Below are 47332 nucleotides of genomic sequence, written 5' to 3' on the forward strand. Positions count from 1 at the left end.
GGCACCAGCACGACGAACCCGTCGCCGCCGGTCTCCGCGGCGAGCGCGAGCGCCCCGGCGGGGTCGTCGAGTCCGACGGTGCGGACCGGGATCGTGTCCAGGTCGAGCACCCCGGCCTGCACCGTGCGCCAGACCCGCAGCGCCGTCCGGTGGGAGAACATCCACGACCCGCGCAGGGTGAGCCTGCGTCGCATGAGGTCGCCGTAGGGCAGCCCGAGGTCCTCGCGCACCCCGCCGATCAGCACCATCGTCCCGCCGGGGCGCAAGGCGTCGTAGCCCGCAAGCGTGGGGTCCGGGGACCCGACGGCGCCGAGCGCGTCGAGCACGACGTCGACCTCGCCCGCCTCGGTGATCGCAGCAGCGGTGCCCTCGCGATCGGTCAGGGGGACGGTCCGCACCCGGGGGTCGAGCGCGGCGAGGCGGGCGAGCGCGGTCTCGTTGCGACCCACCGCAACGACCCGGGACGCTCCGCCGGCCAGCGCGAGCCGCACCCCCGCGCCCCCGAGCCCTCCGGTGGCGCCGAGGACGGCGATCGCGTCGCCCGCCGCCATCCCCGGCCACGCCAGCCCCTCGGCGGCGATCGCGAACCAGCCCAGCAGCGCGAGCCGTTCCGGGGCCCACGTCTCCGCTCCGGGCAGCCGGACGAGCGTCTCCTTCGGCGCCACGACCCGCTCGGCGAACGTCCCGTCGCGCCAGCGGTCCTGCATCGCGGTCACCGTCGGGGTGACCTCGCCCCGCCCGCCGATGCCGGTCCACCCGACGAGGAACTCCTGCGGGTCGGCGACGTCCCCCGAGGAGAGCAGCACGGTGTGGGCGACGACGTCGCCGGGCGCGAGGCCCAGGACGTCGTCGGCGACGGCGAGCACCCTCCCGACGCCGCCCGCCCCGAGCACGAGCGGCGTGGGGACGCGGCCGCGCGGCCTGGCCGCGACGACGTGGGTGTAGGCGGGGACGTGTGCCGCGAGGATCTCCAGCAGCACGCCGCCGGGCCGGACCTGGGGTTCGTCGAGCTCGGAGAGTCGCAGGCCGTCGCCGGGGCGTTCGAGTGTCCATGCACGCATGCGGTCCAGTTTCGGCGCGCACAGCCTGGTATCCAGTGGGCGCTCATCCTGGTATTGGTAGTACTCGTGACGACCGTCGAGCTGGGCGCGTTCCTGCGCAGCCGTCGCGAACGAATCTCCCCCTCCGACGTCGGGCTGCCGCCCGGCGGGCGACGCCGCACGCCCGGGCTGCGCCGCGAGGAGCTCGCACTGATCTCCGGGGTGAGCACGAGCTGGTACACGTTCCTCGAGCAGGGCCGCGACGTCCGCCCGTCCGCCCAAGTCCTCGACGCGCTCGCCGGCGCGCTCTCGCTCACCGACGACGAGCGCGACCACCTGCTACGCCTCGGCGGGCTGGCTCCGGCCGCGCCCGCGCCGGGCCCCGAGCGGGTCGATCCGGGGCTCGCGGACCTCGTCGACGCGGTCGGCGGGCGGCCCGCCTACGTCACGGCGGCGAGCTTCGACGTACTCGCGATCAACGACGCAGCGCGGGAACTGTTCACCGGGATGGCCGGCACGGCGGGCAACGTCGCGCTCTGGGCGTTCACCGACCCGCGCGCCGACGAGGTCCTCGTGGACCGTGAGGAGGTCGCCCGCGGCGTGCTCGCCCGCCTGCGCGCGGCCACCGTCCGCCATCCCGACGACGCCCGGGTCACCGCCGTCGTCGAGACCCTCCTCCGGGAGTCCGCGGAAGCCGCCGCCTGGTGGTCACGCCAGGACGTCCGCGACGACCGCTCGGGGCGCAAACGGGTCCGTCACCCCCGCCTCGGCGAGGTCACGCTCACCCACACCGTGCTGCATCCCGCGGAGCGCCCGGATCTCACGCTGGTGGTCTACGGAGCGCCAGGTGGCCTGCGGCCTTGTGAGCACTTTCGGGGGTCATAGCACCGGAAAGTGCTCACAAGGCCGGAGGCCACCTACAGCAGGAACAGCATCGCGGCCATCGCGAGGCTCATGCCGGCCTGGCCGATGAGCTGCACGGGGCCGTGCGCGAGGACCCCCACCGCGCGCGGGACCGCCGGAGCGGCCACGGCCACCCCGCCCGGCGAGGCGTCTGCTCCCGTACCGGCGTCACCCGGCTCCGTCGTCCCGACGGCGGGTGCGGCACCCGCCTCCGGCGCCGCACCACGGGCCCGCCGGGTGACGACCACGATCGTCACGACCGCGTGGACCACCAGGTAGAGCGCGAGCAGGGCCGCGAGGACGAGCAGCGTCGGCGAGGTCGCGGTGTGGCCCGCGTGCTCCCCGCCCGACATCGGCATCCCGGACATGTCCATCCCCGGCATGCCCGGCATCGACTCCGCGCCGGACGACGCCGCGGCCGGGGCCATGGCCAGGTACATCACGATCATCGCCGCGTCGACCAGCAGCAGGTGCGTGGGGTGCGCGGTGCACCGGTCGAGCCCGATGACCGACCCCAGGGGCTCGGAGCGCACCCGCGCCGTCACCAGCACCGCCAGCCAGCCGGCCGCCGCGACGCCGAAGACGACCGCCCCGGCCACCGGCGGGACCAGGCCCGCCGTGACGGGCGTCGCCATGAGGACCATCGCCACGCCCATGACGACGTGGTTCGCCTCCGCCGCCGCGATCCGGTGCCCACGACGTGGACCGTGCGCGGCCAGCGAGACCGCACACAGGGCGGTCGTCAGCACGAAGACGGTCGCGACCGCCATGCCGAACCAGCCGTCGACCATGGTCAAGGCCTCCAGGGAGCGTCGGGGAGCGCTAGAGCCGCCGCCGACCGTACGAGGTCCACCCCACGAACCCGTACGACCTGAGGTGTTCCCGCTTTTCTCTCATGTTCGGGAACCGGAGGGAACCCCGTGACGACGAGCACCCGGGTGGTGTCGTCCCGGCCCGCCGTCGGCGGGGAGACTGTCGGCGACGGGTCGTCGTCTCCTCGGCGGCCCCGGGACCGGAGGTTCGGCAGGCGATGGACGACGCCGTCATCACCGACGCCGCGCTGGCCGCGCGCGACGGTGACCGGGCGGCCGCGGCACGGTTCGTGGAGCTCACCCAGCAGCAGGTGTGGCGGTTGCTGGTCCACCTCGCCGATCACGGGGCCGCCGCCGACCTGGCCCAGGAGACCTACGAGCGCGCCTTCGGCTCGCTGCGCCGGTTCCGCGCCGACGCCCCGGCGCGCACGTGGTTGCTGGCCATCGCGCGCCGCGTGGCCGCGGACCACCTGCGCCGTCGCGCCCGCCGCCCCGTCGACCCCGCCCCGATCCACGACGGCGACCAGCCGCTGGTCACCGCCCGGCCCGGGGACGTCGCGGAGGGGATCGCGCTGCGCCTGGCCGTGGACGCGCTGCCCACCGAACGGCGCGAGGCCTTCGTCCTCACCCAGATGCTGGGTCTCGGGTACGCCGAGGCGGCACTCGTCGCGGGCTGCCCGATCGGCACCGTCCGCTCCCGGGTCGCCCGCGCCCGGGCCGACCTCGTCGAGGCCCTGGACGCGGGCACCGAGACGCCCGAGGTGGTGAGCCGTGAGCCCTGACGCGGACCGGCGGTGGCGCGCAGACGGCGGGAACTCCCGCGCCCCCGCACGCGACCTGCCCACCATGGGGTCCATGGACTGCGCCGTCTGCCGCGAGGAGCTCTCGGCGGAGCTCGACGGTGAAGGCGATCCCGCCTGCCGCCCGGCCGTGCTCGCCCACCTCGAGACCTGCGCGCCCTGCACCCGCTGGCGGGAGCAGGCCGCCGTCGTCACCCGCCTGACCCGCACCGGTCCCGCCGAGGCGGGCCCCGACCTGATCGCCCGCGTGCTGCCCGCGGCACCGCGGCCGCGGCGCCTGCGGCTCGGGGTGCGGGTGGCGCTCGTGGCGGTCGGGGTGGCCCAGATCGTGCTGGGGGTGCTCTCCCTGGCCGGAACCGCCGGGCACGGCGGTGGCGTGGCGATGCTCGGCGGCGCGGACATGGCGCACATGAGCCACGAGACCGCCGCCTGGAACCTGGCGCTCGGGGCGGCCTTCCTCGCGGGCGCCTCCTGGACCCGCCACCTCGCCGGGCTGCTCCCGGTGCTCGGCGCGTTCATCGTCGTGCTCGGTGTCCTCTCCGGTCTCGACCTCGCGGCCGGCCGGGTGGAGCCCGATCGCGTCGCGACGCACGCGCTGCTGCTCGTGGGCTTCGCGCTCTCCGTCCTGGTCGTGCGCAGCGGCCCCGCCCGCACGCCGAGCCCCGCCCCGTCCGCCACGGGCCCCGGAGATCGCCCCGGGCTCGCCCGCACGCCTCCGGCGCCGGCCCCCGCGCGGCGCGACAACCTGGGCCCCGTCGCCCACGACCGTCCCCCGCGCCGAGACGCTGCATGAGCACCGCCGCGCCCCCGGCCGAACGCCCCGCTCCTCCCGGCCCGGCCCGGCCGCCCCGCCCGGCGGTGCGCCTCGCGGTCGGACTCGTCGCGACCGCCGTCGCCGTCGTCGCGGTGGTGCTCGTCGTCGGGGCCTGGGGCGACGTGCCCTACCGCGCCCTGGGGGTCAGCGCGCCCCCGGAGGGGCTGCGCATCGCGGTCCCCCTGCTGCGGGCGGTCGTGGTGCTCGCCGCGGGCCTGACCCTCGGGAGCCTGGTCGCCGCGACGGTCGTCCTGCCCGGGCGCTCCCGGGCCCGGGCGCTGTCCGCCGACGCATACGCCGCGGTGCGCCGCGCGGGAACGGCGGCCGCGCTGTGGGCGCTCGCCGCGTCGGCCGCCGTGCCGCTCACCGTCGTCGTCGGCACCGGCGGCGACACCCGGGTGCTGAGCACCCCCGACGCGTTCCTCGCCTCGGTCGGCGCCCTCGAGGAGCCCGCGGGCTTCCTCGTCGCAGCGGTCGCGGCCGCCGTCGTCGCCGTGATGTGCCGGATGACGTTCTCCTGGCGCACGGCGGTGGGGGCACTGGCCCCGGCGCTGCTCGCCGTCATCGCGCCGGTCGCCACGGGGCACGTCGCGAGCGTCGGGGGCGGGCACGACATCGCCACCGACGCCGCGGTCCTGGCCGCCGTCGCGCTCGCCGCCTGGCTGGGTACGGCCGTGGCGGTCGACCGCCACCGGGCGCTGGGTCGTCCCGACGAGGACGTCGTCGCGCGACGGGCGCGGCGGGTCACCCGGGTCGCCGCGCCGGTCGCGCTCGCCGGGCTCGCGACCGTCGACGCCTGGCTGGTCCGCGACGGGTGGCTGACCCTCTACGGCGGGCTCGCCGCCGCGGCGCTGGTGCTGGTGCTGGTCGCCGCCCTGCCGCTCGTGGTCCCCCGCCTGCCCCCGGGATGGACCCTCACCGCGCTCGGTCTCACGGCGGTCGTCGCGGGCCTCACGGCGAGCGGCCTGCCCCCCGGGCTGCTGCGCTCGGCGACGGCGCAGGAGACGCTCATCGGGTTCGACCTGCCCGGGCCGCCGAGCGTGCTCGGGCTGCTCGGTCCCGGCCGGGTGAACGTGCTGGCCGACCTGGCGTGCCTGCTGCTCGCCGGGGCCTACGTGGCGGGCGTGCTGCGCCTGCGCGCCCGCGGCGACGCCTGGCCACCGGGGCGGACGTCCGCGTGGCTCGCCGGGTGCGTGCTGCTCGCATGGACCACGACGAGCGGCTTCGGCGAGTACGCGATGGCGATGTTCAGCGTGCACATGGGCAGCCACATGCTGCTCTCGATGCTCGTGCCGATCCTGCTGGTGCTCGGCGGCCCGGTCACGCTCGCGCTGCGCGCGCTCCCGCCGTCCCGCTCGGGCGACGACGGGGCTCCCGCCCTGGACGGCCCCCGCGCATGGTTGCTCTCGCTGATCGGCTCACCGGTGTCGCGGCTGCTGACCCACCCGGTGGTCGCGCTCGTCGTGTTCGTCGGGTCGTTCTACGCGCTGTACTTCTCGCCGATCTTCGCCGCGGCACTGCCGTACCACTGGGCGCACCAGCTGATGTACCTCCATTTCGTGGTCACCGGCTACGTGTTCTTCTGGCTGATCATCGGGGTGGACCGGTCACCGTGGCCGTTGCCGCACGTGGCGCGCCTGGCGCTGCTGCTCGCGTCGATGCCCTTCCACGCGTTCTTCGGCGTCGCCCTGCTCGGCGCGGACACCGTGATCGGGGACCGCTTCTTCGGCGACCTCGCGCTGCCGTGGGTCCCGGACCTGCTCGCCGACCAGAGCCTCGGCGGCGGGATCGCGTGGTCCGCGGGCGAGGTGCCGCTGCTCGTGGTGGTCATCGCCCTGCTCGTGCAGTGGTCACGTCACGACGGCCGCGAGGGCGCCCGTCACGACCGCCACGCCGACCGGGACGGCGACGCGGATCTCGCCGCCTACAACGCGATGCTCGCCGACCTGGCCCGCCGCCGGCCCTGAGCCGGGGTCCGGGTCCCGGCTACTGAGCAGCGGTCCACCGGGCCGCGGCACGGATCGCCGCTGGTCACCCTTCCGGGGCCGGACAGCTCACCGACCCGCCGCTGGGCGACACGCGGCGACCGCACCCCGCAGGACACGCTCCCGTCCACCGTCCCGACGCGTTGAACCGGACGAGTCACCACCGACGTCGGGGAGGCACCCATGGGCAAGCGCTCAGCGGTGAAGCAGAGCCGCAACCTGAGCATCGGGTCCCGCACACCCCTGATCGTCGGAATCCTCGTCGTCGGTGTGCTCGCGGTCGTCATCGGCAGCACCCTGTTCAGCAAGGGAGACGACGCAGACGCCGCCGGCGGCGGGTCCTCCACCGCAGGCCCGATCCCGATCACCCGCGCCGCGGTCCAGTTCCCGGCCAAGGTCGACGGGGGCGTCGTCACCGTGGGACCGGACGGCAAGGCCGCGAAGAAGGGGAGCAGCAAGAAGGCGCCGCCGCACACCCTCGACGTCTACGAGGACGCGTTGTGCCCCGCCTGCCAGGCCCTCGAGTCCCGCGGCGGCGCGCGGCTGGCGAAGGCGGCGGCGGACGGCACCATGCGCATCCGCTACCACCTGCTCAACATGCTCGACCAGCGATCGGCCCCGCAGGGCTACTCGACGCTGGGCGGCAACGCGATGATGTGCGGAGCCGAGAACGGGATCTTCCCCGACCTGCACGTCAGCCTCTACACCGCGCAGCCCGAGGAGGGCGGCGCCGGCTGGACGGCCGACCAGATCGTCGACCTCGGCAAGCGCCTCGGGGCGGGGCCGGGCTTCGAGCCCTGCGTGCGCAGCGGGGCCCACGCCAAGGACATCTCGACGAACTTCGGGCAGGCCGCCAACGACCCGAAGCTGGTGCGCCAGGGCTCGAGCGGCTTCGGCACCCCGACCCTCGTCCTCGACGGCGCGCTGCTCCAGCCCGGGGACACGCGCCTCGACAAGCTGGTGCCCACCACGCCCTGACCCCTCGCGCGGCGGCGGCCGGGCCAGGAGACTCTCCAGGGCCCGACCCGAGGAGTGCCACACGATGCTCACCGCCGAGCACATGGAGTCGCTGATCCGTCGCTACTTCGACGGGTGCAACGACGCCGACGTCGCGGGCATGGTCGCCTGCTTCACCCCGGACGCCGTGCACTACTTCCCGCCGGGGATGTACGGCGGGGCCTGGCGCGGCGCCGACACCATCGCCGCGAACTGGGCGCACCGGGTCGCGACGCTCGGCTCCGCCTGGACCATCGACCGGGTCCTCACCGACCCGGAGAGCGCCCAGGCCGTCATCGAGTGGAGCCACTTCAAGACCGCGGGCGGCACGCTCCTGCGCGGCGACGAGTGGTACGTCTTCGACCGCGTCTCGGGCCTGATCAGCGAGATCCGCGCGTACTACGCCTCCCCCGTCGACCCGGACCGCCCCGAGCTCGCCCTCGACGGCTTCGACTACGAGGGCCGGGGCTACCCGATGACCTGCCCGGTCCCGCGCCCGCACCCGTCCCAGGCCGCGACGTGACGATCTCCCCCCAGTCCGCGCGACGATCGTGTTCCGGGCCCTCGGCGGACTAGCCTGGTCCCCGAGGGGGGATCGCCGTGCGGGACGAGGAGCTGATCGTCGAGTTCGCCCTGACGCTCCTGGACCACCCCGGCCTCGATCTGGAGGAGATCGCGGCGCTGCTGGTCCGCCGCGTGGGGCCCGAACGGATGCTCGAGTTCGCGGCGCAGAACCTGGCCGACCGCGGCGAGCTCCGGGGCGCCCTGTTCGACGCGGCCGTCGAGCGGGTCATGCGCGTCGTGCTGGCGCTGCGCGACGCCCAGGACTGATCTACCCCGACTGCGGCTGGAACCGCCGCAACCGCAGGCTGTTGCCGACGACGAAGATGCTCGAGACGCCCATGACGGCGCCCGCGATCATCGGGTTCAGCAGCCCGAACGCGGCCAACGGCAGCGCCGCGACGTTGTAGACGAACGCCCAGAAGAGGTTCCCCCGGATCGTCGAGAGCGTGCGCCGCGCGAGGCGCAGGGCGTCGGTGACCCCGCGCAGGTCGTCCCCGACCAGGGTCAGGTCGCCGGCGTCGACGGCCAGCGCGGACCCGCCGCCCATCGCCAGACCGAGGTCCGCGCGGGCCAGGGCGGCCGCGTCGTTGACACCGTCGCCGACCATCGCGACGACCTTGCCCTCGCCGCGCAGCCGGTCGATGACGTCGGCCTTCTCGGTGGGCAGCACCTCGGCGACGACGTCCTCGGCGGCGATCCCGACCTCGGCGGCCACCGCGTGCGCCGCGGCGGTGTTGTCGCCGGTCAGCAGCACCGGGCGCAGGCCCATCGTCCGCATCCGGGCGACCGCCTCGGCGGAGGTCGGCCGGAGGGTGTCGGCGACGGCGAGCACGGCGCGCGCCTCGAGCCGGCCGTCGCCGTCGGTCCAGGCCAGGACGACGGCGGTGGCGCCCGCGGCCTCGGCGTCACGGTGGGCGCGGTCGAGGTCGGGCGGGAGCTCGACGCCCTCGTCCTCGACGAGACGCCGGCGTCCGACGACGACCGCGGCCCCGTCGACGGTGCCGCGGACACCGAGCCCGTCGACCACCTCGACGCCGTCGGCGTGCCCGGGCCGCGTGTCCCGCCCGGCTTCGACGAGCGCCCGCGCCACCGGGTGGTCCACGTCGGTCTCCAGCGCGAGCACCCGGCGCCAGACCGCCTCGTCGTCGACACCCTCGCCGACCGTCACCGACCGCAGGCCCATCCGGCCCGTCGTCACCGTCCCGGTCTTGTCGAGCACCACGGTGTCGACCTTCTTCGTGGTCTCCAGCACCTGCGGACCGCGCAGCAGGATCCCGAGCTTGCGTCCACGACCCGCCGCCACGGCGAGGGCCGTCGGGGTCGCGAGGCCCAGCGCGCACGGGCAGGCCACGACGAGCACGGCCATCGCGGCCGCGATCGCGAAGCCCGCGTCGGCGTCGGCGAACCACCAGAAGCCGAAGGTGTAGGAGGCGAGCACGAGCACGACCGGCACGAAGCGCCCGGCGATCTTGTCCGCGAGGCGCTGGACCGAGGCCTTGCCGAGCTGGGCGTCCTGCACCCGCCGGGTCAGGCGGGCCCACTGGGTGTCGGCGCCGACGCCCGTCGCGCGGACCACGAGCCGTCCCGTGGCGCAGCGCGTCCCGGCGAGCACGCGGGTGCCGGCAGCGGCGTCGACGGGTACGGACTCGCCGGTCATGGCGGCGACGTCGAGGGTGGCGGCGCCGTCGGTGACCACGCCGTCCACCGGCACCGTGTCACCGTCGCCGACGAGGACGTGGTCGCCCACCGCCACGTTCTCCACCGGCACGCGCAGCGCGCGGTCGGCGACGAGCAGGACCGCGTCGGGCGTCGCCCGCTCGTCAACGCCCGCCCCGCCCGCGGCCATCGCCTTCCGTCGGCCCCGCAGCTCGATCCAGCGCCCGACCAGGACGGCGGTGACGATCGCGACCGCCGCCTCGAGGTAGATCGTGCGGGTGCCGCCCCAGACGTCGGGCGCGGGGATCAGCGAGAAGCTGTGCCGGACCCCGCCGAGCCCCGCTTCGCCGAAGAACAGCGTCCCGACCGACCAGCCGACCGCCGAGAGCACCCCGACCGAGACGAGCGTGTCCATCGTCAGCGACCGGTGCCGCAGGTGGCGCCACGCCGCCTGGTGGAACCGCCACCCGCCCCAGAAGACGACCGGTACCGCCAGCACCAGCGAGAACCACTGCCAGTACCGGAACTGCCAGGCCGCGTTCATCGCGACGGCGATGACCGGCAGGCTCAGCGTGAGGCACACCAGGGCGCGGTGCCGCAGGTCGGCGACCTCGGGGTCGTCGTCGGGCTGCGGCTCGGACTGGGCGGCTTCTGCGCGAGGGGAACCCTCGGGCGCCTCCAGCGTCCGGAGCTTCCCCTCGCGCGGGAGGCGCGGGGCGGGCACCTCGGCACGAGGGGAGCCGGTCGGAACGGCGGGGGCCGTGCTCGTGACCGACGCCGCTCCACCCGTCGTCACCACCGACGCCCCGAAGCCGAGCTTCTCGACGACGCGGACGATCGCGTCGGGGTCGCCGTCGTGGGAGACGCGCGCGCGGCCGGTCGCGAGGTTCACCTCCGCGGTGACGCCCTCGAGCTTCCCGAGACGCCGCTCGATCCGCGACGTGCACGCGCCGCACGTCATGCCGGTCACGGCGAGCTCGGTGATACGGGCGGCCGGCGGGGACGACAGGGACGAGGTGGCCGTCATCGGCGCGTGCTCCTGGGGAGACGGGGGTCCGGGGCGGGCCGACGGTAGGCAGCGGCGCCGACCCCATCCGTCGGAGCTGAGGACCGCCCTCCGCCCACCCGTCGACCGGTGCCACGCGGCCGACGAGCGGTCGTCGCGCTGGCCCGATCAGAGCAGAGGTCCCGTAGGAGCTCTCAGCGCGCGGTGGTCATCCCAGGCCGACCATCGCGCCGAAGTAGGCCGGGAACGACGCGACGATCGCCACGACGATCAGCACGTACCAGGCCGCGAGACCCCACCCGTGACGACGGACCAGGCCCTCGCCCGCGGGCTCACCACCGAGGTTGCCCTCGCGCAGGTTGTGCACCGTCGTGAACCAGAAGATCGCGAGCACCGCGACCCACGCGACCATGCAGTACGGGCACAGCGCGTGGATGGTGACCAGGCTCTGCACGATCAGCCAGTGGATGAACAGCACACCGGCGAACGAGCCGATCTGCAGCGCCCACCACACCCACCGCGGCAGCTCGGCCCCCGAGACGACGAGCGCCCCGCACGCCGCGACCACCGGGAACGTCAGCAGGCCGATCACCGGGTTCGGGAACCCGAGCACCGACGCCTGTGCCGTTTTCATGATCGTCCCGCAGGAGAGCACCGGGTCGATCGAGCAGCTCGGGATGTAGTCCGGGTTGGCCAGCAGGTCGAGCTTCTCGATGAGCAGGACCAGCGCGACGACGGCCCCGACGAGGCCGCCGACGAGCAGCACCCATCCGGTGCCGCGCACCGGGGCGGCGAGGTCCGCGTCGTCGGGGTCATCCCGCTCGGGAGTCCCGACGACGGACGTGGTCGCGGTCGGTTCCGGTGTCCCGACGGCGGGAGTCGCGGTGGGGGTCGCGGGGGCCTGGGCGGCCTGTCCGGTGGTCCGCTGATCGGTCCCGGCTGGTCCGGCTCCGGCTCCGTGCTGGCCGGCGCCTGCGGTACCCGGCATCGGCGGTGGGCCGACGACACTCGCGATCGGCGCGGTGGGAGCGGCAGCCGCCTCGCCGGCACCGACCGTGGCGGTCGCACTCGTGCCGGGCCCGGCCTCGGCTCCGGGCCGGGCGTCCCCGGGCGCCGCGTGTCGCCCGCCCGCTCCCTTGCCGTGCTCGGCCATGCTCGTCGTCTCCTCACCGTCGCGCGCGACGTGTCCCCGGTCCTCGTGCACGTCGCCGCCGGGCCGCGGCCGGTTCCCGGCCGTGACGCGTTCCCCTCCATCGTGACGCGTCGCCCGTCCGGGAGTGTCAACGACCCGCGTTCCATCCCCCGACGGCGCACCCGCGACCCGGCCCGCTCGTCGAGGTCATCGGACCGGGCCCGCTGAACGGCCTCATCCCGTGTCGGTCCCGGCTCCTTCCGGCGTGATCGACATCTGGGTGACGAAGTGCTCGCTGAGCGAGCACTTCGCCACCCGGATCGCGATCATGGCGACACGTTCGGGTCGACGGGCAGCCCGCTGACCCATGGCCACGGTCGGATCCACCTCGATCACGCACCGTCGATGTGCGCGAGGCCCCGTCCAGAGGTCCTGATGTCAGCGATGCGCCACCGCTGGATCCCCCGCCCCTGGACGACGCCCGCCACCTCACCGATGGCACCCTCACCCGCGTGGCCGACGTCGAGGTGGTCCGGGCCGACGCGGAGAACCGGGACGAGGCCCGTGACGTCCGCCTCCGCGCGCTCACCGACGCGCCCGGCGCCTTCGCCGCCTTCCGTGAGCAGGAGGAGGCCCTCGACGACGCCGAGTGGCTGCGCCGGGTCACGACGAACGCCTGGTTCCTCGTCCGGGCCGACGGTGAGGCGGTGGGCCTCGCCTGCGGGATCCCCGAGCCGCAGGACGAGGCCGGGCGCCATCTGGTGGGAATGTGGGTCGAACCGGCCTTCCGTGGGCGCGGGCTGTCGGATCTGCTCGTCGCCGCGCTGATGGCCTGGGCCCGCCGCGAGGGCGCGCAGACGCTCGCGCTGTGGGTGGTCGACGGCAACGACCGCGCCCTCGGGCTCTACGAGCGCCTCGGCTTCGAGGCCACCGGCGAGCGCCAACCGCTCCCAGGGGACCCCGAGGTCATGGAGTCCCGCATGCGATTGATCCTCTGAGCGGTCTCACGCCACGGCCGCCGCGTCCCGCCGGACGAGGGCGAGATCGAGCGCGAGGCCGCCGTCGAGCGGCACCCGGTCGACGCGGGGATGGTGCTCCGGTGCGCTGACCAGCACGATCACGTGCTCGCCCGGCCCCACGCGCGCCGGGTCCAGCCTGGCCGTGAAGCCGCCCCCGGCATCGGTGCCGGCGCGGGCGAGCTGGGCCCCGGCCGCGTCGATCATGGTCGCGACCGCGCCGGGGACGGCGAGCCCGCTCCCGTCGCGGACCACCCCGCGCACGACCGCGGACCGCGAATCGACGACCGCCGGAACCTCCGCGGCACCGGTCCGGACGCCGTCGCCGTCATCCGCCCGAACGCCGTCCTGCCCGCCGACCACGACCGTCGCCGCCCCGAGGGCCGGCACCACCCGACGGCGCTCGACCACCGACAGCCCCAGCGCCAGCACCGCCGCCACGAGGGCCGCCCCGGCGAGCAGCCCCCACCCGGCGCGGACCGACCCGAACTCCGACGGCAGGCCGGTGGTGTGCGCGCCGATCACCGACACCAGCAGCGCCACTCCCAGCACCGAGCCCACCTGGCGCGCGGTGTTGATCAGCGACGAGCCCGACCCCCACCGGGGCGCCGGCAGCGCAGACCCGACCACCGAGGACAGCGTCGGGAGGATCAGCCCGACGCCGAGCCCCGTCAGCAACTGGCCCGGCAGCATCCCGCCGAGGTAGTCCGGGGTGACGCCCAGGTTCAGCAGCCACCACACGGGGCCCGCCGCGAACGCGAGCGTGCCGACGAAGGCGACCGGCCCGATCCCGAACCGCCCGGACAGGTGCCCGGCCAGCCGCGACACCACCACGACGACGAGCGGCCCCGCGGCGAGGCCGAGTCCCGCGGCCTGCGGCGACCAGCCCCACGTACCGGTCATGTAGAGGACGTTGACGACGAGCATCCCGGCGAAGCCGGTGGTGAACGCGACCATGACGAGCGCCGCGAGGGCGACGACCGGGACGCGCAGCACCGCGAGATCGAGCGCCGGGACCGGGTGGCGGCGCGAGCGGAGCACGACCAGCACGAGCCCGACGACGGCGACCGCGAACCCGGCGAGCACCTCCGGCCCGCCCCAACCGGAGTCGGGCGTGCGGACCAGGGCGAAGGCGAGCGCCCCGACGCCGACGACGATGCCGAGCGCGCCCAGCAGGTCGGGCATGCCGGTGCGGGCGACCTCGGGGTCGCGCAGCACGCGCCGGCCGGCGACGAACGCGACGACGCCGACGGGCACGTTCACCAGGAACACCCAGTGCCAGGACAGTTCGACGAGCAGGCCGCCCAGCGGCGGGCCGAGGGCCGCGGCGACCGCCCCGATCGACGCCCACGCCCCAACGGCCCGCGTGCGCCGTTCGGCGGGGTAGGCCGCGAGGAGCAACGACAGCGACGTCGGCATGACCAGCGCGGCGCCGACCGCCTGGATCGCCCGCGCCGCGACCAGCAACCAGACGCCGGGCGCGGCGGCGCAGGCGGCCGAGGCGAGGGTGAACACCGCGAGCCCGGCGAGGAAGACCTGCTTGTGGCCGAAGCGGTCCGCGAGCCGGCCGGCGAGCGCGAGGAACGCCGCGAACACCACGGTGTAGCCGTTGAGGATCCACGACATCTCGCCGAGGTCGGTGCCCGGGAAGTTCGCGCGGATGTCGGGGAACGCGATGTTGACGATGAACAGGTCGAGGCTCGACAGGAACGCCGCGGCCGAGGTGACGAGCAGGACGGCGCCGGGGCGGGCGGTGCTCATGGCCGATCCCTTTCTGAGAGCAGGGCCTTCGGGAGGCGGACCGATCGGTCCCTCGGTCGCCCCACCCCCGAACGAACGACTCGTTCGTGGCTTCTATGTGCACGAACGAGTCGTTCGTTCCGGATCAGGGCGGGCGGATCGGGGCGGGCGAATCGATGCGGGTGCGGGCGAGTGGCGGCGGGCGGAGCGGGTCAGGCGCCGACGAGGCGGCGGGCGAGGTCGACCGCGGCGTCGGCGGCCGGATCGAGACGGTCGTCGAGGCGGTCCCGGTAGGCCGCCTGGAGGTAGAGCCCGTCGACCAGCAGCCAGAGCTGCTCGACCAGCCGGTCGGGGTCCTCGACGCCGAGGCGCCCGACCCGCTCCGCAATCGCGGCCCGGGTCTCGGCGAGCTGGGCGTGCGCGACGCCTGCGGGCGCCTCGTCGCCGTCGAGGGCGTCGTCCTCGGGGAACTCCGCGAGGTAGTTGCGGAAGGCGCACCCGCGGAAACCGGGGCGGCGCACCGTGGCCGCCACCTCCGCGATCAGCGCCACGAGCTGCTCGCCCGGGTCGTCCCCCGCGGCCTCGAGGACCCGCCGCGCGGACTCGGCCCGGCGCTCCCGGGCACGCTCGAGGTACGCGGCCACCAGGTCGGACTTGGCGGGGAAGTGCTGGTAGAGCAGGTTCTTCCCGGTCCCGGCCTCGGTGATGATCCGGTTCATCCCGACGGCGCGGACCCCGTGGTCGTAGAACAGCCGGGACGCGACACCGAGGATGCGCTCCCGGGTGCCCGGTGCGGGCGTGCGTGCCATGGCGTTCCACCTCCTCGACGACCAGCGTAGCGGACCGATCGGTCCCGCACCAGCACGGCCCGCGTCGACCCCGAGGGTGAGTCGCTGTACCGCACCGTCCCCGGCGACAGCCGCTACCCGGCCGTCCGGCCCCGCACCGCCACCTCGCCGAGCACCGTCATCCCGACGCCCCGCCCGCGCGCCGTCCGCGCGAGCCACACCCCGGCCTCGAGGTTCGCGGCTCCGCGTCCGGCCAGCCGGGCGACCCCGATGACCACCCCACCGCCCGCGACGCCCTCGACGACGAGCCACGACGCCTCGTCCGCCGGGCGTGCCCGGAGGAACCGCGCGTAGGCACGCTCGCGGGCGAGCGTCCAGTCCTCGGGGTCGGGCGCGGCGTCCGGCGGCATCACCTCCCACGGCAGCGCTCCGGCGACGGCGGCGGCGACGACCGCGGCGACGTCGTCGGCGTCGCCGCGATCGAGGCGGCGCAAGGTGATCGCGGGCCGCACCGGTGTGCTCATGGGGCGCAGCGTGCGCCGGGCGCCGGTCCTGCGACCAGCCGATTATCCCGACTACTGTGACCGCCGTCACAGATCAGCGAGTCGAAGCGCGACGCTCCCGATCGACGCGGAGATGTCGCCACCCCACCGACCCGAGGAGCACCCCGTGGACTGGACCCTGGAAGTCGTCGTCCTGCCCGTCAGCGATCTCGACCGCGCGGTCGCCTTCTATCGCGACCAGGTCGGCTTCACCCTCGACCACCGCACCACGAACGAGCACATGGACGTCGCCCAGCTGACCCCCCGCGGCTCCGGCGCGTCGATCGTGGTCGGGACCCTGCCCGCCCAGAACGAGATGGCGCCGGGCTCGATGCGGGGACTGCAGCTCTGCGTCGCCGACGCCGGCGCGGCACACGCGGAGCTCGCTGGGCGCGGCGTGCCGGTCAGCGACCCGCAGGTCCTCGACCCGCGCGACGGCGGCACGTTCTTCGGCTTCGCCGACCCGGACGGCAACACCTGGGCGATCCAGGAGCTCCGGGTCCGTGGGGAGCGCCCGCTCATCCCACGGGTGGACGCGGACGCCGCCCGTGCGTGGGCCCAGCACGCTTCGTAGCCTGGGCGAACGCGCAGCGTGGCCTGTCAACGGATCTAGGGCTGTGATTCGCGTCTCACTGATCTGGGTGCCTCCCCACGGTGGCCAGGACCACCAGAGTCGCAGTGGGCCATGCTGTGAAACCCCACGCGGCGCTGTCCGATCACCCGTTTCCGGTACCAGCGTCACCAAGGGTGTCGAGATGTCTCCGTGACTCGATCGTGATCGTTCACGTCATCCTTCCCCCGGTACGGCGCGCAGCACTTACCCTCCGTATGTCATTGTCAGGATGCCGAACGATGTCGGGGTCGGGACGCGTCCGGAGCACGGCCGGGAACCCGGCCGCCGGATCCGAGGGGGATGATCTTCGTGGACGATTTCCGCCCGCCCCACCACGACGACTCCGACACACCTGACGGCGGCGCGCCCGCCGAGGTCGCCCCGCCGGGCCTGCGCCATCTCGTGGACGCCGTCCTCGAGGAGGCCGAGGCGATCGAGGACCGCCTGGACGCCTGCGACGCCTACGTCGTGCTGGTGTCCGATCCCGCGACCGGGGCGATCGACTCCTACGGGCCCTTCGACGGCACGACCGCGCTGCTCGACGCCGCCCGGCGCAGGCGCGGTCTCGACGACGGCGACCTCACCGACGTCGCGGTGACGGTCGTGCGCCACCACATGCCCGAGGCCGACGAGTCCGGGGCGCACGCGATCGCCTCCTGAGACCGCGCGACCCCGGACGGCGGGCGACCCCGGACGGCGGGCGACCTCCGCCGACGGGCGGCCTCCCACGACGGCGACCGGCGGGCGCACCGATCGATCCGGCGCGCCCGGGACGGCCGAACCCCTCGCGGACCCGCAGGCCGTGGGGTCCGGACGACGAACGGGGAGTGCATGTCTCGCGGGCGGATCTGGCTGGGCGCGGGCCTGGTCGTGGCGGTGCTCGTCGTGCTCGGGGTGATCAGCCTCGTCGACCGGCCGGCACCCACCGGGGCCGCGTCGACCCCGGGCGATCCCGTCGCCGCCGCACGGCTGGCCGTTCCCCGCAGGCAGGCCGACGACCCGCTCGCGCTCGGCCGCGTCGACGCCCCCGTCGTCGTCGCCGAGTGGGGCGACTTCCAGTGCCCCTTCTGCCGGCTCTACACCGAGCGCACCGAGCCGGCCCTGCTCCAGCACTACGTCGCGACCGGCCAGGTCCGCGTCGAGTGGCACGACTTCGCCTACCTCGGCCCCGAGTCGGTCCTGGCCGCCCGCGCGGCCCGGGCGGCCGGGCGCCAGGGGAAGTTCTGGCCGTTCCACGACGTGCTCTACCGCGAGCAGCCCCGGGAGAACAGCGGCGCGGTCACCGAGGCCTCGTTGACCGCACAGGCGCAGCGTCTCGGCCTCGACGTCGACCGCTTCCGTGCCGACTTCGCCGACCCCGCGATCGCGCGGGCCGTCGCCGACGACGAGGCCGCGGGCGCCCGGATCGGCGTGAACGGGGTGCCGAGCTTCGTCATGGGGGACCAGCTGATCTTCGGGGCGCAGCCGACGGCGACGTTCGAGCAGGCCATCGACGCCGCCCTCGCCCGGGCCCGGTGACCGGGCCGCCGACGTGATCGACATCGGCTACCTCACCGCCTTCGCCGGCGGGGTGCTCGCCCTGCTCAGTCCGTGCAGTGCCCTGTTGCTGCCCTCGTTCCTCGCCTACGCGGTGGCGAGTCGCACCGGGCTGGTCGCCCGCACGGCCCTGTTCGGCCTCGGCCTGGCGGCGATGCTCGTCCCCCTCGGCGCGGGCGCCGGTGCCCTCGCGGGCCTGGTGACGCTGCACCGCGAGCTGCTGATCGCGATCGTCGGCTGGCTGGTGGTCGCGCTCGGCGTCGTGCAGATCCTCGGCGGTGGCTGGAGCCTGCGCCCGGCGGCGCGGGTGCAGCAACGGATGGCGGCCCGCGGGACCGCCGCCTCGACGGTGGGGCTCGGCGCCGCCTACGGGCTCGCGGGGTTCTGCTCCGGGCCGATCCTCGGCGCGGTGCTCACCGTGGCCGCCGCCGGCGGAGCCGCGGTGCGCGGCGCGGCCCTGCTCGCGGTGTACGCGGTCGGGATGACCCTCCCGCTGTTCGTGCTCGCCCTGCTCTGGCAGCGCTTCGATCTCGGGCGGCGGCGCTGGCTGCGCGGGCGTGAGTACCGGATCGGGCCGCTGCGCCTGCACACCACCTCGACGTTGTCCGGACTACTCTTCATCGGCGTCGGGCTGCTGTTCCTGCTCGCCGACGGGACCGCGGGCCTGCTGGGCGCGGACCCGGCGGTGGCGCAGGCCGGTGAGGACGCCGCGGTCCGGATCGGGTCGGCCGTGCCCGACGTCGTGCTCCTGGGAGGTGCCGTGCTGGTGGTCGTCGCCGTGGCGGCATGGCAGCTGCGCCGCCGGGCCGGGACCCGCCGGTGACCGCGCGGCAGGCGAGCCCGCTCACCGCGCTCGCGACCGTCCCCGGCTTCGCGCTCGACGTGGCCGCCGAGGTGGCCGCGACCTTCGGCAGGCGTCGCACGCGGCTGCTCGGCCTCGTCGCGAACCTCGTGCTCGCGCTGGGCTACGTCGGCTGGTCGCACTGGCACCCGAACCGGCCGGAGATGTTCGCCGCCGCGCACCTCGGTGTGGCGGTCGTGGTGTGGATCATGGCCGACGTCGTCAACACCAACCAGCTGGGCGCCGACGGCGAGGAGGTGGCGGCCCAGCTGGCCCGGGGTCGCGGCGTGGCGCGCATCCTCGCGACGAAGAACCTCGCGCTCGCCACGGTGATCGCGCCGGTCGCGCTCGCGGTGACGCTGGGCGCCCAGGCCCTCGCGAGCCGCGCGCCGGATCTCGGTCGTGCCTCGCTCGCCGACGTGGGCGCGGTCTTCTGCTGGCTGGGCCTGGGCAGTGTGCTGTCGGTGCTCATGCCCTACCGGCCGCTGCCGTGGCGGGACCGCCTCGCCGCGCGGCACACCTGGTTGCGCTGGACGGTGTGCGTGACCGCGCCGTGGATCGTCGTGCTGGGACTCGAGCCCGCGCTCGGCGTCGCGGATCGCGCGGCGGGCCTGACCGGCCGCGGCGGCACCCTCGCGCTGGGCATCGTGTGCTGGGGGCTCGGCCTCGCCGCGGCGGCCCGCCTGGCCCGCAGACGGAACCAGGCGTTGCGACGGCAATTGCACGGCTCACCGGCCGCGTTGTGACGTGTCGATCACCGAATGCGCAACGATCCGATCACTGCGGTTTGGCGAAAATCGGCGGGCGTGAGCCCCGGCGCGCTCGGGAAGCCGATCAGTGATGCCGACGGTCCCCGAGGCGAGGAGCTGATGAGTCGTGACCGCTGACGACCACCGCACCGTTCCCACCCGCACGCGCCGCTGGGTCGCCCGGTTCGCGGCCGCGAGCACCGTCGCCGTGGCGACGGTGGCGTTGAGCCTCGGATCCGCCTCGGCCCAGCCGGCTCCGGGCGCGGCCGGGACCGCGCCCGCTCCGGCGACGACCGCGGGCACGCCGTGCGCCATCACCGTCAAGGCGTGCATGGACCTCTCGAGCCGCCAGGCCTGGCTCACCGACGGCGCGGGCCACGTCGTGGGCGGACCGTTCGCCGCGCGGGGCGGGAAATCGGGCGCGACGACCCCGGTCGGCACCTTCACCGTCCAGAAGAAGGTCAAGAACTACTGGAGCAAGGCGTTCGACGCGCCGATGCCGAACTCGGTCTTCTTCAAGCCCGGCTACGCCTTCCACGCGGACAACCCCAAGGTCCCGTCGAACGGCTGCATCCACCTCACCCGGTCGGCCTCGCAGCGGTTCTTCGACACGCTCAAACCGGGCGACCGGGTCCAGATCGTCTCCTGACGACGGATGCTCACATGGTGTCGTGGCCGTACATGCGGCCCAGCGGGTCGTGGATGAACTCGATGCGGGCACCGTCGGGGTCGGTGCAGTAGATCGAGGTGCCCGACTCCAGCATGTAGTCGGCACCGCGCTCGTCGAGCCGGTCCTTGATCTGGTGCCAGTGTTCCTCGGACACCGAGATGCACAGGTGGTGCAGGCCGCCGAGGACCTCCTGGTACGGCCCGGGCTCGACGCCGGGCAGGTCGAAGAAGGCCAGGTGGTTGCCTGCGCCGACGTCGAAGAAGAAGTGGGTGGAGCCCGCGAGGTCACGGTTCTCGAAGAGCACCGTCACGGGGAAGCCCGCGATGTTCTGGTACCAGTCCACCGTGGTGCGCACGTCGGCGCAGATGAGCGCGCAGTGGTGGATCCCGCGGCCGGTGGACCGCGGCCGGTTCTCGCGCGAGTAGAGGAACTCGGCGCGGATGCGGTCGCGGGTCTCGGCGAGGGCCCGGCGCTGGTCCTCGGTGATCAGGCTCGACTTGTCGCCGCCCTCGTGCTCGTCCGCCGCCCGGGTCGGTTCCGGGGTGACGGTCGCTTCGGTGGTCATCGTCGGTTCTCCTCCTCGATCGCCGCGGGCGGTCGGCCCGCGGACGTCAGTCGCCTCTAGCCGCCCAGCCCCTCGTGCATCTCCCACACGAGGAGCTCGGCGTCGGTGGTGGCGGTCAGCGTGGGCCGCCCGGCGGCCCGCAGGCGCGCGGCGTCCCCGGCCCGGAGCGCGACGGGGCCGTCCGCCACCGTGAGCTCCGCGGCGCCGCGGGCCAGGTGGACGTGCAGGTACTCGGCGTCCGGGAGGTCCAGCACGCGACCGGCCGGGGGTCGCCCGACGTGCAGCGCGGCCGACGCGATCCCCAGCCGGACCCCGGGCCCGCCGTCGTCGCGCGCCATCCCGGAGGCGGCCACCACGAGGTCGCCGCAGGCGAGGGCCGCGCAGAGGTCGCGCTGCTCGTGGTCGGGCGCGGCGCCGGGCGAGTCGGGCAGCAGCCACATCTGAACGAGATGCAGGCCCGCGGCGGCGGGGTCGGCGGTGTCGGTGACGGCGTGGCGCTCGGAATGCTCGATGCCGCGGCCCGCACTCACCCGCTGGACCGATCCCGGCCGCAGCTCGCCCGCGTGCCCCTCGGAGTCGGCGTGGGCCAGGGCGCCGGCGAGCACCCAGGTGACGATCTCGGTGTCGCGGTGGGCGTGGGTGTCGTACCCGGCCCCGGGGGCGATGCGGTCCTCGTTGTGGGCGAGCAGCAGCCCGTGATGGGTGTTGCCCGGCTCGTGGTGATGGCCGAACGAGAACGCGTGCCTGCTCTCGATCCCCGGCCAGGCCGTCACGGCGCGATCGCCCGCGCGGCGTACGTCGACGGTCCTCGTCGTCCCGGACACGGCAGGCACCCCCTCGCCGTCTTGGTTGAACGTTCACCTACCGTAGCCGAGAACGCCCCCGCGTCCGAACCCTATTCCGTCGCGGCGGATCACCACACGTCGTCGACGAGCACGGTGACGTCCACCGGCTCCAACCCCGTCGCCTCCCGGACGCCCCGCGCGACGACGGTGCGGATCCGCTCGCCGAGCGCCTGGAGATCCTGACCGTACGCGGCGGCGAGGGTGATCTGCACGGCCGTGGACCCGCCCGTGACCCCGGCCCGGACGTCGGGCACGACCTCCCCGACGACGCCGTGGCCGTCCGCCGCGAGGCCGCTCAGCGCCACCTCCACCCCGGGCACCTGGCCCGCGAGGTGCCGGGCGAGGGCAACCACGACGCGCGACGCCACCCGGGTGTGCCCGAGCGGGGAGTCGAGCCGTCCGTACTCCGGCTCCTGCGACCCGGCGCGCACCCGGCGCATGGCCGCCTCGACCACGGACGTCGGGGCCCGTGGCCGGTCGGCGGCGACGGCGCGCACCGGTCCCCACAGGCGCTCGAACTCCCCGAGGGCCGCGCGGCAGTGCGGACAGGTGCGCTGGTGCTCGTCGAGCTCGTCGCCCCGGCCCTCGGCGACCTGCTCGACGAGCGGGCCCGTCCACCGCCCGCAGGCCAGGCGCGATTCGGGTGTGGGATGCGCGGTCGGCCCCGTCATGCGGACCAGCTCCTCATCTCGGCGAGCAGGGTGGTGCGTGCGCGGGCGAGTCGCCCGCGCAGCGTGGCCTCGGAGACCTTCGTGACCGCGGCCGCCTGGGCGTAGCTCAGGCCCTCGATCTGACAGAGCACGAACGGCACCCGCTGGGTGTCCGGCAGGCGCGCGATCGCCTCGAGGCCGGCCCGCAGCTCCTCGCCCGCCACCACCGAGCGCTCCGGTCCGGCGACGGAGGCGAGGTCGTCGTCGGTGGGCTCGTCGGGGGCGGTGCGGCGCGCGCGGCGCTGGAGGTCGAGGCTGCGGTTGACGACGACACGGTAGAGCCACGTGGTGAACGCGGAGCCGCCGGCGAAGCCCGACAGGGTCGTCCAGAGCTGGATGACGACCTCCTGCGTGACGTCGTCGGCGTCCGCGGGGTCGCCGGTGATCCGCAGCGCGATGCGGTAGATCCGGTCGCGGTGGCGCCGGATCAGTTCCTCGTAGGCACCCAGCTCACCCTCGCGCGCCTTCCGGACCAACCACCGGTCGACCTGCGCGCCGCGCTCGTCCGTCATCGTGCCGCCATCAGTGGCGGCGCCGCCATCGGACGTCACCCCCCGTCACTACCCGCGCTGAGCGCGCCGGAATCCGCTGGTGTCCGGAGGTGCTCCGGTGGCATCGTGCGGTCGTGAGCAGTGTCGCGGATCCTCACCTCCCCGCCCTGGATTTCCCCCGGTCGCCGACGGAGCCCACGCCCGACGAGCAGCGGGCCTCACTGCTCGCCGACCCCGGCTTCGGGCGGGTGTTCTCCGATCACATGGCGGTCGCGTCGTGGAGCGCGGAGCGCGGCTGGCACGACGACGGCGTGCGGGGCCTCGAGCCCATGACGCTGCACCCGGCGGCCGCCGTCCTGCACTACGCCCAGGAGATCTTCGAGGGCCTCAAGGCGTACCGGCAGCCCGACGGGTCGGTGGCGCTGTTCCGGCCCGACCTCAACGCGGCCCGGTTCGCGCACTCGGCGCGCCGGCTCTCGCTGCCCGAGCTGCCCGTCTCGGCGTTCGTCACCGCTGTCACCGAGCTGGTCCGGCTCGACGCCGCCTGGGTGCCGGAACCGCCCGCGACGCTCTACCTGCGGCCGTTCACCGTCGCCACCGAGGCCTTCCTCGGGGTGCGCGCCTCGGACGAGGCCCGCTTCGCGGTCCTGGCCTCGCCGGCCGGGTCGTTCTTCTCCGGGCGCGACGCGGGCCTCACGCTGTGGATCGCACCGGACCTCTCGCGCGCGGCACCCGGCGGCACCGGCGACGCGAAGTGCGGCGGCAACTACGCGGCGGGCCTGGCGGCCCAGGGCGTGGCCCGTGCGCACGACTGCGACCAGGTGCTCTTCCTCGACGCCGTCGAGCACCGGTGGCTCGAGGAGTCCGGGACGATGAACGTCCTGCTGGTGACCGCCGACGGCGACCTCGTGACCCCGCCGCTCGGGACGATCCTCGACGGGGTCACCCGCCGCAGCGTCCTCGAGCTCGCGGCCGGGCACGGGCTGCGTCCCGTGGAGCGGCCGGTGTCGGTCGAGGAGCTGCGCGACGGCGCGCGGAGCGGGGCGATCACCGAGGTGTTCGCCTCCGGGACGGCGGCGGTGATCAGCCCGATCGTGCGCTTCCGCGAGCCGGGCGGGGAGTTCACGGTCGGCGGCGGCACGCCGGGACCGCGCACGCAGGCCTTGCGCGCCGAGCTCGTCGACCTGCAGTTCGGTCGTACCGCGGACCCACGGGGCTGGCGGGTCCCGGTCGCCTGACGGGGCATCCCTGCCCGGCCTGGCCGTCGAGACTTGGCCTGGCCGTCGAGGGGCACACCACGCAGCCTCGGCCCGCCCTCGAGCTGCCTGGCGTGCCCTTGATCAGGCGGAGCCACCCGCGAGCACCCTCGCCGACCTGCGGCGTTAGGCCGAACAGTCGATCGTCTGACTCTGCTTGACGTAACGGAACGGAGTCCTCTTACGACACACGGTCACGAGCACCCCCGCCTCGGAGGAGGAGGCCGACCGTGACCACCGTTTCGCTCCGCACGCCCCGCCTGACGACGACGGGCCCGGGCACCACCGCGGACCGGGCCGTCGTCGAGACCGCCCGCGTCCGCGCGGACGCGGCCGCCGTGGCAGGCCCGGCCGACAGCGACGAGCTGGTCCGCGGGCTCGACGACGCCGCCCGCGCCCACCGGTACGCCCTGCTCGCCGGAGGCCTCGCCCTCGCCGTCGTCGTGGGCGTCGCGGCCCTCGCGGGCCCCGGCGCGGCGCTGCTCGCGGTTCCCGCGCTCGCCGTCGTCGGCCACCTCGACCGCGCCCGCCGCACCGTCGTCGCCACCTACGTGCACCCGCGGTCGGCGCCGTCGTCGTCCCACGAGCGGCTGGTCGGGGTCTGGGAACGGCAGCGGATGAGCGCGACGAGCTGGGAGCCCGCGGTCTGGGAGGCCGCCCCGCACGGGGTCCACCACGCTGTCGCCCGCCGCGTCGACGGTCCCCGCCACCTGCGGGCGGACCTCCCGGTGCCGACGTTCGCCGCCGCGCACCGCGACGTCGCCTTCCTGCCCGACCGGGTCGTGATCCGTGAGGGTCGCACCCACCGGGTGGCCGGGTACGACGAGCTGCAGGTCGCGGCGACGGTGTGCGAGCGCGCCGAGGGCGGCCGACTCGGGCGGCTGTCGCTGCGGGTGGCCGACCGGACGGTGGTCTACGACCTCACGTCGGTCGGCGCCGCGTGTGAGCTCGCGGCCGCACTGCGGGGCATGACCGGGCCCCGGTCCGGTCGGGCACCCGCCGCCGACCGCGGAGCCCGGTCCCTCCCGGTGCCGAGCCCGCGGGACGGCGGGGCCGACGGCGCCTGGGACGCCGTCGGCTCCGCCTCACCTCAGAGCGAGACGACCGGCAGCCCGTGGGCCTCGCCGACGGTGGCGCTGTAGAGCTCGCCCGCGTGGGTCGCGAGCCCGGCGGCGAGCCCCGCGTCGGCGGCCAGCGCGGCGCGCCAGCCGCGGTCGGCCAGCGCGGTCGTGAACGGCAGCGTCGCGTGGGTGAGCGCGTGGGTGGAGGTGTTCGGCACCGCGCCGGGCATGTTCGCCACGCAGTAGAAGAGCGTGTCGTGCACCGCGAACGTCGGGTCGGAGTGCGTCGTCGGGTGCGAGTCGGCGAAGCAGCCGCCCTGGTCGATGGCGATGTCGACGAGCACGGCGCCCGGCTTCATCCGCACGACCAGCTCGTTGGTGACCAGCTTCGGGGCCTTCGCACCCGGGATGAGCACCGCGCCGACGACGAGGTCGGCGTCGAGCACCGCGCGCTCGAGGTTGTCGACGTTCGAGTAGAGCGTCTGGACCCGGCCCGCGTAGTGGGCGTCGAGGTCGCGCAGCGTGTCGAGGTTGGTGTCGAGCACCGTGACCCGCGCGTGCATCCCGACCGCCATCTGGATCGCCGCACGGCCCGAGACGCCGCCGCCGAGGACGACGACGTGACCGGCGGGGGCGCCGGGCACACCGCCGAGCAGCAGCCCGCGCCCGCCGTGGGAGCGCATCAGGTGGTACGCGCCGACCTGGGGCGCGAGCCGGCCCGCGACCTCGCTCATCGGCGCGAGCAGCGGGAGGCGCCCGCCGCGCGTCACGGTCTCGTAGGCGATCGCCGTGGTGCCCGCGTCGAGGAGGGCCTCCGTGCACGCGCGGCTCGCGGCCAGGTGCAGGTAGGTGAAGAGCGTCTGGTCGGCACGCAGCCGGTGGTACTCGGAGGCCACCGGCTCCTTGACCTTGACGACCATCTCGGCGTCGCCCCAGACCGCGTCGGGGTCCGCGACGATCCGGGCGCCCGCCTCCTTGTACTCGTCGTCGCCGAACGCGGACCCGACGCCCGCGCCCTGCTCGACGGTGACCTCGTGGCCGTGGGCGATCAGCTCGCGCACGCCCCCGGGCGTCAGAGCCACCCGGAACTCGTTGTCCTTGACCTCGGCTGGCACCGCGACCTTCATGGCTGGCTCCTCCGTTCACCGTGCGTCGTCGACACCATGGTGAACGATCTGCGTGAACACCGGAATATCGCTGAATAAGGTTCTGTAACCTGCCCTTGTGAGTGAATTTCACGACGACGTCGGGGTCGGGCGGGCAGGCACGCCGAATCATCTGCGGGCAGGCGGGCCGGAGCCCGCCGCGCTCGACGACATCGACCGCGCGCTGCTGCGCCACCTCGCGGCCGACGCCCGGATCACCAACGCCGCGCTGGCCGAGGCGGCGGGCATCGCACCGTCCACCTGCCTCGCGCGGGTGCGGTCGCTGCGCGAGCGCGGGGTCATCCGCGGGTACCACGCCGACGTCGATCCGGCCGCCGTCGGGCTGGGCCTCCAGGCGATGATCTCAGTGCGCCTGCAGAGCGACGCCCGCGACCGGCTCGGTGAGTTCCTCGGCCTCGTCCGGCGCCTGCCTGCCGTGCGCGACGTCTATTTCGTGGCCGGCGCGGACGACTACCTGCTCCACGTCGCGACGGCGGGCACCGGGGCACTGCGCGACCTCGTCGCGACCCTGAACGGCCACCGCGACGTCGCGGGCACCGTGACCAGCCTGATCTTCGAGCACATCCGCCCGGCGCACGGCGTCTGAGACCCGCCCGCCCCCGACGTCAGGAAAGTCGCGTTGCAGACACTGGACGTCCGAAAAGCGGCGTCGATCATCTGCCGGGCGACTGGGCCCCGAGTGATCAACGACGGTTCTCGGACGTCCAGTGTCTGCAACGCGACTTTTCTGACGCTCAGGGGATCGTCGGCACGTGGGTCAACCCCGCGCTGTTCGTGCCGCTCGCGTTCTCACCGCGACGAGCGGCGGGCTGGTGGGCGCCGCCGTCGTCGCGCTGATGCGCTGAGCCCTACTCGGCGGACCCCGAAGCCGCCTCGGCGGCCTTCTTCGCGGCCCGCTGCCTGCGCTCCTCGGCCTTCTCGAGGCCCTCGTCCCAGCTCGCCCGTTTCATGAGCAGCCGCCGGTACTGCATGACCTCGGCGGGCCGGTCGACGGCGAGCGCGCCGGCGAGGCGATCCCCGCACCGGTAGAGGGCGACGAAGCGGCCGTCCTCCTCGCCCATCACGACCTCGACGTCGACCTCGGGGAAGCCCTCGCCCGCGCGCGACATTCCGACGAACTGGATGCGGCTGTCGTACCAGTCCGACCAGAAGTAGGGCACCGTCGTGTAGTCCTGCGCGGCCGACGGATTCACGGCGTTGCGCGCCGCGCGGGCCCCCTGCTCCGAGGCCGCCGTCCAGTGCTCGAGGCGCATCGGGGAGGTGTCGACGTCGTCGAACAGCAGGTTCGGCCAGCGCGCGATGTCCCCGGCCACGTACACGCCCGGTGCCGCCGCGAGGGTCGCGTCGGCGACGACGCCGTTGTCGAGGGTCAGCCCGGAGGACTCCAACCAGGCGGTGTTCGGCGCCGCGCCGATCCCGACGACGAGGACGTCGGTCTCGATGACGGTGCCGTCCGCGAGCACCACCGCCTCGACCGAGGAGCTTCCCCGCACCTCGGCGACCGAGACGCCGGTGAGCACCCGCGTCCCCTGCCGCTCGTGGATCGAGGTCAGCGCCCGGCCCATCCGCTCCCCCACGCCACGGACCAGCGGCGTCGGGAGCGCCTCGATGATCGTCACGTCGTGCCCGCGCTTGCGCGCCACGGCGGCGATCTCGGAGCCGATGAAGCCCGCGCCGACGACGGTGACCCGGGGGTTGCCCCGGCGCAGCAGCCGGTGCAGGTGCTGGGCGTCGTCGCGGGTCCGCAGGGTGACCACGCCGGCGAGGTCCGGGCGGACGACCGAGGCGGGCAGCGCGCGGGCGTCCGCGCCGGTGGCGAGGACGAGCGCGCCGTAGCCGATCTCGCGGTCGCCGACCGTGACGGTGCGGGCGTCCAGGTCCAGCGCGGTCGCCGGGGCGCCGAGGACGAGCTCCACACCGAGCTCGTCGAGCGTCTCCCGCTCGCGATAGGTGGGGTCGCTCGGCTCGTCGGCCGCCAGGTGCTCCTTCGACAGCGGCGGGCGGTCGTAGGGCAGATGCTCCTCCGCGCCGATCAGCATTACCGACCCCTCGAACCCGTCGTGACGCACCGCCTCCACCGCACGCAGGCCCGCCAACGACGCTCCGACCACCACCAGATCCGCCACGACGGTGACCCTATCCATGCCGCGACACCCCTCCCACCCCTCCGGCGATGGGCCCTGGTCATCCCTTCGGGGCAGCCGGCTAACACGAGCGGCCCACCGCAGCGATCCCACGGACACAGCGGGCCCCGAGCGGGGCCGCGCCAGGGTCGGGGGGTTCGGCATGCGGGTGAGGACGACGATCGCGGGCTCGGCCGTCGCGCTGGTCGGCGCGCTGGGGATCACGGCGGGCGTGGGGTTCTCCGGGGCGTCCGGATCGACGGGCACCGAGGCTCCGGCGGCGGTGGCGGTGGCGGCACCCGCCGTCGTGCCCCTGGCGAGCGGGGCGCCGTCGGCCGTGGCGGCGACCGCTCCGGCGAGGACCGCGGCGCCCGCCCTCGCCACCTCTCACGTAACGACCCGGACGACCACGCGCACGACGACGACGCGGCCCGCCTCGTCGGCCGGCGATGTCGCGCCCTGCGGCCTGACCGACGGGGCCTGCGTGTCGCTGTCGAAGAAGCGGGCGTGGCTGGTGCAGGACGGGCGGGTGGCCCTGTCGGCACCGATCACCACCGGCCGTCCCGGGGAGCGGACCTCGCCGGGCACGTTCCACGTCACGTGGAAGGACGCCGACCACCTGTCGAAGGAGTTCGACGACGCCCCGATGCCCTGGTCGGTGTTCTTCGACGGCGGAATCGCCTTCCACACCGGGAGCCTGTCGCGGCAGTCCGCGGGCTGTGTCCACCTGTCCGACTCGGCGGCACGGACGTTCTTCCGGACGCTGCGGGTCGGCGACACGGTGGTCGTCCAGCGCTGAGAGGCCGATCCGCACCCTGACGGTCCGGCGCCCCGCCGTCCTCGCGGGGCGCCGGCCGTCATGGTGTCGGGACTGATCGGGGCAGTCCCGGCAGGCCGTGCGCGACCCAGCTGGGGAACGAAAGTCGCACGATCATCGGCCCGTCACGCTCCGTGTGTTGGAGCGACGCACCGTCCAACGCGTCCACCCGGACGTCGTGACGCGTCACGGCCGGTGACCACCCGGAGGGGTGGCATGTGCGGGATCCACGTGTGAACCACGGACAACGCGTCTCGTTAGGGTGCGCCGGTGAGTTCCCAACGCCCGCTCGCGCTGGTCACGGGCGCCTCCCGCGGTATCGGGGCAGCCGTCGCGACGGCCCTCTCCCCCACCCATGACCTGCTGCTCGGCGGGCGCGACGCGGCAGCGCTGTCCGCCGTCGCCGGTCGTCTCGGGGCGCGAGCCCTGCCGTGGCCGGTGGACCTGACCGACCCGGCCGCACTGGCCGCCGCCACGGAGCGGATCGACGAGGTCGACGTCCTGGTCCACTCGGCCGGGGTGGGGATGCTCGGCACGGTCGCGGAGCTCTCCCCGGACACCTGGCGGCAGCAGTTCGAGGTGAACGTCGTGGCGGTCGCGGAGCTGACGCGGTTGCTGCTCCCCGCGCTGCGCGCGGCGCGGGGCACCGTGGTGTGCGTGAACTCGGGAGCGGGCCTGGCCGCGCGCCCGGGGTGGGGGTCGTACGCGGCGTCGAAGTTCGCGCTCCGGGCCTTCACCGACGCGCTGCGGGGCGAGGAGCCGGACCTGCGGGTCTGCTCGGTGCACCCGGGTCGCGTGGACACCGACATGCAGCGCGCCGTCGTGGCGCACGAGGGCGGCAGCTACGACGCGGCGCGCTACCTGCGGCCGGAGTCGGTGGCCTCGGCGGTGCTCACCGCGGTCGCCGCCCCGTCGGACGCGCACATCAGCGAGATCGTCGTCCGGCCGACCGGCTGATCGCGCGCGAGGATGGCGGGCATGTCAGCGATGCGGCCCTATCGGCGTGCTCAACCGGATGCTGACACTGGACGTCAGCCCCGCCGCATCGCTGACATCCCTGGAGCCGACCCGAGAGGACACCCGACACCGTGGACCCGTCCGACTTCGCCGACGTCCTCGCGTCGGTGCGCGAGTTCGTGCGCGAGCAGGTCGTCCCGCGCGAGGACCAGATCGAGGAGGCCGACGAGGTCCCCGCCGAACTGCGCGAGGCGTGCAAGGCGATGGGGCTCTACGGGTTCGCGATCCCCGAGTCCTACGGCGGCATCGGGCTGTCGATGCGCGAGGAGGTCGAGCTCGCCATGGAGCTCGGCTGGACCACGCCGTCGCTGCGCTCGCTGTTCGGCACCAACAACGGGATCGCCGGCCAGGTACTGCTCACCGGCGGCACCGAGGAGCAGCGCCAGGAGTGGCTGCCGCGGCTGGCGACCGGTGAGGTCGTCGCGAGCTTCGCCCTCACCGAGCCCGACGCCGGGTCGGACCCGTCCTCGCTGACGACCAAGGCTGTCCGCGACGGCGAGGAGTTCGTCCTGAGCGGCACCAAGCGGTGGATCACCAACGCGCCGCTGGCCGACGTGCTCATGGTCTTCGCGCGCACCGACTCGGACGCGGCCCCGGCCCGCGGCATCTCGACGTTCCTCGTCCCGACGTCCTCGCCCGGGGTGAGCTTCTCCCAGCACGACGCGAAGATGGGGCAGCGCGGGTCCTGGACCTGCGAGGTCTACCTCGACGACGTGCGCGTCCCGGCCGCGAACCTGATCGGCGCCGAGGAGGGCCTGCACCGCGGGTACGTCACGGCGATGAAGTGTCTCGCGCACGGCCGGCTGCACATCGCGGCGCTGTGCATGGGCATGGCGGCGCGGCTGGTGCACGAGACGACGGAGTTCGCCACCGAGCGCGAGCAGGGCGGGCACGCGATCGCGACCTACCAGCTCGTGCAGGGCCTCGTCGCCGACTCGGTGACCGACTGGCACGCCGGCCGCGCCCTGGTCCGCGAGGCCGCGCGGGCCTACGACGACGGGTCCGACAAGGTCACCGGCCCGTCGACGGCCAAGTACTTCTGCTCCGAGGCGGTCGGGCGGATCGCCGACCGCGCGGTGCAGGTGCACGGCGGCTCGGGGTACATGCGCGGCGTGCCGGTGGAGCGCATCTATCGCGACGTGCGCCTCTTCCGCATCTACGAGGGCACCAGTCAGATCCAGCAGGTGATCATCGCGCGCGGGGCGCTCGGGAAGGCCGCGCGCGGCTGAGCCGGCCCCACCCGCGCGAGGGGAACCCTCGCGCGCATAGAGCGGCCGAATCCTCCCCCGCGTCCGTGATCAACGGGCACGTGTCGGGCAGGAGCACCCCGACCGACCCCGATGCGTGCCCGCTGATCACGCGGCGAGGCCGTCCCGGCGACCCGACAACACTCCTTGACGCCAATGACTTTGCGATACAAACTCATTTGCACCGCGAGCAAGGAGAACGCCATGAGCACGAGCACCCACGAACCCGGCGAGCACCCCACGGCCGTCGACGCCCTGGCCGCGATCGACGCGCAGCAGGACCGCACCGCCCGGTCGCTGCGCCCGAGCCCGTTGGGCATGTTCCTGCCGTGGGGTCTGGGCTACCTCGTCGGGTTCGGCGGGGTCTGGCTGGCGATCCGGGGCGTGCTGCCCGACGGCGTCGTCCCCGCACTGCTCGCCGTCGCCGCGGCCGTGCCCGCCGTCAGCACGGGGATCACCCTGGGCCGCAGCAACCGCGGGCTCGCCGGCCCGAGCCGGCGGATCCGCACGCTGGTCGGCTGGACCTGGCTCCTCGGGTTCGCGGCGCTCTGCGCGATCAACCTCCGCCTCACCGCCCTCGGGGTGCCGGGGCCGACGCTCTCGCTGATCTGGTCGGGCTCCGCGCTGCTCGTCGTCGGCCTGCTCTACCTCGCGGGCGGCGCACTGGGGAATCACGGGCCGCAGTACGTGCTGGGCGTCTGGACGCTCGTGACGGCGGTGGCGACGGTGCTCGTCGGCTACCCGTCGAACTTCCTGGTCCTCGCCCTCGCCGGGGGCGGCGGGTTCGTCGTGCTCGGGGTCTGGATGCACGTGCGGGAGCACCGGTGAGCACCGACCAGGCGCCCGCCGAGCTCGATCCGGTCATCCACGCGCAGGCCCGGCTGCGGGTGACGGCGACGCTGGCCGCGCTCGGTCCCGGCGACCGACTCACCTTCCCCCGCCTCCAGCAGCTGCTCGACATGACGGCGGGGAACCTCTCGACGCACCTGCGCAAGCTCGAGGAGGCCGGCTACGTCGAGGTGACGAAGGCCCACGAGCGGCGGACCCCGGTCACCTACGTCGCACTCTCCACCGCCGGCCGCCGGGCGTTCGAGCAGTACCGCGACACCTTGCGGGACCTCCTGGGCTGACCGCCCCGCGCTACCGCGCGGCGAGCCGCTCGCGCAGCATCCCCGGCTCCGGCTTCTCCGGCATCCGCCCACGACGGCGCAGCTCGGGCACCACGAACGACGCCACCTGCGCGAACGACCCCGGGGTCACCGCGTAGGCGAGGTTGAGGCCGTCGGCGCCGGTCTCGTCGACCCACGCCTCCATCTGGTCGGCCACCTCGGCGCCGGAGCCCACCGCGACCGGGCCGCGCCCGCCGACCGCGAGATGGCGGGCGACCTCGTCCACCGTCCACTCCCGCGACGGGTCGTCGGTGGTGAACGAGGCGAGCGCCGAGCGCCCCGCGTCGGACTCGACGTAGCGCAGCGGCTCGGCGGGGTCGATGCCGGTGAGGTCGAGCCCCGTCCACCCGGCGAACAACGCCAGCGCGCCCTCCCGGGAGTACGCCGACACGTAGGACTCGTACCGCTCCCGCGCCTCGGCCGACGACGCCGCCACCACCGGCGCGAGCTGGGCGAACACCGTCACCGAAGCCGGGTCGCGCCCGGCGTCGGACACCGCGTCCCGCAGCCGCGAGACCTGGCCGCCGACGACCTCCGTCGACGGCCCCGAGACGAACACCGCCTCGGCGTGCTGACCCGCGAACGCCAGGCCCCGCGGCGAGGCGCCGGCCTGGAAGATCACTGGCGATCGTTGCGGCGAGGGCTCGCACAGGAACGGGCCGGGCACGTCGAAGTACCGGCCGTGATAGGAGATCTCGTGCACCTTGGACGGGTCGGTGTACACCCCGCCCGCGACGTCGCGGACGACGGCGTCGTCCTCCCACGAGTCCCACCAGAGCCGCGCGCACACGTCGAGGTACTCGTCGGCCTGCGCGTAGCGCTCGTCGTGCGGCACTTGAGCGCCGAGCCCGAGGTTGGCCGCGGCGCTCTCCAGGTAGCCGGTGACGACGTTCCAACCGACGCGGCCCTTCGTCAGGTGATCGAGCGTCGAGAACCGGCGCGCGAGCGCGTAGGGGTGCTCGTAGGAGGTCGACACCGTCACCCCGAAGCCCAGCGACGACGTCACCGCCGCCATGGCCGAGACCGGCATCATCGGGTCGCCGAGGGGCACCTGGATGCCCGCGCGGACCGCCGCGTCGCGCGAGCCGCCCGCCACGTCGTAGACGCCCAGGACGTCGGCGAGGAAGAGCGCGTCGAACCCGGCGTCGTCGAGCAGGCGGGCGAGCGAGGTCCAGTGGTCCAGGTCGGTGTACCGGAACCCCTGGTCCTCGGGGTGGCGCCACAGTCCCGGGGACTGGTGCCCGGCGCACATCATGGCGAAGGCGTTGAGGTGGATGCGAGCGGAGCGACGGGGATGGACGGGGAGGCTCACGCCGCTCTCCCTACACCTGTGTGCCGACCGGCGCGGCCTCGGACGGGGTGATCTCCGGGTCGGCCGGGCCCGGGTCGAACGCGGTCTCGCGCGCGAGGCCCGCCGAGGCGACGGTGATCGCCGTGAGGACCCCGAGGTACGCGACGACGGCCCAGGGGGCACCGGTGAGCGCGACCAGCGCGGCCGCGACCAGCGGGGAGAACCCGCCGCCGAGCACCGAGCCGATCTGGTAGCCCAGCGAGGCGCCGCTGTAGCGCACGCGGGCGTCGAACAGCTCCGCGAACCATGCCGCCTGGGGGCCGTACATCGCGTCGTGCGCCACGTTCAGGGCGACGACGGCGGCGAGCACGATCAGCCAGGTCGACCCGGTCTCGACCGCGCCGAAGAACAGCGCCAGCCCGACGAGGCCCGCGAGCGCGCCGAACAGCGTGGGACGACGACGGCCGACGCGGTCGGACAGTGCCGCCCACAACGGCGTCGTCGCCAGCCCGAGCGCGGAGGTGACGACGACCGCCAGCAGGCCCGCCGACGACCCGGAGCCGAGACGCTGCGAGATGTAGGTCAGGCCGTAGGTCGTGACGATCACGAACAGCGCGATCTGGGAGATGCGCAGCCCGGTGGTCAGCGCGACCGAGCGCGGAGCCCCGCGCAGGGCCTCGACCACCGGGAGCTTCGCGACCCGGCCGCTCGCGCGCAGCGCCGCGAACTCCGGCCCGTCGTGCAGCTGCAGCCGCACGATCAGCCCGACGACGACCAGCACCGCGCTGGCGAGGAACGGCAGCCGCCAGCCCCAGGCCAGGAACGCCGCGGAGTCGGTCAGCGAGCGGACGAGGAAGAACGACCCGGTGGCGAGCAGCATCCCGGCGGGCGAGCCGATCTGGGTGAAGCTGCCCACGAGCCCCCGGCGTCCGGGCGCGGCGTGTTCGGCGGAGAGCACCGCGGCGCCGCCCCACTCCGCGCCGACCGCGAGGCCCTGGACCACCCGCAGCACCACGAGCAGCGTCGGGGCCAGCACCCCCACCGTCGCGAACGTCGGCAGGACCCCGATGAGCGTCGTCGCCGCGCCCATCGTCACGAGCGCGCCGACGAGCACCGCCTTGCGGCCGACCCGGTCCCCGATGTGTCCGGCCACGACCGCGCCGATGGGGCGGGCACCGAAGCCCGCGGCGTAGGTCGCGAACGCGGCGAGGGTGCCCGCGGTCGAGCTGACGCCGGGGAAGAAGAGCGTGTTGAACACCAGGGCGGTGGCCGTGGCGTAGAGGTAGAAGTCGTACCACTCGACGGTGGTGCCGATCGCCGAGGCGACGGCGACGCGGCGGGGCATGCGGACGGGCACGCGGACGGCAGAGCTCACGGGAGGTTCCTCACGGGCGGGTCGGGGCGGTGGCGGGAGCTACCGACCGCGACACGCCGCGGAGGCGAGCCGGCGCAGGTCGAGGTGCCGACGACGGGTGAGGAACGGGCGCGGCACGGGTGGACATCCTAGTGCCGCCGCCCGGGCCCCTGGCTAGAAGTACGTGCGCGAGACCATGTCCGCGACGACGGCCGGCTTCTCCTCGCCCTCGATCTCGACGGTGACCCGGGAGACCAGCTGCAGCCCGCCGCCGGTCAGGTCGGTGACGTCGACGATCATGACCCGCGCCCGGACCCGGCTGCCGACCGCGACGGGCTGGGGGAAGCGGACCTTGTTCAGGCCGTAGTTGACGCCCATCGTCACGCCCTCGAAGGCCCGCGCCGAGTTCGCCAGGTGCGGCAGCAGCGACAGCGTGAGGAACCCGTGGGCGATCGGCGTCCCGAAGGGGCCGGACGCGGCCCGCTCCGGGTCGACGTGGATCCACTGGTGGTCCTCGGTGACGTCCGCGAAGCCGTCCACGCGTGCCTGGTCGATGGTGAACCACTCGCCGGGCCCGAGCTCGCGGCCCTTGGCCTGGTACACCGCGTCCGATCCGGACAGGACCTCCACCACGTCAAACCCTCCGTCGCCGTCGACCGCCCCGCGCGGTGATCACGGGGACGGGTCGACCCTAGCCCCGGGGCCCGACGGTGGCCCCGCGGGCGAGGGCCACCCGGGCCTCGGGCTCGTCGCGCGCGGCGGCGGCGAGCAGGCCGAGCGAGATCATGCTGACGATCACCGAGCTGCCGCCCGCGGAGATCAGCGGCAAGGTGATCCCGGTGACCGGGAGCAGGCCGAGCACGTACCCGATGTTGATCACGGCCTGCGCCACGAGCCAGACCGTCAGGGTCGCGACGACGACCCGGTTCCACGGGTCGACGGTGCGTGCGGCGATCCGCAGCCCCACCCAGGCGAGCAGCACGAACAGCCCGAGCACCGCGACCGACCCGACGAGCCCGAGCTCCTCGCCGAGGATCGCGAACACGAAGTCGTTGGACGCGTTCGGCAGGTAGCTCCACTGCGCCGCGCCCTGCCCGAGCCCGTCGCCGAGCAGGCCGCCGTCGGCGAGCGAGAACAACGCCTGCTGCGACTGGTAACCGGCGCCGAGCGAGTCGTCCCCGCCACCGCCCAGGAACGACGTCAGGCGCGCCAGCCGGTAGCTCGCGGTCACCGCCAGCACCCCGACCGCGGCGAGGGCCCCCGCCCCGAGCAGCCCCAGCAGCCGCCCCGGGACCCCGGCGAACCAGAGCAGCGCGAACAGCACGACGACGATGCCCAGCGCGGATCCCAGGTCGGGCTCGATGACGACGAGGCCCGCGGTGAGCAGCGCGACCGGCACGACGGGCAGCAGCGACTGCCAGCTCCACCCCCGCCGCCCGGCGCCGGGACCGCCGCGCGCGAGCAGCACGTGCGCACCCCAGAGCACCAGCGCCAGCTTCGCGGGCTCGCTGGGCTGCAGGGAGAGGCCGGCGAGGACGAACCACTTCTGCGCGCCGGCCACCGACGACCCCAGACCGGGGACGAGGACCACGACGAGGGCGAGCAGGGTCAGCCCCAGCAGCCACGGGCTCGCGACCCGCCAGCGGCGCACCGGGACCCGGCCCACCAGCACGAAGGCCACGCCGCCGACCGCGCAGTAGACGATCTGGTGGACGAAGACGCCGTACGGGCTCCCGGTCCGGGTGAGCGAGTCGATCGACGACGCCGAGAGCACCATGACCAGTCCGAGCCCGGCGAGGACCACGGTGAGCCCGACGACCAGGTAGTAGGAGGCCAGCGGCCGCCGCAGCGTCGCCGCCACCGCGCGCCGCGCTCCGATCACGTGGTGGGCGATCGGGCTCGTCCGACGGGGACCCGCTCCCCCACGCACCGCGTCCCCGCGCGCCGTCGTCACACCCGCGAGCCTGGCACCGGCGTGACGCCGTCCGCGGCACCCGCGACCTGCGTGCCCCGGCACGAGAACGCCGCAACCGGACGAACCGAGGGGCCTCAGCCGCGACGGAAGCGGTCGGCGAAGCGGGGGTCGTCCTCCCACCAGAGCCGAGGGCGGCCGGCCTGCTCGGCCGCGTCGAGCTCCGCGTCGACCCGGCGTGCCTCGCGGGCATCGGAGGCCGCGAAGCGCACCGCGATCGCCCCGAGGAAGGGCAGCCCCGCGAGGTCCCCGCCGATCCACCAGACCCCCGCGCCGATGGCCTGGTCGGTGCGCTGGTCGGGCCCCCAGGCGCGGTCGAGAGCGGCGTAGTGCCCGACGGCGAGCAGCGGGCCCATCCAGAGCACGAGCCCGAGCACCCCGTCGGCGACCATCTCGGCGATGGCCACGCCGAGGGTCAGACCGTGGTGGGTCGGGCGCGGCACCGGGTCGATCTGCAGCCTGCTGACGACGTAGAGCAGCCCCGCGGCGAGCAGCGCGACCGAGACCAGCCCGCTGACCGCGCCGTTGCGCAGCTCCAGGGGGTAGAGCCCGGTCAGGTAGAGCACGAAGGGCGGGGCGATGAGCGCGACCGTGGCCATCCCCGGCGACGAGGCCGCCCGCGCCACCCGGGAGCGGCGGAGCGTCCCCAGCCGGCCGACGACCGGGGCGGGGAGGGTGCCGCGCGCGAGGGTGAGCGGCGCCCCGCCCGCGAGCAGCATCGGCGCCACGAGCAGCAGCACCACGCCCTGCAGCGCCCGCGTCCAGAACAGCGTGTCGTCGTAGACCGCGATCGCGCTCGCCCCGACGACGACCAGCGCCGCGACCCCGGCGAGGAAGGACACCAGGCGGCGGGTGGGCCAGGCGCCACCCGCGCCCAGCACGCGGCGTACCCCGGCCAGGTAGCCGCCGCCGAGGACGGCCCCTCCCGCGAGGACGGCGGGGCGGGCGGTCCAGACCGTGAGGGCCCGGACGAGGGTGAGCGGCGGCAGCCCGGCGCCCGGGACGCCGGTGGCTGCGAGCGCGTGGACCGGCACCGCGCCACCCCAGCCCCCGGACCGTGAAGCCGGGGTCAGGAGGGACGGTGCAGGTGCCCGTAGAGCGTCGTGCGGGGCACCGCGAGCCGCTCGGCGATCTCGGTCACCGAGTGGCCCTCGTCGTAGAGCCTGCGGGCCTCGCCCGCGGCCTCCGGGTCGAGCCGGGGCGGCCGCCCGCCGCGCCTGCCGCGGGTCCGCGCGGCGTCGAGTCCGGCGCGGGTGCTGCTCGAGACCAGGGTGCGCTGCAGTCCGGCGAGCAGGTCGAGCGCGGCGAGCAGCCCCCGCCCCGACGGCGTCCTGGTGTCGACGGCCTCGTCGAGCGAGCACAGGTCGGCCTCGGCCGCGTGGAGCCGCTGGCCGATGGCGACCATGTGCAGGACCGACGACGCGAGCCGCTCCAGTCCGGTGACGACGAGGACGTCGCCCACCTTCAGGTCGGCGAGCAGCGCCTCGAGCTCCGGGCGGGCCCCCCGCGCGCCGCTCGAGCGGTCGGTCCGGATCCACGCGTCGTCCACGCCGGCGGCGCGCAGCCGCCCGGCCTGGTCCGACGGGTCCTGGCCCTGTGGCGCGACCCTCGCGTATCCCCGGAACACCACGTCCCCTGCCCCCTGCCCTCACCGATGCGTCAGCCCGCCCGTGCATCGATGTCCGGCGACTCCACGTAACCGGCCACGGGACGTGACGGCCATGACGCCCGAACGGCCCTGCGCGCGTTGGAAAAGGTGTGCCTGCACGCCAGGGTGATCTCTGTGCGTGGTGGTGGCGTGGCATCCGCGCAGGTGGGCGCCTCGGACGTACCTCTACCTCCCGCAGGGCCCTGGCGACGTGGCCCGGACGCCCACCGGCCGTCGGCCGCGACATCGTGATGTAACCGTGATGGTGCACGCCGTCCGATGGGGTCACCCGAACGTCCGAAACGGTGGAGCCTCGCGGCACGACACTCCTCGGGCCGAGTACTGACTGCGTCCGGCAGCCGGTGGAGACTCGACCAATCGGAGCAGGGCCGACAGGCCCAGGGAGAGGAGAAGGTCGACGTGCGCAAGACCGTCGCCATGGTTGCGGCCGTCGTGGTCGCCGTGCTGGCCGTCGTGGCCGCGGACGGGCTGGCCAGTCCGGTCGCGTGGGCGACCGCGGCCGTGCTCGTCGTCGTGACCGCGGCCGCCATCGCCACCGTCAACCTGGCCCCCACGCCGCAGCGCGTGGTGATCGGCCTCGGGGCGCTGTTGGCCGTCGTCGCCATCGCGATCGCAATCGGCGAGTTCTCGGTCCGGGGCTACCGCACGGGGTCGAGCGCCCCGCTGCTCGGCCTGGTCGTGGGGATCGCCGGGCTGCTGGTGGTCCTCGGAATCGCGGCGGCGCGCTCGGCGCCCCGCCCGACCGCGCTCTGGAGCGGCGCCGCGGTCCTCGCCACGATCGCCGTCGCGGCCGGTGTGGTGGTCGGGACGACCGTCCCGTACCTGCCGCTCTCGCGGGCCATCTCGTACACGAGCGCCGACGCCGCGACGACGCTGACCCTCGACGCGCCCGGAGGCGCCGTAACCGGCGACATGCTGGTCGCCCAGGTCTTCCGGTCCGGTGCGGGCCAGGTGAGGGCCCCGCAGGGCTGGACGGAACTGCGGACGACGACGCTGCCCGCCGGTACCGGGTCGGTCTCGGTGTTCACGACGCGGGCCACGGACGCCACCGGTCCGGCGACCTTCACCACCGACACCCCCGCGACGCTGCTCGGCGGCGTCGGCGCCTGGTCCCACGTCGCGGGGGTGTCCTCGCCGGGCGAGGCGACCGGCAGCGGCGGGGCCGTCACCCCGTCCCCCGCCCCGGACGACAGCGCCACCCAGGTCCTCTACTTCGTCGCCGGCACCGGCGTCGCGGACCTGACCCCGCCCGAGCCGCTCTCCGACGCCTGGGTGGTCAAGGTCGACAACGTCGTGAAGGCGACGACGGCGCTGGTCACCCGGCCGGCGCTCTCCACCGACGCCGCCGCTCCGGTCGCCCTCACACCGAGCGTGCCGCTCGCGCCGTGGGCGGTCCAGACGGTGGTGCTGCAGGCCGACTGATCCCCCGCCGTTCCGATGGCCACGCCCCCGTCACCGATGGCACGGTGACGGGGTGCGTGGTGACCCGGAGGCCTACCGGAAACGCTACGAGTCGCGTGTCGACGAGCAGATCCGCAAGGCCATGGAGGCCGGGCAGTTCGACGATCTGCCCGGGGCGGGGAAACCGCTGACACTGCCGTCCCTCCACGACGAGAACTGGTGGATCCGGTCGAAGTTGCGCGCCGAGGGCGTGTCCACCGACGCTCTGCTGCCGCCGTCGTTGCGGTTGCGCAAGGAGATCGAGGGACTCGACGACGCAGTCCGCGACCTGCGGGACGAGGACGCGGTCCGGCAGGTCGTGGTCGAGCTCGACCGCCGCGTCGTCGACCATCTACGGGCACCGTCGGGGCCGGCCGTACCGATCCGGCGGCCGTCCGCCGACACCGTCGTCGAGCGCTGGCGGGAGGTCCGCGCCGCGTCCCGCCCGGCTCCCCGGCCCGCGTCGACGCCGCCCCCGGGGCCTCATCGGCCCTGGTGGCGCCGCCTGCGGCGCGGGTGACCGAGCCCGGGCTCGGTGATGCTCGTGGCTGTGTGGGCACGAATTCCTCCGCCACCGGCACCTGATCGACTCCGGGGTCTTCTCATCGCGGGGCGGGCGGGTCAGACTCCTCCCGCCCGCCCCGAGGAGGACGCCGAGGGGCCGACCCGGGAGTCACCTGATGCCGACGGAGCCCACCCGTATCGACCTGCCGTCCGAGGGCGGCCAGACCGTCGCGGTCTTCCGGTGGCTCCCCGCGGGAGACCCCCGCGGGGTCGTGCAGCTGACCCACGGCATGGGCGAGCACGTCCGCCGGTACGCCCACCTCGCCGAGGTGCTGACCGGCGCGGGCTTCCTCGTCCAGGGCCAGGACCACCGCGGCCACGGCGCCACCGCGCAGGCCAACGGGACCCAGCCCGGCTCGCTGGGCCGCGGCGGGTGGCCCGCGCTGGTGGACGACATCGGCCGGCTCGTCGAGCTGGGGCGTCAGGACGTCCCGGGGGTGCCGCTGGTCCTCCTCGGACACAGCATGGGCTCCTTCGCCGCACAGCAGTACCTGCTCGACCACTCCGAGGACGTCGACGCCGCGGTGATCACCGGCACCACGCTGCTCGACCAGATCGAGGCGGGCCTCGACACCTCGGCGGAGATCGACCTCTCCGCGTTCAACGCCCCGTTCGCCCCGGCGCGCACCGACTTCGACTGGCTCTCCCGGGACGAGGCCCAGGTCGACGCCTACGTGACCGACCCGTGGTGCGGCTTCGGCCTCGACCCCACGGCAGGCACCGAGATGCTCGCGGGCGGACGCGCGGTCGCCGACCCGCAGCGGCTCGCCGCGATGCGCCAGGACCTGCCCGTGTACATCGCCGTCGGCGAGCAGGACCCGGTCGGCGGGCCCGTCGTCCTCGCCCAGATGCTGGCCGACCGCTACCGCGAGGCCGGGCTCAAGGACGTCACGTTCCGGGTGTGGCCCGGTGGCCGCCACGAGATCCTCAACGAGACCAACCGCGACGAGGTCGAGGGCGAGCTGCTGAGCTGGATCGAGGGCGCCGCCGGGGGCTGATCGGCTACCAGGCCGGCCGCAGCCGACCCAGCACGAGTCCCACCAGCGGCGGCACGGTCACCGGGGTGAACGCGATACCCACCGCCCCGAGGGTCAGCAGGACCGTGATCTGGGTCTGGACCCCCAGCGCGAGCGGCACCATGCCGAGCACCAGCGTGGCGACGAACCCGACGAGCATCATGATCTGGCCGCTGCGGAGCCTGCGGGCCTCCGAGACGCGGCGCGCGAAGCGCGGGTCGTCGGCGCGCAGGGCACCGATGATGGACGTGAATCGGCGGTCCACGGGGCCGCGTTCGGGCCGCGTGTCCTTCTCCGACGACGGGTCCTCGCCGGCCTGGTCACCCTGGTGCACCTTTACAGAGTGACCGGTCGGACCCGCATCGCACACCGTGGGGTCGGACACGCCGGGTGAATCCCCACCTGCGGCGCTACCGCCACACTGGGGACATGAACCTCGCACCGCTGCTCACGAGCGGTTCTCTCGACGATCCGGAAGTGCTCGCGGCGGTCGCCGCGGCGCCCGAGGAACGCTTGTTGCCCGACGTCACAGTCATCAAGGTGGGCGGGCAGAGCCTGGTCGACCGTGGCCGGGCCGCCGTCTTCCCCCTGCTGGAGGAGATCGTCGCGGCCACGGGGGACCACCGCCTGCTCATCGGGACCGGAGGCGGGACCCGAGCCCGGCACGCCTATGCGCTGGCCGCCGGACTGGGCCTCCCGACCGGTGTGCTGTCCGACATCGGTTCCTCGGTGGCCGGGCAGAACGCCGCGATGCTCGGCTACCTGCTCGCGAAGCACGGCATCCCGGTGGTCGAGCCGCACGCGCTCGCCTCGCTGCCGCTGCATCTCGCCGAGGTCCGGGCCGCCGTCTTCGCCGGGATGCCGCCCTACGACATGTGGCAGCGCGTCCCGGAGGCGGGCGTGATCCCGCCCTACCGCACCGACGCGGGCTGTTATCTGGTCGCCGAGACCTACGGCTGCGCCGGGATGATCTACGTCAAGGACGAGGACGGCCTGTACACGGCCAACCCCAAGAACGACCCGTCGGCCGAGCTGGTCCCCGAGATCTCGGTGTCGGATCTGCTCGCCCGCGATCTGCCCGACCTCGTCGTCGAGCGCGGCGTCCTCGAGCTCATGGCATCGGCGCGCCACGTCCGCCACGTCCAGGTGGTCAACGGGCTGCGCCCCGGCGTCCTGACCCGCGCCCTCGCCGGCGAGCACGTCGGCACCCTCATCACGGGCTGACGGCCCTCCACCCGAAGGAGGTGGCCGTCGTGACGGCCCCCGAGACCTCAGAAGTCCGCAGCAAGGACGTGCCCTCGGCGCTGATGCGCCAGACCCTGCTCGACCCGGAACGCCTCGCGGCCGCCGAGCCTGGCCGCGAACGGCCCCCGCGGCGCTTGCTGCCGTGGCTCGACGTCGTCGTCCTCGGCGGTTCCAGCGTCGTCGACCGTGGCGGCGACGTGCTGCTCGGCGTCGTCGAGGAGCTGCGGTCCACGTTCGCCGGACCCGCTCCCGTCGACGGCGGGACCCGCCTGCTGATCCTCACCGGCGCGGGTGTGCGGGCGCGCCACGTGCTCGGCGTCGGCCTCGACCTGGGCCTGCCCGCGGGCGCGCTCGCCGGGCTCGCCGCCACCGAGGCCGAGCAGAACGGCCACCTCGTCGCGGCGCTGCTGGCCGCCGACGGGGTCTCGTACCTGCCGCACGGCAGCGTCGCGCGTCAGCTGCCGGTGCACCTGGCCGCCGCCCCCGCCGCGGTGTCCACCGGCTACCCGCCCTACGGGGTGCACGAGTTCCCGACCGCGGGCGGTCGACTCCCTGTGCACCGCACCGACGCGGGCGCGCTGCTGCTCGCGGACGCCTTCGGCGCGCGCTCGCTGACCTACGTGCGCGATACCGAGTCGCTCGCGGGATTCGAGGGTGCGGCGCTGACGGTGGGCGACGCGACGGAGCGTGCGGGCGGGCTCCCGGTCGACCGCGTCGTGCTCGACCTGCTGCCGCGCGCGAAGCACGTGCGCTCGCTCGCCGTCGTCGACGGCACTGTGCGCGGGCGCATCTCCGACGCCCGCGCGGGCCGCCCCAGCGGGCTCACCCTGCGGGCGGACTGAGCCGGGAGAGCACCGCGTCCCAGTCGCGGGCGAGCCCCGTGGAGGGCTCGCCCGCGATGGCGCGCAGGTAGATCCCGTCCCCCAGAGCGGCGATCAGGTCGCCGGTCAGGTCGTCACCGGCCTCCTCGGCGAGCACGTCGCGCCACGCCGTCATCACGTCGCGCGCGGCGACGGCCGCCGCCTCCTCGGACCCGGCGAGGCTCAGCAGGGCGACCATGCTGCGGAACATGGCGCTGTCGCGCTGCGGGTCGTCGGCCGAGGTCCGCAGGTAGTAGCGCGCCACCGACTCCTCGCCCGCGGTCGCGGCCGCCCGCGCCGCGGCGATGTCGTCGTCGGTGAGGCTCCGGACCCAGTCCAGGAAGCCGGTGAGCAGGGCGTCCTTCGAGCCGAAGTGGTAGAGCAGCCCGCCCTTGGACACCCCGGCGCGGGTCGCCACCGCCTCGAGGGTCACCGCGTCGGGCCCGTGGCTCACGACGTGGTCGACGTAGGCCCGGACGATCTGGTCCCGCTGCGAGGGCCGGGGCATCCTCCGACCCTATCGCGTCTCACTGCACCGTCCGGCTGGTACAGTTTCGATTCGTAACTGTACCGTCCGGACTGTCAATAAACGGAGACGTCGCCATGCTCGTCCAGCGCCGGAGGGCCCTCGCTCTCGCGACCCTCACCGCCCCGGTCCTGCTGATCACGCTGGACATGACCGTGCTCGGGGCGGCCCTGCCCGCCATCTCCGCGGACCTGCGCCCCGGGGCGGCCGAGCAGCTCTGGATCGTCGACATCTACTCGTTCGTGCTCGCGGGCCTGCTCGTGGTCGCCGGCGGTCTCGGTGACCGCCTCGGTCGTCGGCGGCTGCTGCTCGTCGGGGCGGCGGCGTTCGGGCTCGCCTCGCTGGCGGCCGCGTTCGCGCCCACCGCGGGGGCGCTCGTCGCGGCCCGGGCCCTGCTCGGGCTCGGGGGCGCGACGCTGATGCCCTCGACCCTCTCGCTGATCAAGACGATCTTCCCGGAGCCCGCTGCCCGGCGGCGCGCGATCGGGGTCTGGGCGGCGACGTTCTCCGCGGGGGCCGCGGCCGGACCCGTCGTCGGGGGCTGGCTGCTCGAGCACTTCTGGTGGGGCTCGGTGTTCCTGGTGAACGTGCCGATCTGTCTCGCGCTGCTCGCCGTCGGCCCACTGCTGCTGCCGGAGAGCCGTGACCCCCGCCCGGGGCGGTTCGACCTGCTCTCGGCAGGCCTGACCCTCGCGACGATGCTGCCGGTCGTCTACGCGGTGAAGTCCCTGGCCACCGACGGGGTCACGACGGCCGGGGCCGGGGCCGCCGTCGTCGGGCTCGCCGCGGGCGCGTGGTTCGTGCACCGCCAGCGCACCGTCGCCGACCCGCTGATCGACCTCACGCTGTTCGCCCGCCGGGCGTTCTCGGTCTCGGTGGCGACGAATCTGCTCAGCGTGTTCGCGCTCGTCGGGCTGCTGGTCCTCGTGCCGCAGTACCTCCAGCTCGTGGCGGGCATGTCTTCGCTGGAGGCCGCGCTGTGGCTCGTCCCCGGCACCCTGACCGGGATGGCGGGCGCGCTGGTGGCCGCCCGGCTGGCCCGCCGCTTCCCGGTCCGACGGCTGGTCGGCGGCGCCCTCGCGGTCGCCGCGCTCGGCTTCGGCACCCTGACGCTGCTCGGTGCCGGAGCCGGGCCGGTGGCCGTCGTCGTGGGCATGGCGCTCGCCGGGATGGCGGTGGCGCTCGTCGAGACCCTGACGACGGACCTGATCCTGGAGTCCGCCCCCGCCGACCGCGCCGCGGCCGCATCGGCGATCTCGGAGACCGGTTTCGAGCTGGGCGGAGCGCTCGGGGTCGCGGTGCTGGGCAGCATCGCGGCCGCGACCTACCGGGCGGGCCTGCCGGACGGCGTGCCGGGCGACACCCTCGGCGGGACGCTCGCGGCCACGACCGACCCGGCGCTGCTCGCCGCGGCGGGCGCGTCGTTCACGACGGCCCTCGCCGTCGTCGGAGCCGTCGCGGCGCTGGTGCTGGCGGGGGCGGCGTTCCAGTCGCGCCTGCTGCCGACCCCCGTCCGGACCAGGAACGCCATGCCAGCGGTGGCGCATCGCTGACATCTGACGTCAGGAAGGGACCACGCTCACATCGGCGTCCGGGCTCAGGCCAGCAGCGGCGGGCGGCGGGCCGACCACTCGGTGGCCGCCTCGTGGGTGAGCCCCACCTCGAGCACCCGACGGTCACCACCCGGTGGGCCGATCAGCTGCACGCCGACCGGTAGCCCGTCGGAGGTGAACCCGGCGGGCATCCCGAGCACGGGGACACCGGCCATCGACCACGGCGCCACCGTCTCCATCCAGCGGTGATAGGTGTCCATCGTCCGGCCGGCGATCTCCCGCGGCCACGGCACCTCCGCCGCGAACGGATGCACCTGGGTGGCCGGGGCGAGGAGCACGTCGTACCGGCGGAACAGCCCGACCACCGCCGCGTACCACTCGGCCCGCACCGTGGCCGCCTCCGAGACCTCCCGCGCGGTGAGCGCCGTGCCGTGCTCGATCTCCCAGCGCAGCTCGGGCTTGAGCTGCGCCGCGAGGGCGGGGTCCTCGAGCAGCGGCGCCATCTCGACGGCGTTCCACCAGCGCCACCGCAGGACCGCGTCCCACAGCCGGTCGAGGTCGAAGGCCGGGACGACGTCCTCGACGACGGCGCCGAGCCCGGCCAGGACGTCGACGGCGCCGTGGGCGTCCTCGAGCAGCCCGGGCTCGGTCGCGAGCCGGCCGCCGAGGTCGCCCAGCCAGCCCACCCGCAGGCCCGCCGGGTCGGCCGGGCGCAGCGACGTCAGGTCCAGCGGGTCGGTGCGGTCGAGCGGCCCGACCGGGCCTCCGTCCGTCATCACCTCGAGCAGCGCGGCCAGGTCGGTCACCGAACGCGCCATCGGCCCCGCCTCGCCCAGTTGCGCGACGAAGCCCGGGACGCCGGGCACCCGGCCGCGCGAGGGCCGCAGCCCGTACACGTTCGCCCAGGCCGCAGGGTTGCGGAGGGAGCCCAGGGTGTCGCCACCGTCGGCCGCCGGCAGCATGCGCGTCGCGAGCGCGGCCGCCGCACCGCCCGACGAGCCGCCGACGGTGCGGGTGTGGGCGTAGGGGTTGCGGGTGGTGCCCCAGACCGGGTTGTAGGTCTGCGACCCGAACCCCAGTTCCGGGGTGTTGGTCCGCCCGACGAACAGCGCCCCCGCCGCCCGCATCCGCGCCACGTGCGGCGCGTCGACGACCCCGACCCGGTCGGCGAA

At 74.8% G+C, this 47332-nt stretch carries 51 protein-coding genes; 28 read left to right on the forward strand and 23 right to left on the reverse strand.

The annotated features are described in order from the left end of the window. Positions 1 to 1061: zinc-binding dehydrogenase (locus tag VGI02_RS25710; RefSeq protein ID WP_331632308.1), on the reverse strand; the 1061-nt coding region annotated here is incomplete at its 3' end. A 66-nt stretch (positions 1062 to 1127) separates the two neighbouring features. Between VGI02_RS25710 and VGI02_RS25715 the strand changes: the two genes are divergently transcribed. Beyond that, positions 1128 to 1925 (forward strand): helix-turn-helix transcriptional regulator, encoded by a 798-nt coding sequence (locus VGI02_RS25715; protein WP_331632310.1) that lies wholly within the window; start codon positions 1128 to 1130, stop codon positions 1923 to 1925. Positions 1926 to 1957: 32 nt separating this feature from the next. On the opposite strand, the gene VGI02_RS25720 is transcribed toward VGI02_RS25715, so the two are convergent. Further along, on the reverse strand, positions 1958 to 2734 hold the full coding sequence (locus tag VGI02_RS25720; protein WP_331632411.1) for a DUF5134 domain-containing protein: 777 nt from the start codon (positions 2732 to 2734) through the stop codon (positions 1958 to 1960). A gap of 239 nt (positions 2735 to 2973) precedes the next feature. Here VGI02_RS25720 and VGI02_RS25725 point away from each other — a divergent pair, with 239 nt between their 5' ends. The 6 genes from VGI02_RS25725 (at position 2974) to VGI02_RS25750 (ending at position 8181) form a co-directional block, all read left to right on the forward strand. Continuing rightward, positions 2974 to 3537, forward strand: coding sequence for a sigma-70 family RNA polymerase sigma factor (locus tag VGI02_RS25725; protein ID WP_331632312.1), 564 nt, complete (start codon positions 2974 to 2976; stop codon positions 3535 to 3537). Further along, positions 3527 to 4348 (forward strand): hypothetical protein, encoded by an 822-nt coding sequence (locus VGI02_RS25730; RefSeq protein WP_331632315.1) that lies wholly within the window; start codon positions 3527 to 3529, stop codon positions 4346 to 4348. The genes VGI02_RS25725 and VGI02_RS25730 overlap by 11 nt, the downstream gene beginning before the upstream one ends. Continuing rightward, positions 4345 to 6336 (forward strand): cytochrome c oxidase assembly protein, encoded by a 1992-nt coding sequence (locus tag VGI02_RS25735; protein ID WP_331632318.1) that lies wholly within the window; start codon positions 4345 to 4347, stop codon positions 6334 to 6336. Before VGI02_RS25730 ends, VGI02_RS25735 begins: the two co-directional genes overlap by 4 nt. Before the next feature lie 201 nt (positions 6337 to 6537). Next, positions 6538 to 7332 (forward strand): DsbA family protein, encoded by a 795-nt coding sequence (locus tag VGI02_RS25740; RefSeq protein WP_331632321.1) that lies wholly within the window; start codon positions 6538 to 6540, stop codon positions 7330 to 7332. A gap of 64 nt (positions 7333 to 7396) precedes the next feature. Next, positions 7397 to 7873, forward strand: a complete 477-nt coding sequence (locus VGI02_RS25745; RefSeq protein WP_331632323.1) for a nuclear transport factor 2 family protein — start codon at positions 7397 to 7399, stop codon at positions 7871 to 7873. Positions 7874 to 7950: 77 nt separating this feature from the next. Then, complete coding sequence (locus VGI02_RS25750) at positions 7951 to 8181, forward strand: hypothetical protein (RefSeq protein WP_331632326.1); 231 nt, start codon at positions 7951 to 7953, stop codon at positions 8179 to 8181. A 1-nt stretch (position 8182) separates the two neighbouring features. Here VGI02_RS25750 and VGI02_RS25755 read toward each other — a convergent pair whose 3' ends face one another. Continuing rightward, on the reverse strand, positions 8183 to 10597 hold the full coding sequence (locus VGI02_RS25755; RefSeq protein WP_331632328.1) for a heavy metal translocating P-type ATPase: 2415 nt from the start codon (positions 10595 to 10597) through the stop codon (positions 8183 to 8185). Between the two features lie 187 nt (positions 10598 to 10784). Then, on the reverse strand, positions 10785 to 11729 hold the full coding sequence (locus tag VGI02_RS25760) for a vitamin K epoxide reductase family protein (protein WP_331632330.1): 945 nt from the start codon (positions 11727 to 11729) through the stop codon (positions 10785 to 10787). Between the two features lie 491 nt (positions 11730 to 12220). Between VGI02_RS25760 and VGI02_RS25765 the strand changes: the two genes are divergently transcribed. Next, the gene (locus VGI02_RS25765; protein ID WP_331632333.1) at positions 12221 to 12706 is read left to right on the forward strand and encodes a GNAT family N-acetyltransferase; all 486 of its coding nucleotides are present in this window, start codon (positions 12221 to 12223) and stop codon (positions 12704 to 12706) included. Between the two features lie 6 nt (positions 12707 to 12712). Here VGI02_RS25765 and VGI02_RS25770 read toward each other — a convergent pair whose 3' ends face one another. The 3 genes from VGI02_RS25770 to VGI02_RS25780 form a co-directional block, all read right to left on the reverse strand. Then, entirely contained in the window at positions 12713 to 14485 is a 1773-nt protein-coding gene (locus VGI02_RS25770; RefSeq protein ID WP_331632335.1) for a DHA2 family efflux MFS transporter permease subunit, read from the reverse strand. 191 nt (positions 14486 to 14676) lie between these two features. After that, on the reverse strand, positions 14677 to 15273 hold the full coding sequence (locus tag VGI02_RS25775; RefSeq protein ID WP_331632337.1) for a TetR/AcrR family transcriptional regulator: 597 nt from the start codon (positions 15271 to 15273) through the stop codon (positions 14677 to 14679). A 113-nt stretch (positions 15274 to 15386) separates the two neighbouring features. Further along, positions 15387 to 15776 (reverse strand): GNAT family N-acetyltransferase, encoded by a 390-nt coding sequence (locus tag VGI02_RS25780; RefSeq protein WP_331632339.1) that lies wholly within the window; start codon positions 15774 to 15776, stop codon positions 15387 to 15389. Between the two features lie 145 nt (positions 15777 to 15921). On the opposite strand from VGI02_RS25780, the gene VGI02_RS25785 reads away from it, so the two are divergent. From VGI02_RS25785 to VGI02_RS25810, 6 genes are all read left to right on the forward strand, one after another. Then, complete coding sequence (locus VGI02_RS25785; RefSeq protein ID WP_331632341.1) at positions 15922 to 16368, forward strand: VOC family protein; 447 nt, start codon at positions 15922 to 15924, stop codon at positions 16366 to 16368. Between the two features lie 348 nt (positions 16369 to 16716). Beyond that, positions 16717 to 17067, forward strand: a complete 351-nt coding sequence (locus VGI02_RS25790; protein WP_331632343.1) for a hypothetical protein — start codon at positions 16717 to 16719, stop codon at positions 17065 to 17067. Between the two features lie 171 nt (positions 17068 to 17238). Further along, entirely contained in the window at positions 17239 to 17925 is a 687-nt protein-coding gene (locus VGI02_RS25795) for a DsbA family protein (RefSeq protein WP_331632345.1), read from the forward strand. 13 nt (positions 17926 to 17938) lie between these two features. After that, positions 17939 to 18766: a cytochrome c biogenesis CcdA family protein gene (locus VGI02_RS25800; RefSeq protein ID WP_331632347.1), complete on the forward strand. Its 828-nt coding sequence runs from the start codon at positions 17939 to 17941 to the stop codon at positions 18764 to 18766. Next, on the forward strand, positions 18763 to 19530 hold the full coding sequence (locus VGI02_RS25805; RefSeq protein WP_331632349.1) for a hypothetical protein: 768 nt from the start codon (positions 18763 to 18765) through the stop codon (positions 19528 to 19530). Before VGI02_RS25800 ends, VGI02_RS25805 begins: the two co-directional genes overlap by 4 nt. A 130-nt stretch (positions 19531 to 19660) precedes the next feature. After that, positions 19661 to 20182 carry a L,D-transpeptidase gene (locus tag VGI02_RS25810; protein WP_331632351.1) on the forward strand — a complete coding sequence of 174 codons (522 nt, stop codon included), beginning with the start codon at positions 19661 to 19663 and terminating at the stop codon, positions 20180 to 20182. 10 nt (positions 20183 to 20192) lie between these two features. Here VGI02_RS25810 and VGI02_RS25815 read toward each other — a convergent pair whose 3' ends face one another. From VGI02_RS25815 to VGI02_RS25830, 4 genes are all read right to left on the reverse strand, one after another. Then, positions 20193 to 20768 (reverse strand): VOC family protein, encoded by a 576-nt coding sequence (locus VGI02_RS25815; protein WP_331632353.1) that lies wholly within the window; start codon positions 20766 to 20768, stop codon positions 20193 to 20195. Positions 20769 to 20824: 56 nt separating this feature from the next. Next, positions 20825 to 21592 (reverse strand): pirin family protein, encoded by a 768-nt coding sequence (locus tag VGI02_RS25820; protein ID WP_331632355.1) that lies wholly within the window; start codon positions 21590 to 21592, stop codon positions 20825 to 20827. 89 nt (positions 21593 to 21681) lie between these two features. Then, positions 21682 to 22284 carry an Asp23/Gls24 family envelope stress response protein gene (locus tag VGI02_RS25825; protein ID WP_331632358.1) on the reverse strand — a complete coding sequence of 201 codons (603 nt, stop codon included), beginning with the start codon at positions 22282 to 22284 and terminating at the stop codon, positions 21682 to 21684. Continuing rightward, on the reverse strand, positions 22281 to 22835 hold the full coding sequence (locus tag VGI02_RS25830) for an RNA polymerase sigma factor (protein ID WP_331632360.1): 555 nt from the start codon (positions 22833 to 22835) through the stop codon (positions 22281 to 22283). Before VGI02_RS25830 ends, VGI02_RS25825 begins: the two co-directional genes overlap by 4 nt. Positions 22836 to 22948: 113 nt before the next feature. Between VGI02_RS25830 and VGI02_RS25835 the strand changes: the two genes are divergently transcribed. Beyond that, positions 22949 to 24052, forward strand: a complete 1104-nt coding sequence (locus VGI02_RS25835) for a branched-chain amino acid aminotransferase (RefSeq protein WP_331632362.1) — start codon at positions 22949 to 22951, stop codon at positions 24050 to 24052. A gap of 248 nt (positions 24053 to 24300) precedes the next feature. Continuing rightward, positions 24301 to 25212, forward strand: coding sequence for a hypothetical protein (locus VGI02_RS25840; protein WP_331632364.1), 912 nt, complete (start codon positions 24301 to 24303; stop codon positions 25210 to 25212). Here the strand turns inward: VGI02_RS25840 and ald are convergent. After that, positions 25161 to 26258 (reverse strand): alanine dehydrogenase, encoded by a 1098-nt coding sequence (gene ald / locus VGI02_RS25845; RefSeq protein WP_331632366.1) that lies wholly within the window; start codon positions 26256 to 26258, stop codon positions 25161 to 25163. The two genes, VGI02_RS25840 and ald, sit on opposite strands and share 52 nt — an antisense overlap. A gap of 97 nt (positions 26259 to 26355) precedes the next feature. Here ald and VGI02_RS25850 point away from each other — a divergent pair, with 97 nt between their 5' ends. Then, on the forward strand, positions 26356 to 26883 hold the full coding sequence (locus VGI02_RS25850; protein WP_331632368.1) for an Lrp/AsnC family transcriptional regulator: 528 nt from the start codon (positions 26356 to 26358) through the stop codon (positions 26881 to 26883). Positions 26884 to 27145: 262 nt separating this feature from the next. Here VGI02_RS25850 and VGI02_RS25855 read toward each other — a convergent pair whose 3' ends face one another. After that, on the reverse strand, positions 27146 to 28423 hold the full coding sequence (locus tag VGI02_RS25855) for an NAD(P)/FAD-dependent oxidoreductase (RefSeq protein ID WP_331632370.1): 1278 nt from the start codon (positions 28421 to 28423) through the stop codon (positions 27146 to 27148). A 160-nt stretch (positions 28424 to 28583) separates the two neighbouring features. Between VGI02_RS25855 and VGI02_RS25860 the strand changes: the two genes are divergently transcribed. From VGI02_RS25860 to VGI02_RS25880, 5 genes are all read left to right on the forward strand, one after another. Further along, positions 28584 to 29219 (forward strand): L,D-transpeptidase, encoded by a 636-nt coding sequence (locus VGI02_RS25860; RefSeq protein ID WP_331632373.1) that lies wholly within the window; start codon positions 28584 to 28586, stop codon positions 29217 to 29219. 288 nt (positions 29220 to 29507) lie between these two features. Continuing rightward, the gene (locus tag VGI02_RS25865) at positions 29508 to 30194 is read left to right on the forward strand and encodes an SDR family oxidoreductase (RefSeq protein ID WP_331632375.1); all 687 of its coding nucleotides are present in this window, start codon (positions 29508 to 29510) and stop codon (positions 30192 to 30194) included. A gap of 131 nt (positions 30195 to 30325) precedes the next feature. Further along, a complete protein-coding gene (locus VGI02_RS25870; RefSeq protein WP_331632377.1) occupies positions 30326 to 31483 on the forward strand; it encodes an acyl-CoA dehydrogenase family protein in 1158 nt (385 codons plus the stop codon). Positions 31484 to 31705: 222 nt separating this feature from the next. Further along, positions 31706 to 32329 carry a hypothetical protein gene (locus tag VGI02_RS25875; RefSeq protein WP_331632379.1) on the forward strand — a complete coding sequence of 208 codons (624 nt, stop codon included), beginning with the start codon at positions 31706 to 31708 and terminating at the stop codon, positions 32327 to 32329. Further along, positions 32326 to 32631 (forward strand): transcriptional regulator, encoded by a 306-nt coding sequence (locus VGI02_RS25880; protein WP_331632381.1) that lies wholly within the window; start codon positions 32326 to 32328, stop codon positions 32629 to 32631. Before VGI02_RS25875 ends, VGI02_RS25880 begins: the two co-directional genes overlap by 4 nt. A gap of 10 nt (positions 32632 to 32641) precedes the next feature. Here the strand turns inward: VGI02_RS25880 and VGI02_RS25885 are convergent, their stop codons facing one another. The 7 genes from VGI02_RS25885 to VGI02_RS25910 form a co-directional block, all read right to left on the reverse strand. Next, positions 32642 to 33982 (reverse strand): LLM class flavin-dependent oxidoreductase, encoded by a 1341-nt coding sequence (locus VGI02_RS25885; RefSeq protein ID WP_331632383.1) that lies wholly within the window; start codon positions 33980 to 33982, stop codon positions 32642 to 32644. A 10-nt stretch (positions 33983 to 33992) separates the two neighbouring features. Then, entirely contained in the window at positions 33993 to 35336 is a 1344-nt protein-coding gene (locus VGI02_RS25890; RefSeq protein ID WP_331632385.1) for an MFS transporter, read from the reverse strand. A 39-nt stretch (positions 35337 to 35375) separates the two neighbouring features. Continuing rightward, positions 35376 to 35453, reverse strand: a complete 78-nt coding sequence (locus tag VGI02_RS29195) for a putative leader peptide (RefSeq protein ID WP_414638384.1) — start codon at positions 35451 to 35453, stop codon at positions 35376 to 35378. Positions 35454 to 35489: 36 nt separating this feature from the next. Then, entirely contained in the window at positions 35490 to 35945 is a 456-nt protein-coding gene (locus tag VGI02_RS25895) for a MaoC family dehydratase (RefSeq protein WP_331632413.1), read from the reverse strand. A 61-nt stretch (positions 35946 to 36006) separates the two neighbouring features. Continuing rightward, positions 36007 to 37269, reverse strand: a complete 1263-nt coding sequence (gene ftsW / locus VGI02_RS25900) for a putative lipid II flippase FtsW (RefSeq protein WP_331632387.1) — start codon at positions 37267 to 37269, stop codon at positions 36007 to 36009. A gap of 95 nt (positions 37270 to 37364) precedes the next feature. Then, a complete protein-coding gene (locus VGI02_RS25905) occupies positions 37365 to 38321 on the reverse strand; it encodes a cytochrome c oxidase assembly protein (RefSeq protein ID WP_331632389.1) in 957 nt (318 codons plus the stop codon). A gap of 35 nt (positions 38322 to 38356) precedes the next feature. After that, positions 38357 to 38917 carry a recombinase family protein gene (locus tag VGI02_RS25910; protein WP_331632391.1) on the reverse strand — a complete coding sequence of 187 codons (561 nt, stop codon included), beginning with the start codon at positions 38915 to 38917 and terminating at the stop codon, positions 38357 to 38359. 438 nt (positions 38918 to 39355) lie between these two features. On the opposite strand from VGI02_RS25910, the gene VGI02_RS25915 reads away from it, so the two are divergent. From VGI02_RS25915 to VGI02_RS25925, 3 genes are all read left to right on the forward strand, one after another. Continuing rightward, the gene (locus VGI02_RS25915) at positions 39356 to 40378 is read left to right on the forward strand and encodes a hypothetical protein (RefSeq protein ID WP_331632393.1); all 1023 of its coding nucleotides are present in this window, start codon (positions 39356 to 39358) and stop codon (positions 40376 to 40378) included. Positions 40379 to 40430: 52 nt separating this feature from the next. Then, positions 40431 to 40916, forward strand: coding sequence for a DnaJ family domain-containing protein (locus VGI02_RS25920; RefSeq protein ID WP_331632395.1), 486 nt, complete (start codon positions 40431 to 40433; stop codon positions 40914 to 40916). A gap of 160 nt (positions 40917 to 41076) precedes the next feature. Further along, positions 41077 to 41958: an alpha/beta fold hydrolase gene (locus tag VGI02_RS25925; RefSeq protein WP_331632397.1), complete on the forward strand. Its 882-nt coding sequence runs from the start codon at positions 41077 to 41079 to the stop codon at positions 41956 to 41958. A gap of 4 nt (positions 41959 to 41962) precedes the next feature. On the opposite strand, the gene VGI02_RS25930 is transcribed toward VGI02_RS25925, so the two are convergent. Further along, positions 41963 to 42310: a DUF3040 domain-containing protein gene (locus VGI02_RS25930; RefSeq protein ID WP_331632399.1), complete on the reverse strand. Its 348-nt coding sequence runs from the start codon at positions 42308 to 42310 to the stop codon at positions 41963 to 41965. Positions 42311 to 42405: 95 nt separating this feature from the next. Here VGI02_RS25930 and VGI02_RS25935 point away from each other — a divergent pair, with 95 nt between their 5' ends. Beyond that, positions 42406 to 43200, forward strand: coding sequence for an amino acid kinase family protein (locus VGI02_RS25935; protein ID WP_331632401.1), 795 nt, complete (start codon positions 42406 to 42408; stop codon positions 43198 to 43200). Positions 43201 to 43229: 29 nt separating this feature from the next. Next, on the forward strand, positions 43230 to 44063 hold the full coding sequence (locus tag VGI02_RS25940; RefSeq protein WP_331632403.1) for an amino acid kinase family protein: 834 nt from the start codon (positions 43230 to 43232) through the stop codon (positions 44061 to 44063). Here the strand turns inward: VGI02_RS25940 and VGI02_RS25945 are convergent. Then, positions 44044 to 44589, reverse strand: coding sequence for a TetR/AcrR family transcriptional regulator (locus tag VGI02_RS25945; protein ID WP_331632405.1), 546 nt, complete (start codon positions 44587 to 44589; stop codon positions 44044 to 44046). The two genes, VGI02_RS25940 and VGI02_RS25945, sit on opposite strands and share 20 nt — an antisense overlap. A gap of 95 nt (positions 44590 to 44684) precedes the next feature. Here VGI02_RS25945 and VGI02_RS25950 point away from each other — a divergent pair, with 95 nt between their 5' ends. Further along, positions 44685 to 46160 carry an MFS transporter gene (locus tag VGI02_RS25950; RefSeq protein WP_331632407.1) on the forward strand — a complete coding sequence of 492 codons (1476 nt, stop codon included), beginning with the start codon at positions 44685 to 44687 and terminating at the stop codon, positions 46158 to 46160. 44 nt (positions 46161 to 46204) lie between these two features. Here the strand turns inward: VGI02_RS25950 and VGI02_RS25955 are convergent. Next, positions 46205 to 47332 (reverse strand): amidase (locus tag VGI02_RS25955; RefSeq protein WP_331632409.1); only part of this gene is annotated, 1128 nt, incomplete at its 5' end.

The organism is Actinomycetospora sp., assembly GCF_036497245.1.
Taxonomy (GTDB): domain Bacteria; phylum Actinomycetota; class Actinomycetes; order Mycobacteriales; family Pseudonocardiaceae; genus Actinomycetospora.

Bases quoted from the DNA above. Each gene is read 5' to 3' on its own strand.
- VGI02_RS25720 (WP_331632411.1), bottom strand. From the start codon at position 2,734: ATGGTCGACGGCTGGTTCGGCATGGCGGTCGCGACCGTCTTCGTGCTG.
- VGI02_RS25725 (WP_331632312.1), top strand. From the start codon at position 2,974: ATGGACGACGCCGTCATCACCGACGCCGCGCTGGCCGCGCGCGACGGT.
- VGI02_RS25735 (WP_331632318.1), top strand. From the start codon at position 4,345: ATGAGCACCGCCGCGCCCCCGGCCGAACGCCCCGCTCCTCCCGGCCCG.
- VGI02_RS25740 (WP_331632321.1), top strand. From the start codon at position 6,538: ATGGGCAAGCGCTCAGCGGTGAAGCAGAGCCGCAACCTGAGCATCGGG.
- VGI02_RS25745 (WP_331632323.1), top strand. From the start codon at position 7,397: ATGCTCACCGCCGAGCACATGGAGTCGCTGATCCGTCGCTACTTCGAC.
- VGI02_RS25755 (WP_331632328.1), bottom strand. From the start codon at position 10,597: ATGACGGCCACCTCGTCCCTGTCGTCCCCGCCGGCCGCCCGTATCACC.
- VGI02_RS25760 (WP_331632330.1), bottom strand. From the start codon at position 11,729: ATGGCCGAGCACGGCAAGGGAGCGGGCGGGCGACACGCGGCGCCCGGG.
- VGI02_RS25770 (WP_331632335.1), bottom strand. From the start codon at position 14,485: ATGAGCACCGCCCGCCCCGGCGCCGTCCTGCTCGTCACCTCGGCCGCG.
- VGI02_RS25775 (WP_331632337.1), bottom strand. From the start codon at position 15,273: ATGGCACGCACGCCCGCACCGGGCACCCGGGAGCGCATCCTCGGTGTC.
- VGI02_RS25780 (WP_331632339.1), bottom strand. From the start codon at position 15,776: ATGAGCACACCGGTGCGGCCCGCGATCACCTTGCGCCGCCTCGATCGC.
- VGI02_RS25795 (WP_331632345.1), top strand. From the start codon at position 17,239: ATGTCTCGCGGGCGGATCTGGCTGGGCGCGGGCCTGGTCGTGGCGGTG.
- VGI02_RS25815 (WP_331632353.1), bottom strand. From the start codon at position 20,768: ATGACCACCGAAGCGACCGTCACCCCGGAACCGACCCGGGCGGCGGAC.
- VGI02_RS25825 (WP_331632358.1), bottom strand. From the start codon at position 22,284: ATGACGGGGCCGACCGCGCATCCCACACCCGAATCGCGCCTGGCCTGC.
- VGI02_RS25830 (WP_331632360.1), bottom strand. From the start codon at position 22,835: ATGACGGACGAGCGCGGCGCGCAGGTCGACCGGTGGTTGGTCCGGAAG.
- ald (WP_331632366.1), bottom strand. From the start codon at position 26,258: ATGAAGGTCGCGGTGCCAGCCGAGGTCAAGGACAACGAGTTCCGGGTG.
- VGI02_RS25860 (WP_331632373.1), top strand. From the start codon at position 28,584: ATGCGGGTGAGGACGACGATCGCGGGCTCGGCCGTCGCGCTGGTCGGC.
- VGI02_RS25875 (WP_331632379.1), top strand. From the start codon at position 31,706: ATGAGCACGAGCACCCACGAACCCGGCGAGCACCCCACGGCCGTCGAC.
- VGI02_RS25925 (WP_331632397.1), top strand. From the start codon at position 41,077: ATGCCGACGGAGCCCACCCGTATCGACCTGCCGTCCGAGGGCGGCCAG.
- VGI02_RS25935 (WP_331632401.1), top strand. From the start codon at position 42,406: ATGAACCTCGCACCGCTGCTCACGAGCGGTTCTCTCGACGATCCGGAA.
- VGI02_RS25945 (WP_331632405.1), bottom strand. From the start codon at position 44,589: ATGCCCCGGCCCTCGCAGCGGGACCAGATCGTCCGGGCCTACGTCGAC.
- VGI02_RS25950 (WP_331632407.1), top strand. From the start codon at position 44,685: ATGCTCGTCCAGCGCCGGAGGGCCCTCGCTCTCGCGACCCTCACCGCC.